General features: G+C 71.3%; 60 protein-coding genes. 42 read left to right on the top strand and 18 right to left on the bottom strand.

The window, feature by feature from the left end; all coding sequences use genetic code 11:
- The first annotated feature begins 8 nt into the window (after nt 1-8).
- A complete protein-coding gene (gene obgE / locus ACFYPG_RS31890; protein ID WP_355009315.1) occupies nt 9-1,487 on the top strand; it encodes a GTPase ObgE in 1,479 nt (492 codons plus the stop codon).
- Between the two features lie 70 nt (nt 1,488-1,557).
- A complete protein-coding gene (locus ACFYPG_RS31885; RefSeq protein ID WP_355009314.1) occupies nt 1,558-2,007 on the top strand; it encodes a GNAT family N-acetyltransferase in 450 nt (149 codons plus the stop codon).
- A 78-nt stretch (nt 2,008-2,085) separates the two neighbouring features.
- On the opposite strand, the gene ACFYPG_RS31880 is transcribed toward ACFYPG_RS31885, so the two are convergent.
- Nucleotides 2,086-2,577: a DUF4383 domain-containing protein gene (locus ACFYPG_RS31880; RefSeq protein ID WP_355009313.1), complete on the bottom strand. Its 492-nt coding sequence runs from the start codon at nt 2,575-2,577 to the stop codon at nt 2,086-2,088.
- A gap of 228 nt (nt 2,578-2,805) precedes the next feature.
- On the opposite strand from ACFYPG_RS31880, the gene ACFYPG_RS31875 reads away from it, so the two are divergent.
- Genes ACFYPG_RS31875 through ACFYPG_RS31865 form a run of 3 tightly spaced genes read left to right on the top strand, consistent with a single transcriptional unit; the run spans nt 2,806 to nt 4,740 of the window.
- A complete protein-coding gene (locus ACFYPG_RS31875; RefSeq protein ID WP_387354908.1) occupies nt 2,806-3,627 on the top strand; it encodes a hypothetical protein in 822 nt (273 codons plus the stop codon).
- Between the two features lie 31 nt (nt 3,628-3,658).
- Nucleotides 3,659-4,126, top strand: coding sequence for a phage holin family protein (locus tag ACFYPG_RS31870; RefSeq protein WP_355009311.1), 468 nt, complete (start codon nt 3,659-3,661; stop codon nt 4,124-4,126).
- Complete coding sequence (locus ACFYPG_RS31865) at nt 4,123-4,740, top strand: DUF3618 domain-containing protein (RefSeq protein WP_355009310.1); 618 nt, start codon at nt 4,123-4,125, stop codon at nt 4,738-4,740. Before ACFYPG_RS31870 ends, ACFYPG_RS31865 begins: the two co-directional genes overlap by 4 nt.
- A gap of 105 nt (nt 4,741-4,845) precedes the next feature.
- On the opposite strand, the gene ACFYPG_RS31860 is transcribed toward ACFYPG_RS31865, so the two are convergent.
- Together ACFYPG_RS31860 and ACFYPG_RS31855 are read right to left on the bottom strand one after the other, a co-directional pair.
- Nucleotides 4,846-5,868: a glycosyltransferase gene (locus tag ACFYPG_RS31860; protein WP_387354906.1), complete on the bottom strand. Its 1,023-nt coding sequence runs from the start codon at nt 5,866-5,868 to the stop codon at nt 4,846-4,848.
- Nucleotides 5,869-5,872: 4 nt separating this feature from the next.
- Complete coding sequence (locus tag ACFYPG_RS31855) at nt 5,873-7,150, bottom strand: cytochrome P450 (protein WP_387354904.1); 1,278 nt, start codon at nt 7,148-7,150, stop codon at nt 5,873-5,875.
- Between the two features lie 141 nt (nt 7,151-7,291).
- On the opposite strand from ACFYPG_RS31855, the gene ACFYPG_RS31850 reads away from it, so the two are divergent.
- Nucleotides 7,292-7,693, top strand: coding sequence for a hypothetical protein (locus ACFYPG_RS31850; RefSeq protein ID WP_355009307.1), 402 nt, complete (start codon nt 7,292-7,294; stop codon nt 7,691-7,693).
- A 120-nt stretch (nt 7,694-7,813) separates the two neighbouring features.
- On the opposite strand, the gene ACFYPG_RS31845 is transcribed toward ACFYPG_RS31850, so the two are convergent.
- A complete protein-coding gene (locus ACFYPG_RS31845) occupies nt 7,814-8,032 on the bottom strand; it encodes a DUF397 domain-containing protein (RefSeq protein ID WP_355009306.1) in 219 nt (72 codons plus the stop codon).
- A 69-nt stretch (nt 8,033-8,101) separates the two neighbouring features.
- Between ACFYPG_RS31845 and pepN the strand changes: the two genes are divergently transcribed.
- Nucleotides 8,102-10,618, top strand: coding sequence for an aminopeptidase N (gene pepN, locus ACFYPG_RS31840; RefSeq protein WP_387354903.1), 2,517 nt, complete (start codon nt 8,102-8,104; stop codon nt 10,616-10,618).
- An 88-nt stretch (nt 10,619-10,706) separates the two neighbouring features.
- On the opposite strand, the gene ACFYPG_RS31835 is transcribed toward pepN, so the two are convergent.
- On the bottom strand, nt 10,707-11,912 hold the full coding sequence (locus tag ACFYPG_RS31835; RefSeq protein ID WP_387354901.1) for an FAD-dependent monooxygenase: 1,206 nt from the start codon (nt 11,910-11,912) through the stop codon (nt 10,707-10,709).
- Between the two features lie 191 nt (nt 11,913-12,103).
- The gene (locus ACFYPG_RS31830) at nt 12,104-12,820 is read right to left on the bottom strand and encodes a PadR family transcriptional regulator (protein ID WP_387354900.1); all 717 of its coding nucleotides are present in this window, start codon (nt 12,818-12,820) and stop codon (nt 12,104-12,106) included.
- Between the two features lie 185 nt (nt 12,821-13,005).
- Here ACFYPG_RS31830 and nadD point away from each other — a divergent pair, with 185 nt between their 5' ends.
- From nadD to ACFYPG_RS31805, 5 genes are all read left to right on the top strand, one after another.
- Complete coding sequence (gene nadD / locus ACFYPG_RS31825; RefSeq protein WP_355009302.1) at nt 13,006-13,602, top strand: nicotinate-nucleotide adenylyltransferase; 597 nt, start codon at nt 13,006-13,008, stop codon at nt 13,600-13,602.
- A gap of 110 nt (nt 13,603-13,712) precedes the next feature.
- Nucleotides 13,713-14,120, top strand: coding sequence for a ribosome silencing factor (gene rsfS / locus ACFYPG_RS31820; protein ID WP_238670899.1), 408 nt, complete (start codon nt 13,713-13,715; stop codon nt 14,118-14,120).
- Entirely contained in the window at nt 14,117-14,776 is a 660-nt protein-coding gene (locus ACFYPG_RS31815) for a histidine phosphatase family protein (RefSeq protein WP_355009300.1), read from the top strand. Before rsfS ends, ACFYPG_RS31815 begins: the two co-directional genes overlap by 4 nt.
- 48 nt (nt 14,777-14,824) lie before the next feature.
- Entirely contained in the window at nt 14,825-15,679 is an 855-nt protein-coding gene (locus ACFYPG_RS31810; protein WP_357204667.1) for a DegV family protein, read from the top strand.
- Between the two features lie 3 nt (nt 15,680-15,682).
- Nucleotides 15,683-16,456 carry an SDR family oxidoreductase gene (locus ACFYPG_RS31805; protein ID WP_355009298.1) on the top strand — a complete coding sequence of 258 codons (774 nt, stop codon included), beginning with the start codon at nt 15,683-15,685 and terminating at the stop codon, nt 16,454-16,456.
- 20 nt (nt 16,457-16,476) lie between these two features.
- Here ACFYPG_RS31805 and ACFYPG_RS31800 read toward each other — a convergent pair whose 3' ends face one another.
- Nucleotides 16,477-16,668, bottom strand: a complete 192-nt coding sequence (locus ACFYPG_RS31800) for a GntR family transcriptional regulator (RefSeq protein ID WP_244236754.1) — start codon at nt 16,666-16,668, stop codon at nt 16,477-16,479.
- 282 nt (nt 16,669-16,950) lie between these two features.
- Between ACFYPG_RS31800 and ACFYPG_RS31795 the strand changes: the two genes are divergently transcribed.
- The 6 genes from ACFYPG_RS31795 to ACFYPG_RS31770 all read left to right on the top strand — a co-directional run bounded on the left by ACFYPG_RS31795 (nt 16,951) and on the right by ACFYPG_RS31770 (nt 22,757).
- A complete protein-coding gene (locus ACFYPG_RS31795) occupies nt 16,951-17,154 on the top strand; it encodes a hypothetical protein (RefSeq protein WP_355009297.1) in 204 nt (67 codons plus the stop codon).
- Between the two features lie 229 nt (nt 17,155-17,383).
- Entirely contained in the window at nt 17,384-17,758 is a 375-nt protein-coding gene (locus tag ACFYPG_RS31790) for a VOC family protein (protein WP_112604312.1), read from the top strand.
- 159 nt (nt 17,759-17,917) lie between these two features.
- Nucleotides 17,918-18,754 (top strand): helix-hairpin-helix domain-containing protein, encoded by an 837-nt coding sequence (locus ACFYPG_RS31785; RefSeq protein ID WP_387354897.1) that lies wholly within the window; start codon nt 17,918-17,920, stop codon nt 18,752-18,754.
- Nucleotides 18,751-21,210 carry a ComEC/Rec2 family competence protein gene (locus tag ACFYPG_RS31780; protein WP_387354896.1) on the top strand — a complete coding sequence of 820 codons (2,460 nt, stop codon included), beginning with the start codon at nt 18,751-18,753 and terminating at the stop codon, nt 21,208-21,210. The genes ACFYPG_RS31785 and ACFYPG_RS31780 overlap by 4 nt, the downstream gene beginning before the upstream one ends.
- Nucleotides 21,211-21,357: 147 nt before the next feature.
- Nucleotides 21,358-22,338, top strand: coding sequence for a DNA polymerase III subunit delta (holA, locus tag ACFYPG_RS31775; RefSeq protein WP_355009295.1), 981 nt, complete (start codon nt 21,358-21,360; stop codon nt 22,336-22,338).
- Nucleotides 22,335-22,757 (top strand): hypothetical protein, encoded by a 423-nt coding sequence (locus tag ACFYPG_RS31770; protein WP_238670907.1) that lies wholly within the window; start codon nt 22,335-22,337, stop codon nt 22,755-22,757. The genes holA and ACFYPG_RS31770 overlap by 4 nt, the downstream gene beginning before the upstream one ends.
- 125 nt (nt 22,758-22,882) lie before the next feature.
- Here the strand turns inward: ACFYPG_RS31770 and rpsT are convergent, their stop codons facing one another.
- Together rpsT and ACFYPG_RS31760 are read right to left on the bottom strand one after the other, a co-directional pair.
- Nucleotides 22,883-23,149: a 30S ribosomal protein S20 gene (rpsT, locus tag ACFYPG_RS31765; RefSeq protein WP_030491765.1), complete on the bottom strand. Its 267-nt coding sequence runs from the start codon at nt 23,147-23,149 to the stop codon at nt 22,883-22,885.
- A gap of 183 nt (nt 23,150-23,332) precedes the next feature.
- Nucleotides 23,333-24,313, bottom strand: a complete 981-nt coding sequence (locus ACFYPG_RS31760; protein WP_387354895.1) for a phosphotransferase family protein — start codon at nt 24,311-24,313, stop codon at nt 23,333-23,335.
- 61 nt (nt 24,314-24,374) lie between these two features.
- Here ACFYPG_RS31760 and ACFYPG_RS31755 point away from each other — a divergent pair, with 61 nt between their 5' ends.
- The 7 genes from ACFYPG_RS31755 to ACFYPG_RS31725 all read left to right on the top strand — a co-directional run bounded on the left by ACFYPG_RS31755 (nt 24,375) and on the right by ACFYPG_RS31725 (nt 31,783).
- Nucleotides 24,375-24,911, top strand: coding sequence for a DUF4240 domain-containing protein (locus ACFYPG_RS31755; protein ID WP_355009293.1), 537 nt, complete (start codon nt 24,375-24,377; stop codon nt 24,909-24,911).
- Between the two features lie 116 nt (nt 24,912-25,027).
- Nucleotides 25,028-26,905, top strand: a complete 1,878-nt coding sequence (gene lepA / locus ACFYPG_RS31750; RefSeq protein ID WP_238670910.1) for a translation elongation factor 4 — start codon at nt 25,028-25,030, stop codon at nt 26,903-26,905.
- A 364-nt stretch (nt 26,906-27,269) separates the two neighbouring features.
- Complete coding sequence (locus ACFYPG_RS31745) at nt 27,270-27,554, top strand: GlsB/YeaQ/YmgE family stress response membrane protein (protein WP_355009292.1); 285 nt, start codon at nt 27,270-27,272, stop codon at nt 27,552-27,554.
- A gap of 596 nt (nt 27,555-28,150) precedes the next feature.
- Complete coding sequence (locus ACFYPG_RS31740) at nt 28,151-28,435, top strand: GlsB/YeaQ/YmgE family stress response membrane protein (protein WP_355009291.1); 285 nt, start codon at nt 28,151-28,153, stop codon at nt 28,433-28,435.
- 251 nt (nt 28,436-28,686) lie between these two features.
- Complete coding sequence (locus ACFYPG_RS31735) at nt 28,687-29,973, top strand: sugar ABC transporter substrate-binding protein (protein ID WP_387354893.1); 1,287 nt, start codon at nt 28,687-28,689, stop codon at nt 29,971-29,973.
- Nucleotides 29,970-30,956: a sugar ABC transporter permease gene (locus tag ACFYPG_RS31730; RefSeq protein WP_355009289.1), complete on the top strand. Its 987-nt coding sequence runs from the start codon at nt 29,970-29,972 to the stop codon at nt 30,954-30,956. The genes ACFYPG_RS31735 and ACFYPG_RS31730 overlap by 4 nt, the downstream gene beginning before the upstream one ends.
- Nucleotides 30,953-31,783 carry a carbohydrate ABC transporter permease gene (locus ACFYPG_RS31725; protein WP_238678492.1) on the top strand — a complete coding sequence of 277 codons (831 nt, stop codon included), beginning with the start codon at nt 30,953-30,955 and terminating at the stop codon, nt 31,781-31,783. Before ACFYPG_RS31730 ends, ACFYPG_RS31725 begins: the two co-directional genes overlap by 4 nt.
- A 17-nt stretch (nt 31,784-31,800) precedes the next feature.
- Here ACFYPG_RS31725 and ACFYPG_RS31720 read toward each other — a convergent pair whose 3' ends face one another.
- Together ACFYPG_RS31720 and ACFYPG_RS31715 are read right to left on the bottom strand one after the other, a co-directional pair.
- Entirely contained in the window at nt 31,801-32,115 is a 315-nt protein-coding gene (locus ACFYPG_RS31720; protein WP_355009288.1) for a transcriptional regulator, read from the bottom strand.
- On the bottom strand, nt 32,112-32,591 hold the full coding sequence (locus tag ACFYPG_RS31715) for a hypothetical protein (RefSeq protein WP_387354890.1): 480 nt from the start codon (nt 32,589-32,591) through the stop codon (nt 32,112-32,114). The genes ACFYPG_RS31720 and ACFYPG_RS31715 overlap by 4 nt, the downstream gene beginning before the upstream one ends.
- A gap of 132 nt (nt 32,592-32,723) precedes the next feature.
- On the opposite strand from ACFYPG_RS31715, the gene ACFYPG_RS31710 reads away from it, so the two are divergent.
- Entirely contained in the window at nt 32,724-33,365 is a 642-nt protein-coding gene (locus ACFYPG_RS31710) for an MOSC domain-containing protein (RefSeq protein ID WP_387354888.1), read from the top strand.
- 103 nt (nt 33,366-33,468) lie between these two features.
- Here ACFYPG_RS31710 and ACFYPG_RS31705 read toward each other — a convergent pair whose 3' ends face one another.
- A complete protein-coding gene (locus ACFYPG_RS31705) occupies nt 33,469-34,371 on the bottom strand; it encodes a phytanoyl-CoA dioxygenase family protein (RefSeq protein ID WP_124820442.1) in 903 nt (300 codons plus the stop codon).
- A 221-nt stretch (nt 34,372-34,592) separates the two neighbouring features.
- The gene (locus ACFYPG_RS31700; protein WP_355009285.1) at nt 34,593-35,453 is read right to left on the bottom strand and encodes a hypothetical protein; all 861 of its coding nucleotides are present in this window, start codon (nt 35,451-35,453) and stop codon (nt 34,593-34,595) included.
- A 312-nt stretch (nt 35,454-35,765) separates the two neighbouring features.
- Between ACFYPG_RS31700 and ACFYPG_RS31695 the strand changes: the two genes are divergently transcribed.
- A complete protein-coding gene (locus ACFYPG_RS31695) occupies nt 35,766-36,530 on the top strand; it encodes an SDR family NAD(P)-dependent oxidoreductase (protein ID WP_355009284.1) in 765 nt (254 codons plus the stop codon).
- 43 nt (nt 36,531-36,573) lie between these two features.
- Here ACFYPG_RS31695 and ACFYPG_RS31690 read toward each other — a convergent pair whose 3' ends face one another.
- A complete protein-coding gene (locus tag ACFYPG_RS31690) occupies nt 36,574-37,362 on the bottom strand; it encodes an enoyl-CoA hydratase-related protein (RefSeq protein ID WP_355009283.1) in 789 nt (262 codons plus the stop codon).
- 19 nt (nt 37,363-37,381) lie between these two features.
- On the opposite strand from ACFYPG_RS31690, the gene hemW reads away from it, so the two are divergent.
- A complete protein-coding gene (gene hemW, locus ACFYPG_RS31685) occupies nt 37,382-38,605 on the top strand; it encodes a radical SAM family heme chaperone HemW (RefSeq protein WP_387354930.1) in 1,224 nt (407 codons plus the stop codon).
- A 66-nt stretch (nt 38,606-38,671) separates the two neighbouring features.
- Here hemW and ACFYPG_RS31680 read toward each other — a convergent pair whose 3' ends face one another.
- The gene (locus ACFYPG_RS31680) at nt 38,672-39,334 is read right to left on the bottom strand and encodes a DUF4870 domain-containing protein (RefSeq protein WP_387354885.1); all 663 of its coding nucleotides are present in this window, start codon (nt 39,332-39,334) and stop codon (nt 38,672-38,674) included.
- 225 nt (nt 39,335-39,559) lie between these two features.
- Here ACFYPG_RS31680 and hrcA point away from each other — a divergent pair, with 225 nt between their 5' ends.
- The 3 genes from hrcA (at nt 39,560) to ACFYPG_RS31665 (ending at nt 42,539) form a co-directional block, all read left to right on the top strand.
- Nucleotides 39,560-40,582 carry a heat-inducible transcriptional repressor HrcA gene (gene hrcA / locus ACFYPG_RS31675; RefSeq protein WP_355009281.1) on the top strand — a complete coding sequence of 341 codons (1,023 nt, stop codon included), beginning with the start codon at nt 39,560-39,562 and terminating at the stop codon, nt 40,580-40,582.
- A 75-nt stretch (nt 40,583-40,657) separates the two neighbouring features.
- Nucleotides 40,658-41,803 carry a molecular chaperone DnaJ gene (dnaJ, locus tag ACFYPG_RS31670; RefSeq protein WP_181518639.1) on the top strand — a complete coding sequence of 382 codons (1,146 nt, stop codon included), beginning with the start codon at nt 40,658-40,660 and terminating at the stop codon, nt 41,801-41,803.
- A gap of 1 nt (nt 41,804) precedes the next feature.
- Complete coding sequence (locus ACFYPG_RS31665; protein WP_387354883.1) at nt 41,805-42,539, top strand: 16S rRNA (uracil(1498)-N(3))-methyltransferase; 735 nt, start codon at nt 41,805-41,807, stop codon at nt 42,537-42,539.
- Between the two features lie 4 nt (nt 42,540-42,543).
- Here the strand turns inward: ACFYPG_RS31665 and ppk2 are convergent, their stop codons facing one another.
- Together ppk2 and ACFYPG_RS31655 are read right to left on the bottom strand one after the other, a co-directional pair.
- On the bottom strand, nt 42,544-43,455 hold the full coding sequence (gene ppk2, locus ACFYPG_RS31660; RefSeq protein WP_355009279.1) for a polyphosphate kinase 2: 912 nt from the start codon (nt 43,453-43,455) through the stop codon (nt 42,544-42,546).
- Nucleotides 43,456-43,527: 72 nt separating this feature from the next.
- Nucleotides 43,528-44,289 (bottom strand): SDR family oxidoreductase, encoded by a 762-nt coding sequence (locus tag ACFYPG_RS31655; protein ID WP_355009278.1) that lies wholly within the window; start codon nt 44,287-44,289, stop codon nt 43,528-43,530.
- Nucleotides 44,290-44,386: 97 nt separating this feature from the next.
- Between ACFYPG_RS31655 and ACFYPG_RS31650 the strand changes: the two genes are divergently transcribed.
- From ACFYPG_RS31650 to ACFYPG_RS31615, 8 genes are all read left to right on the top strand, one after another.
- The gene (locus tag ACFYPG_RS31650; RefSeq protein ID WP_387354881.1) at nt 44,387-44,746 is read left to right on the top strand and encodes a histidine triad nucleotide-binding protein; all 360 of its coding nucleotides are present in this window, start codon (nt 44,387-44,389) and stop codon (nt 44,744-44,746) included.
- 26 nt (nt 44,747-44,772) lie between these two features.
- Nucleotides 44,773-46,140, top strand: a complete 1,368-nt coding sequence (locus ACFYPG_RS31645) for a serine hydrolase domain-containing protein (RefSeq protein ID WP_387354880.1) — start codon at nt 44,773-44,775, stop codon at nt 46,138-46,140.
- Between the two features lie 130 nt (nt 46,141-46,270).
- A complete protein-coding gene (locus tag ACFYPG_RS31640) occupies nt 46,271-47,329 on the top strand; it encodes a PhoH family protein (RefSeq protein WP_145792520.1) in 1,059 nt (352 codons plus the stop codon).
- Nucleotides 47,330-47,344: 15 nt separating this feature from the next.
- A complete protein-coding gene (gene ybeY / locus ACFYPG_RS31635) occupies nt 47,345-47,818 on the top strand; it encodes an rRNA maturation RNase YbeY (RefSeq protein ID WP_355009276.1) in 474 nt (157 codons plus the stop codon).
- Nucleotides 47,794-49,218, top strand: coding sequence for a hemolysin family protein (locus ACFYPG_RS31630; protein ID WP_355009334.1), 1,425 nt, complete (start codon nt 47,794-47,796; stop codon nt 49,216-49,218). Before ybeY ends, ACFYPG_RS31630 begins: the two co-directional genes overlap by 25 nt.
- Nucleotides 49,211-49,597: a cytidine deaminase gene (locus ACFYPG_RS31625; protein WP_355009275.1), complete on the top strand. Its 387-nt coding sequence runs from the start codon at nt 49,211-49,213 to the stop codon at nt 49,595-49,597. Before ACFYPG_RS31630 ends, ACFYPG_RS31625 begins: the two co-directional genes overlap by 8 nt.
- 5 nt (nt 49,598-49,602) lie before the next feature.
- Nucleotides 49,603-50,499: a GTPase Era gene (era, locus tag ACFYPG_RS31620; protein WP_387354928.1), complete on the top strand. Its 897-nt coding sequence runs from the start codon at nt 49,603-49,605 to the stop codon at nt 50,497-50,499.
- Between the two features lie 153 nt (nt 50,500-50,652).
- Nucleotides 50,653-51,777, top strand: coding sequence for an acyltransferase (locus ACFYPG_RS31615; protein WP_387354879.1), 1,125 nt, complete (start codon nt 50,653-50,655; stop codon nt 51,775-51,777).
- On the opposite strand, the gene ACFYPG_RS31610 is transcribed toward ACFYPG_RS31615, so the two are convergent.
- On the bottom strand, nt 51,764-52,573 hold the full coding sequence (locus tag ACFYPG_RS31610; protein ID WP_355009272.1) for a DUF4097 family beta strand repeat-containing protein: 810 nt from the start codon (nt 52,571-52,573) through the stop codon (nt 51,764-51,766). The genes ACFYPG_RS31615 and ACFYPG_RS31610 overlap by 14 nt on opposite strands.
- A gap of 102 nt (nt 52,574-52,675) precedes the next feature.
- On the opposite strand from ACFYPG_RS31610, the gene recO reads away from it, so the two are divergent.
- The 3 genes from recO (at nt 52,676) to ACFYPG_RS31595 (ending at nt 54,616) form a co-directional block, all read left to right on the top strand.
- Nucleotides 52,676-53,542, top strand: a complete 867-nt coding sequence (gene recO / locus ACFYPG_RS31605) for a DNA repair protein RecO (RefSeq protein ID WP_355009271.1) — start codon at nt 52,676-52,678, stop codon at nt 53,540-53,542.
- Nucleotides 53,543-53,546: 4 nt separating this feature from the next.
- Entirely contained in the window at nt 53,547-54,359 is an 813-nt protein-coding gene (locus tag ACFYPG_RS31600; RefSeq protein ID WP_355009270.1) for an isoprenyl transferase, read from the top strand.
- Between the two features lie 71 nt (nt 54,360-54,430).
- Entirely contained in the window at nt 54,431-54,616 is a 186-nt protein-coding gene (locus tag ACFYPG_RS31595) for a hypothetical protein (protein ID WP_030336441.1), read from the top strand.
- Nucleotides 54,617-55,007 lie beyond the last annotated feature (391 nt).

The following is a 55,007-nucleotide window of genomic DNA, read 5'->3' as shown; positions in this document are numbered from 1 at the left end:
TTGACGCCGTGGCAACGTTCGTTGACCGGGTCGTTCTGCATCTGCAGGCCGGCGATGGCGGGCACGGTTGTGTCTCGATCCACCGCGAGAAGTTCAAGCCCTTCGGCGGACCGGACGGCGGCAACGGTGGGCACGGGGGCAGCGTGTCCCTGGTGGTCGACCCGCAGGTGACCACGCTGCTCGACTTCCACTTCCACCCGCACGTCAAGGCCGACAACGGCAAGGGCGGCGCTGGCTCGAACCGGGACGGGGCCAACGGCCGCAACCTGGTGCTCAAGGTGCCCAACGGCACAGTGGTGCAGACCTCCGACGGCACGGTGCTGGCCGACATGGTCGGCGCCGGCACCACCTTCGAGGTCGCCCGTGGTGGGCGCGGCGGGCGGGGCAACGCCTCGCTGGCCAACGCCAAGCGCAAGGCGCCCGGCTTCGCCGAGCTGGGGGAGCCCGGCGACCAACTGGACATCGTGCTGGAGCTGAAGAGCGTCGCCGATGTGGGCCTGGTGGGCTTCCCGTCCGCCGGCAAGTCGTCGCTGATCTCGGTGATCTCCGCCGCGAAGCCGAAGATCGCCGACTACCCGTTCACCACCCTGGTGCCCAACCTCGGCGTGGTCCGGATGGACAACCACACCTTCACCGTCGCGGACGTACCGGGCCTGATCCCCGGCGCGGCCACCGGTAAGGGCCTGGGCCTGGAGTTCCTGCGGCACATCGAGCGCTGCGCGGTGCTGGTGCACGTCATCGACTCGGCGACCCTTGAGCCCGGCCGCGACCCGGTGGCCGACATCGACGCCATCGAGGCGGAGCTGAGCCAGTACGGCGGCTTGGCTGACCGCCCACGTCTGGTCGCCGTCAACAAGGTCGACGTGCCGGACGGTCGCGACCTCGCCGAGATCGTGCGCCCCGACCTGGAGGAGCGCGGTTACCAGGTGTTCGAGGTCTCCGCGGCCACCCGGGAAGGGCTCAAGGAGTTGACCTACGCGATGGCCGAGCTGGTCGACGCGGAGCGTAAGGCCGCTCCGCCGGCCGAGCCGACCCGGATCGTCATCCGCCCGATCGCCGTGGACGACGACGGGTTCACCATCACGGCCGAAGCTGACGGCTCGTTCACTGTGCGCGGTGTGCGGCCGGAGCGCTGGGTCAAGCAGACCAACTTCGACAACGACGAGGCGGTCGGCTACCTGGCTGACCGGCTGGCCCGGCTCGGGGTGGAGGACAAGCTGGCCAAGGCCGGCGCGCAGCCCGGTGATCTGGTCCGGATCGACGCGCGCGAGTTCGACTGGCAGCCGACGCTCTTCGCCGGCGTGGAGTTCGTGCCCGGTAACCGGGGCACCGACGTCCGCCTGGAGGAGAAGTCGAACCGGGCCTCCGCCGCGGATCGGCTCGCCGCCCGGAAGGCTCGCCGCGTGCGGCCGGAGGACGAGGTGGGCGCGGACCTCTCCGACGACGACATCGACGACGACATCGACGACGAGGACGACGCCGAGTAGTTCGTTGCGCTCCGTGGTGGGGTTGATTTCCGGAAACCTCTCCGAAATCCACGCGTCCTAGCGTGGGGTGATGCTGATCGAGTCCCGGCCTGCCACCGATCCGGAGATCGCCGCCATGGTCATCGCGCAGCAGCGTGAGCTGCGCGAGGCCGATGGCGGGTTGGACGGGCAGGTCTTCGTCCCCCATGACGACGTCAGCTACCTGGCGGTGGTGCTGAACGGTCGGGCGGTCGCCTGCGGCGGGCTCCAGGCGCTCGATGCCGAGACCGGCGAGGTCAAGCGGATGTACGTCCGGCCCGCGTACCGGGGGCGGGGGATCGGTCGTCAGTTGCTGGCCGCGCTGGAGGAGTGCGCGTTCCGGCAGGGGCAGTCGGTGGTCTGCCTGGAGACTGGCACCTACCTGCCGGCCGCGATCGCTCTCTACTCCGCGTGTGGCTACCAGCAGATCCCGGTGTACGGCGAGTACGTGGGCAACCCGTACAGCGTCTGTTTCGCCAAGCGGTTGCCGGTCGCGGCCTGACGGCCGCGTCGCCGGTGCTGGCGTACTCGACGGTCACCGGCTTCGGCCCGGCCGAACCCCGCTGCACCGAAACCCAGGTCAGTGCCGGTCGGCGGGGTTGTCCAGGCGTCCGCCGGTGCCGGCCTGGTTCGACAGCAGCAGCCCGAGCGCGAGCATCCCGAAGCCGAGCGCCAGGTGCAGCCAGTTGTCGGCGTCGTTGACAGGCAGGATGTTCGCCCCGCCCTCCGGGTTGACCGCCTCGATCGCCAGGCCGTACAGCCAGAGAGCGAGGTAGACCGCGCCACCGGCGGCCAGGAAGACGCGGGCACCGGCGACGCTGCGGGCCAGCACCAGGCCGACCAGCCCGAAGAGCAGATGCACCGCGTTGTGCAGGATCGACACCTGGAACAGCCCGAGTAGCTGGGCGTCCGAGTGGTGCCCGGCGAACCGCAGCTCGCCGTAGTCGGTGGTGATGCCGGGGATGAAGCCGAGGACGCCGATCAGCAGGAAGACCCCGGCCACCACCAGCGCGGCCAGCTGGACCCGGGGTCGGGGACCGGCCGCTCGGCCGCCTCGTGCGTCTCGTGCCATCGCTGCCCCCTCCGTGGATGTGCCGATCTCGCGAACCTCACTGTCCGCAGCGGCGACGTGACGCAGCCCGACGATCCTCCATTTTGAAGACCAACCAGGGGGCCGCGCAGATAAATGCACGAAGAGGTATGGAAGCCGAAACGCAGGGTAGGTCAATGGTCAGCGGCCGCAGCAACGGGCCGCATCCCCCCAGCACAACCGCTACGACTTTCTGAGCGGAAGGACATCATGACTTACGATCTTTCACCTACGTCTTCCACGTACGGGCAGCAGTCGACCAACGGCGGCGGCGTCCGTGACCAGGCGCGCCAGGTTGGTTCTGAGGCTGCACAGGCTGGCGGCGCGGTCGCTCAGACCGCCAAGGAGCAGGGCACCGAGGTTGGCCGCGAGGCGGCCCGGCAGGCCCGCAACCTGTACGGCGAGGCCCGCAGTCAGCTGGCCAGCCAGACCGGTGAGCAGCAGCGCCGGGCTGCCGGCGGGTTGCGTTCGCTGGCCGACGAGATGCGCTCGATGGCCGAGCAGGGTGGCCAGGCCGGCCCGGTGAGCGAGCTCGCCCGCCAGGCCGCCGACCGGGTGCACGGTGTCGCCGGCTGGCTCGAGGAGCGCGAGCCCGGCGACCTGATTACCGAGGTACGCGACTACGCGCGGCGTAACCCGGGCACCTTCCTGGTCGGCGCGGCGGTGCTCGGTGTGCTGGCCGGCCGGCTGACCCGTGGCATCTCGGCTGCCGGCGGCGACTCCGGCAACGGTTCCTCGAACTTCCGGGGCGCCGGGGCGTACGACCCGGAGCAGACCGCCGTGATCCCGACGCCGCCGCCCGCGCCCCGCGCGGTGCCGGACGCCGTCCCGGCGGGCGGCTACCTCGACCCGACCCCCGGTACGCACACCCCGCCGACGTCCGGTGGCTACGCCGACCAGACGTCCGGCGGATACGCCGACCCCACTCGGGGCGACACCCCGGAACACTCCGGCACCGGCCAGCCGCTGCCGCCGGTGACCCAGACCGACCCGCTGCCGGGCGTGCCGTCCAGCGGCAACCCGCGCCCGTGAGCCACCGAGTCATCCGAAGGGAGGCGACGGCATGAGCATGCCGACGCAGGGGTCCGGACTGGACTCCGGTTACCACCCCGACGCGGGTGCCCCGCACACCGCGGCGGAGGTGAAGGGCAGCTCGCTGGGCGACCTGATGCGTCAGGTCACCACCGACCTGTCGACGCTGATGCGTCAGGAGGTCGAGCTGGCCAAGGCTGAGATCCGCCAGGAGGGCAAAAAGGCCGGCAAGGCCGCAGGCCTGTTCGGCGGTGCCGGCTTCGGCGGCTACATGGTGGCCCTGTTCGTGTCCATCGCCATCTGGCAGTTCCTGGACAACGTCATGGACTCCGGCCTGGCCGCACTGATCGTGGCAGTGATCTGGGCAGCGGTCGCCGCGGTTCTCTACTCGAAGGCCAAGAAGAACGCCCAGCACGTACGCGGGCTCAAGCAGACGAACGACAGCGTGCAGCGGATTCCCGACGCGCTCAAGCCGCACCCGGAGGGAGTCACCCGATGAGCACCGATCCCGATCAGATCCGCCGGGAGATCGAAGCCACCCGTAACAGTCTCAGCTCCGACGTGGACGCGCTGGCGTACAAGGTCAGCCCGAGCCGCATCGTCGACGACCGCAAGCAGCGGGCCCGTTCCGCTCTGCAGAATGTGAGGGACAAGGTCATGGGAACCGCGTCTGACCTCGGTCACGGCACCGGCCAGGCCGCCCACTCGGTGGGTGACCGCGCCTCGTCGGCGGCCTCCAGCGTCAGCGACGCCGCGCACTCGGCGGCGACCACTGTCAGCGACGCCGCGCACAGCGCGCCGCGGGTGATCCGGCAGAAGTCCCAGGGCAACCCTCTCGCCGCCGGCCTGATCGCGTTCGGGGTCGGCTGGCTGGCCTCGTCGCTGATCCCGGCCTCCCGCCGCGAGCAGGAGGCCGCCGCCCAGGTGAAGGCCAAGGTCAGCGAGCACAGCGGGGCGGTGAAGGAGAAGCTGAGCGAGGTGGCCAGCGAGCTGCGCGAGCCGGCCCAGCAGGCCGCCGAGTCGGTGAAGTCCACCGCTCAGGACGCCGTGCACGCGGTGAAGGACGACACGAAGTCCGCCGCCCACCAGGTCAAGGACCACGCCACTCCCTGAAACACCCCCAACCAGCACGACAGCTCGCGGTCACCTTCGGGTGCCCGCGAGCTGTCGCGTTGAGGTCAGCGCCGATCTTGCGGTTTCGGCTGGGGTTCTGTGCGTCTACCGGCGGTAATGTCCCAACCGGAAGTGCAAGATCGCGGGGAGTCGTGGGTTGCGCGGGGCGGGGTTGGCGGCTCGACGGATTCGGGTGTCGCCGTAGCGGACGCCGCCCAGCAGGAGGCGTCGGGTGACCGCCAGCCAGCCACACACACCACGTTCCAGCAGCCAGAGTGGGGCCGCCAGCGCCGTGCCCGGCGGGAACACCCGGGTGCCGCCGGCGCGGCGGCGACCCGTCTCGGCCAGGGCGACGACACCGGCCACCGCGCCGAGCAACAGCCCGGGGCGGCGCGACGCGACCGCCGCCGCCACCGCTGGCAGCACCGCGAGCGCGGTCAGCAGGCGAGCCGGCTGAGCCAGATCGTCGTACGCCTGCCGCACTCGCTGACCACGGAAATGCGCGGCGTCCGGAGGCAGCCGGCGGACGTACAACCAGGCCGGAGTCGCCTCGGTGCCGCCGTACCCGCGCACCGTGCGGATCAGCTCCAGGTTCTCGAAGAGCACGTCCGGGTCGTACCCGCCCATGGCGAGGAAGGTGCTGCGCCGCACGGCGAGGGTGCCCGGGTAGTCCGCCCCGAGCGCCCGGTTGAGCAGGGTGCGGCCGGTGTCCCACCAGGCGTGCCAGGGCAGCGGGTGGAAGTAGTTCTGCGGTCGTACCAGGTCGGCCCGGTCCAGCAGTCGGTGTACCGCGGTCAGCGCGGACTCGTCGTACCGGACGTCGTCGTCGGCGATCACCACGTGCTGGTGCCCGGCCGCGCGGACGCCGGTGTGAACGCCGCGCACCTTGCCGTTGAGCCCACGCTCACCCGGATCCGGTGGAAGGTGCCGAACCAGCCCTCGCCACGCCTCGGCGTGCCTGGCGAAGACAGACGGAGGCGAGCCGTCGACCACGAGCACCTCCACCCGGTCACCCAGCCAGCGCAGGTAGTCGGTCAGCTCGGTCAGGCCGGTGTCGGTGTGCCAGCGCAGCGGCAGCACGTACGTCATCGGTAGGCGGGTCGGTGGGGCTTCGGTCCGCCGTGTCACGTCGTCACCTCGACCACGCTCGATCATCGTCCGTTCGGGAGGAATGGCGGACGTTGGTGAGGGTCAGCCCGAGGGGCGGCAGCGCGGGCATCCGGTGCAGATCCAGGGCCAGGTTCTGGACCGGCACGTCGTAGCGCATGGTGGTGGTCAGGTTGGTGACCGCCCGCTTCATCAGGTCGATGGTGATCCACTCGCCGGCGCAGCGGTGCCCGGCCCAGTGGTCGCCACCGCCCTGCGGGATCAGCTCGAACGGGTCCACCCGGCGGCCGGCGAACCGCTCCGGGCGGAACAGCTCCGGTTGTGGCCAGAGCGTCGGGTGGTGGTTGGTGCCGTAGAGGTCGAGCAGCACCCGTCGACCCTTCGGGAAGTGGTGGCCCTGCCAGTCGAAGGACCGCCGGACCCGGGCCGCCGCCATCGGAAAGAACGGGTAGTAACGGCGTACCTCCTGGACGAAACGCTCGGTGGACTCGTCGTCGTCGCGGACCCGTTCCCGCCAGGCCGGATGATCGTGCAGGGCGAGCGCGGCGAAGGTCATGTACTGGTCGACGGCGACCACCGGGCGCAGCACGTTGAGCAGCTCCACCGCAGCGATCCGCCGGGGCAGGAGGTTGCCGCGCCCGTCCCGGTGTTCGGCGATCACGGCCAGGGCGCTGCCGGCCGGCGCCGGGGCGAAACCGACCCGGGTCCGTTCGACGAGGTCGGCGAGCCAGCGTTCGGCGCGGTACCGGGCGATCCATCCCCGCCAGTGTCGGGGTCCCATCACCGCCGGGGCCTCGATCATGGCGTGCAGTTCGACGGCGCGGCGTTCGACCTGTGACGCGGGCAGCGGTACCCCGGCCCAGGCGCAGACCACCCGGGTCAGCAGCCGACCCAGCTCGTCGTAGAGCGACACCGGACCGGCACGTTCCCAGGCGGCGACCCGGGTCCGCCACTCGTCGTCGAAGAGCTGACCGAGCCGCTGGATCGCCGCCGGCGTCATGATCGACATGAACATGGCCTTGCGGTCGACGTGCTCCGGCCCGTCCAGCCCCTGCACCCCGCCCCTCCCGGTCAGGGTCCGCTGCACGCGCAGCGGCATCGCTGTGGCGCGCTGGAAGCGGTCGTTGTCGTAGAACAACTCCGCCGCCGGCCGGCCGCGCAGGCAGATGGTCGGGGCGAGCAGGATCCGGGTCGTGAAGACGTCGCTGCCGTACCGCTCGCAGCGCTCGCCGATGAACCGGTAGCCGGCGCGGAGCAGCGCGAGGGTGCTGTCCGGGCTGGGGTCGGCCGGCATGGTCGCCATCGGGTCTCCTCACGCGCGGGTGGGGCTGGTCGCGTTTGCCGCTGCGCTTACCCCGGCCGTCGCCGCTGAACCCCGCTCGGCTGGCCCCTCCCAGGGACGGCGGAACCTGGTTTGCTGGTGAAACGAGCACGGGGAGGGCGGATGCGCGACAACAGAGCGCCGCACTGGCGGCAGCGGCGAGTGGCCGGGGCACTGGGCGGAGGCCGCGACGGGCGGTCCCTGATCGGGCCGCCTCGGCGGCCCACCCGTCCGCATCGGTTCTTCACGGTGCACCTGGGCTTCACCGCGCCCGGCCTGGCCGAGGCCCGCGAGCTGGCGGTGGCGTACGCGGAGGCGCTGAGCCTGCTGCGCTCGGAGGTGGCACTCGGTGCGGCGGCCCTGTCGCCGGCGGACGCCTGGCAGCGGGCCGAGCGGCTGTTCTGCGGGGCGGTCGGCCCGGACGGGGAGCGCTGCGTCGACGTCGCCGACCATCCCGGTTTCCACCACGCCCCGGGCCCGGGGGGCCTCGGTTGGGGCGACGGCGACGGCCCCGGCGATGGTTGACCACCAGCCCTGGGTGGCCGATCCGGGAGTGCGCCGGCCAACCCGCCAGCGTGGCCGTGCCGGTGTCCCGACCACGGGCACCGGCACGGCGATCCACCACCGACTGTTCGGCGGGCGCGGTCAGTCCAGGTCGAACTCGCCGTCCTGCGCGCCGGCCACGAAGGCGTCCCACTCGGCCTGGGTGAAGACCAGCACCGGCCCGCTCGGCTCGGCCGAGTTGCGCATCCCGATCAGGTCGTCGACGAAGGCGACCTCGACGGCGCTGTCGGAGGTGTCCCCCTCGGCCCGCTGCCAGACCGCTCGAGAGAGGTCGAAGTCGCCCTTGGGGTGCTGCGCCATGGTTCTTTCCTCCAGTGCCGAGGGTCGTGTGGTGACCGGGTGCCGATCCCCATCGGGCAGGATAAGCGGATGCCGAGCCTGACCCGTGTAGAGGCGACCGCGCGTGGCGCGGCGATTACTGTCGAGTCCTATCAGGTGGACCTCGACCTGACCGCTGGCGGGGACCTGTTCCGCTCCCGCGTCGAGATCCGGTTCCGGGCCACCGCCGGCGCCGCGACCTTCGTCGAGGTCAGGCCCGTCAAACTGCACGGTGTACGCCTCAACGACCGTGACCTGGACCCCGGCCTGCACACCGACAACCGGTTGCCGCTCGACGGGCTGGCCGAGGAGAACACGCTCGTCGTCGAGGCCGACATGGCGTACTCGAAGACGGGGGAGGGGATGCACCGCTTCGTCGACCCGGCCGACGGCGAGACGTACCTCTACGCCATGTCGTTTCTCGACAACGCGCAGCGCATCTTCGCCGCCTTCGACCAGCCCGACCTCAAGGCCCCGATGACCCTCTCGGTCACCGCGCCGTCGCAGTGGATCGTCGCGGGCAACGCCGAGCTGGCCGCCAAGCCGGCCCCCGGGCGTTGGGAGTTCGCCCCGAGCGAGCCCCTGGCCACGTACTTCTTCTCGCTGATCGCCGGGCCGTACCACGTCCGGCGGGCCGAGCACCACGGCGTGCCGCTGGGCATCTACTGCCGCCGGTCGCTCGCCGAGCACCTGGACGCCGACGCCGACGAGATCTTCGACGTCACCCGGCAGTGCCTGGACCGGTTCCACCAGCTCTTCACCGAGCGCTACCCGTTCGGCAAGTACGACCAGGCGTTCGTGCCCGAGTTCAACGCCGGGGCGATGGAGAATCCCGGCATCGTCACCTTCCGCGACGACTATGTGTTCCGTTCGGCGGTCACCGACACCGAGCGCGAGCAGCGGGCCACCACCATCGCCCACGAGATGGCGCACATGTGGTTCGGTGACCTGGTCACCATGCGCTGGTGGGACGACCTGTGGTTGAACGAGTCCTTCGCCGAATACCTCGGCACCCGGGTCACGGCCGAGGCGACCCGCTTCGACCAGGCCTGGACGACCTTCGCGATGCGGCGCAAGGCCTGGGGCTACGCCGCCGACCAGCGGCCCTCCACCCACCCGATCGCTCCGCCGGAGGTCGTCGATGCCGAGGCGGGCCTGCTCAACTTCGACGGCATCTCGTACGCCAAGGGCGCCAGCGTGCTGCGGCAGCTGGTCGCGTGGCTCGGCGACGAGGCTTTCCTCGCCGGCCTGAACGCGCACTTCGCCGCACACCGCTTCGGCAACGCCACCCTCGCCGACCTGCTGGCCAGCCTCTCCGCCAGCAGCGGCAGGGACCTTTCCGACTGGGCCGAGCTGTGGTTGCGCCGCCCGCAGGTCAACACGCTGCGTGCCGAGGTCGCCGTGGACGCGGACGGTCGCTACAGCGAGGTGGCGGTGGTGCAGACCGCGCCCGAGTCGTACCCGGTGCTGCGCCCACACCGGATCGGCGTGGGCCGCTACTCGATGGACGGCAGCGCGCGGCGCGACGAGGTGGACCTCGACTCGAACGCCGACGGGGGCCGTACCGTTCTCGGTGCGTTGACCGGCGAGCCGGCGGCCCGGTTGTTGCTGCTCAACGACGGTGACCTCACCTTCGCGAAAGTTCGCCTCGACCCGGCGTCGGCGGATGCCGTCCCGCAGGTGCTGCCCGCTCTGACCGATCCGCTGGCCCGGGCGGTGCTCTGGCGCGAGGCACTGGACGCGACGACCGACGGCGAGCGGCCGGTCACCGGCCTGGTCGACCTGATGGCCGCCGCGCTGCCCGCCGAGACCGAGGTGATCATCGCGGAGGACGTCCTGACGTTGAGCCGGTCCCTGGTCGACCGCTACCTCGACCCGCTGACCCGCTCCGCGGCGCTGGCCAGGGTCGCGGGGACGTGCCAGCGGCTGCTCGACGGCGCACCGGCCGGGCAGTCGTTGCAGCTCGCCGCCGCACGGGGTTGGATCGCCGCGACCACCGACGCGGATCTGCTCGTCGGTTGGCTCGCCGGCCGGGACGTGCCAGCCGGTCTGAAGGTCGACGCGGAGCTGCGCTGGGCGGTGCTGCGTCGCCTGGTGGTGCTGGGCGCCGCCGGCGAGGCGGAGATCGCCATCGAGGCCGCCGCCGACAACAGCTCCACGGGCGCGGAACGGGCCGCCCACTGCCGGGCGGCACTGCCCGACCCGGTGGTGAAGCAGGCGACCTGGGAGATCATCGTGCGGGACACCGCGCTGTCCGGTCGGCTGCTGGAGGCGATCGCCGAGGGGTTCTGGCAGCCCGAGCAGGCCGACCTGACCGCCGCGTACGTCGATCGGTACTTCGCGGAGATGCCGGCCGCCGCGCATCTGCGTACCCCCTGGACGGCCGACCGGGTGGCAGCCTTGGCGTTCCCCCGCTACGCCGTGGCGCAGCCCACCCGGGAGGCGGCCGCGGCGCTGCTGGCCCGCGACGACCTGACCCCCGGTCTGCGCCGGGTGGTGACCGACGCCGACGACGACCTGCGTCGCGCGCTGGTCGCCCGGACGGCGGTGGCAGCCGCCTCGGCCTGACCGCTGCCCGTGCCTCCTGACGCCGTGGGTGCCGGCCCGCGATGGCCGCTGCGGGGTGGCCGGCCGGCCACCCCGCAGTCACCGCCGCTCAGCGCAGGGCGGGCTCCGCCGTGACCGGCGCGTCCCAGTCGATGACGTAACGCTGCTCGTCGGCGACGGTCTTCTCCGGGTCCAGCACCGTGCGCACCATCAGCGGCATCAGCAACGGCATCAGCGTCCGCGCTACCGCGCCGGGGGCCTTCGCGTGGTTGATCCGGGCCGCGCGGGCCGCGACCTTCTCCACCCGGGCACGACGAAGCCGCACGTACGCGGCGAACGCCGCCTGGACGTCCGGCAGGTCCCGCAGGCAGCGGGCGAGTTGCACGGCGCTCTCGATGGCCAGCGACGCGCCCTGCCCCGAACTGTTCGACGGTGCGTGCGCGGCGTCGCCGACCAGCACCATCCGGCCCCGGTACCAGTGCGGCACGGGCGGCATGATCTGCAACGACCCGACCGCCTGGAGATCGTCCGCGTTGCTGGTCGCCATCAACTCCCGGCCCGGGTCGTCGTCGCCGTAGGCGGCGCGCAGCGTGTCCAGCCACTGCTCCGCCGGCAGCGCCCGGGCCTCGACGAGGCTCATCGGCCGCTGCTGCGGCAGGTTGGCCCCCCACCGGGTGCCGCCGCCCGGCTCCGGCCAGTACAGGTAGTAGCCGCGCCGGCCGAACGCGAACGTCATCGTGCCCGGCTCGGCGTCCACGTCGTGCCGGGCTACCGCCTCGAAGCCGAGCAGCCCGGTGAACCGGGGGCCGGGCGCGGCGGGGTCGATGAGACCCCGGACCGTGGAGCGGATCCCGTCCGCGCCGACGAGGATGTCCGCGGTAGCGGTGCTGCCGTCCTCGAAACGTGCGATCACGCCGTCGCCGGTCTGCTCGGCGTCGACCAGCCGCTTGCCGTACGCGAACGGCACGCCCTCGGCGAACGCCTGGTCGTGCAGCACCTGGTACAGCTCGGCCCGGTGCACCACGCGCAGCGGCGGCACCCCGGTCAGCGTGGGCATGGCGATGCGACGCCGACCGACGGCCAGAGCGCTGCGTTCGATCGGTGTGGCGATCGCCGTCACCGCCTCGTGCGCGCCGACCGTACGCAGAGCCGCCACGCCGTTGGGCGCGAGGGCGAGGGTTCCGCCGATGCCGCTGGCCGTGGTCGGGTACGCCTCGTAGACGGTTGCGGTGATGCCGGCGCGGCGCAGCGCGAGCGCTGTCACCGGCCCGGCGATGCCACCGCCGATGACGATCGCGGTTCGTACAGTGGTCATGCTCTCTCCCTGGTGTGGTCGTGGGTGCGCGGGCGCGCGGACCTGGTGTGGTCGTCGGTGCGCGGGCGCGCGGACCTGGGAGGGAGCCCGGTTATCCTCGTGGTTGCCGCTTCGGGCCGGGTGCCTTCCCAGGCGTCGGTTCGGGGTCAGGGCCCCGGTGAGGTGTTGGCGCACCTCGCCGGGGCCGCTCTTCAGCCGGTGGTGTCGGTGCCTGCCTCCGGGGTGAGGGTGTCGGGGTTGGATTTCGGGGCGGCCGTTCTCTCGGCCAACTCGGTCAGTTCGGCCGGCATCTCGCCCGTCTCATGGAAGGCCCGCCAGGTGTCCAACCCGGGGTAGGTCCCCGAGGTCAGCTCCACGAGCAGTGCCCGCAGCCAGTCGGCCTCCGCGTTCCGGATGGCGAGGTCGTACTCCGACTCCACCAGGAACAGCCGAGGGATCTCCCGCAGGTGCGTGTCGAGCGTCTCGCGGTCCTGGCGAAGCGCGGCCTCCAGCAGGTCGAGTCGTTGCCGCAGCAGGCCGGTGGCCTCGTCCGGGTGCAGCGCGGCGAGCACTGACAACCCGGCCCGGAAACGGGGATGCTCCGCCATCGGGGTGGAGACCAGCTCGCGGGCCCAGTCGACAAGCTCCGTCCGACCGGCGTCGGTGATCCGGTAGACGGTTCGTTCCGGGCGTCGGCCCTCGCGCACGTTCTCCACCGCCTCGATGAGGTGGTGTTTGTCCAGGTTGCCGATCACCGTGTAGAAGGACCCCCACTTGAAGTCCATGTCCTGGTCCTTGCCCCAGGCCCGCAGTGCGGTGGCGATCTCGTACGGGTGCATCGGCCGCTGGACCAGGGCGGACAGCACGGCCAGCGCCAGCAGGTTGCCGACCTTGCGCCGCTTCGGCACTGTGACCCCCTCGCTCGTCAACGGTTACTCGTCGACGAATATACGCTGACGGGCGAAAAGCTGCGAGTTTTTGCAAGCTGAGCCGAGTCGATCACCGTGTGGCGTCGGGGTGGTCCCGGCGCGCTGGACCGTGGGCCGGGGTGAGGTGACGTACGGCGGGGACGGGCCGGGACGGTCGGCCACGACGCTCGGCCTACGATCATCGGGTGGAGGAAGATATCCGGCGGATCGGGATCATGGGCGGCACCTTCGACCCGATCCACCACGGGCACCTCGTCGCAGCCAGCGAGGTGGCGGACCGGTTCGGCCTGGACGAGGTGGTCTTCGTGCCCACCGGGCAGCCGTGGCAGAAGGCCGACGAGCCGGTCAGCCCGGCCGAGGACCGCTACCTGATGACGGTGATCGCCACCGCCTCCAACCCCCGCTTCCAGGTCAGCCGGGTCGACATCGACCGTAGTGGGCCGACCTACACGGTCGACACGCTGCGTGATCTTCAGGCCGAGTACGGCCCGAAGGTGCAGTTGTTCTTCATCACCGGCGCGGATGCCCTGCAACGCATCCTGTCCTGGAAGGACCTGGATGAGATCTTCGAGTTGGCCCACTTCGTCGGCGTGACCCGGCCCGGGTTCCCGCTGAGCGACAAGCACCTACCGGCGGACACCGTCAGCCTGATCCAGGTGCCCGCGATGTCCATCTCGTCGACCGACTGCCGCGCCCGGGTCGCCCGAGGTGAGCCGGTCTGGTACCTGGTGCCGGACGGTGTGGTGCAGTACATCGCCAAGCGGAGCCTCTATCAGCGCTGAGCGCGCCCGTTATGACCAGGTTCATGGCGCTAACCGACCAGAACTGGACGATCGGGGTGCCGCCGGGTATGAGACGCTTGGAGCATCGCACGCTTGATCGAAGGAGAACGGTGACAGTTTCCGAACGCGCTCACGAGCTGGCTATCGCTGCCGCCCAGGCCGCCGCCGACAAGAAGGCGCAGGACATCACGATCATCGACGTCGGCGACCAGCTCGCCATCACCGACGCGTTCGTGCTCGCTGCTGCCCCCAACGAGCGTCAGGTGCTGGCCATCGTCGACGCCATCGAGGAGAGCCTGCTGGAGCTTCCGGAGAAGGCGAAGCCGGTGCGGCGCGAGGGCGAGCGTGGTGGCCGCTGGGTGCTGCTCGACTACGTCGACGTCGTGGTGCACGTCCAGCACACCGAGGAGCGCGAGTTCTACGGGCTCGACCGCCTCTGGAAGGACTGCCCCACCATCCCGTTCGTCGATCGCGACCTGGTCGAGGCCGACGCCAGCGGGTCCGCCGCCGCCGAATGACCCGACTGATCGTCTGGCGGCACGGCAACACCGACTGGAACGCCGCCAACCGCGTCCAGGGGCAGCTCGACGTACCCCTCAACGAGCGTGGTCGCGACCAGGCTCGCGCCGCCGCGCCGCTGCTCGCGGCGCTGCGGCCCGACGCCATCGTGGCCAGCGACCTGAGCCGCGCCGCGGAGACCGCCGCCGCGCTCGCCGCGCTGACGGGCCTGCCGGTCCGCACCGACGCCCGGCTGCGCGAGCGGCACTTCGGCCAGTGGCAGGGTCTGCACCTCACCGAGGTCGCCGAGCGATTTCCCGACGAGTACGCGCGCTGGCGGGCCGGCGACCCGGACCCGGGCGCGGATCTGGAGCCCCTGCACGACCTCGGCGAGCGGGTCGGTGCCGCGCTGCGGGAGGCGGCCGAGGCCGCGGCCGGCGGCACGGTGGTGATCGCCACCCACGGTGGCGGCTCCCGACAGGGCATGGGCCATCTGCTCGGCTGGGACACCGGTGTGCTGCGCTCCGTCGGCTCGTTGGCCAACTGCCACTGGAGTGAGCTACGGCACGACGACCGTGCGCCGGCCATCGGGCGTCCGCAGGACGTCAGTGGCTGGCAGTTGCGGGCGCACAACGTCGGCCTGATCACTGCCCCGGTCGCCGTCGACGCGGTCTGAGCACTCGCGCCTCGGCGTTCGCGGCCTCGATCGGCTAGCGTGCCGGGCATGCCCGTCGCGGTTGTCATCGACTCCACCGCCTACCTTCCGTCCGAGCTGGTGCAGGCGCACCGGCTGACCGTCGTGCCGTTGACCGTCGTGCTCAACGGCGCGGAGGGGCTGGAGGGGGTGGAGACCCAGCCGGCCGACGCCACACGGGCGTTGAGCGCCCGCCGGGTCACCGCGACCACCTCCCGCCCGGCACCCGAGCAGTTCGCCCGCACGTACCGCCGACTGCTCGACGCCGGCGCCGACGGGATCGTCTCCGTGCACATCTCCGCCGCGCTGTCCGGCACGGTGGAGGCCGCCCGGCTCGCCGCCGCCGACCTGGACGGCCGGGTCGAGGTGGTGGACAGCCGCTCGGCGGGCATGGGGCTGGGCTTTCCGGCCATCGCTGCCGCCACCGCCGCCGAGGCCGGCCACGACCTTGCCGCCGTACGCGACGCGGCGCTCGCCGCCATCGCCCGCACCACGGTCTGGTTCTACGTCGACACGCTGGAGTTCCTCCGTCGGGGCGGTCGGATCAACGCCGCCGAGGCGTTGGTCGGCACCGCGCTGTCCGTCAAGCCGATCATGCACATGCCGGACGGGGCGATCGTGCTGCGCGAGAAGGTTCGCACCGCCAGCCGGGGAGTGGCCCGTCTCGTCGACCTGGCCGTCGAGGCGGCCGACGGCGACGACGTGGATCTCGGGGTCCACCACCTGGCCGCGCCGCAACGGGCCGAGGCGTTGCGCGCCGCACTGACCGAGCGGTTCGGCGACCGGCTGCACGACACGTACGTCTCCGAGGCCGGTGCCGTCGTCGCCGCGCACGCCGGACCGGGCCTGGCCTGTGTGGTCGTCCACCGCCGGCCGGAGGGCTGAGCGGTGTCCACCTCACAGGTGGTGACCGGAGGCGGTCGCGGAGTCGGCCGGGCCGTGGTGGAACGGCTGCTGGCGACGGGCGCCACCATCGTCGTACTGGAACGCGACGCCGACGCGGTCGACTGGTTGGCCGACCATCCGGCCGCCGATCGGCTCGTCGCGGTGGTCGGCGACGCCGCCGACGAGCAGGTGGCCGAGCACGCCGCCGAACTGGCGGACGGCGCCGCGCCGCTGACCGGCTGGGTGAACAACGCAGCGGTGTTCCGCGACGCCACGCTGCACTCCGCGTCGGCCGACACGGTACTGGACCTGATCGGGTTGAACCTGCGGCCAGCCGTGGTGGGCGCCGCGGTCGCCGTCCGCCGCTTCCTGGCCCGCGAGACCGGCGGCGCGATCGTCAACGTCTCGTCGCACCAGGCCCGTCGACCGGTGTCCGGTGCCCTGCCGTACGCGACGGCGAAGGCCGCGGTGGAAGGGCTGACCCGGGCGCTGGCAGTCGAGTACGGGCGGCACGGCATCCGGGCCAACGCGGTAGCGCTCGGCTCGATCGCCACCGAGCGGCACGCCGCATTCCTCGCCACCCAGGAGCCCACCCAGGCCCAGTGGATCGACGCCGAGCTGACCCGACTGCACCCGGTGGGCCGCATCGGGCGGGCCGACGAGGTGGCCGAGGCGGTCGCGTACCTGCTGTCACCCGCGGCGAGCTTCATCAACGGAGTGACGTTGCCGGTGGACGGCGGACGGGCCGTGCTCGGCCTCGACCCAGAGGCCCGCTGACCGTCTGGATCGCTCAGCCTCTAGCTGTCGGCGACGAAGACGCCCTGGCCTTGCTGGCCGTAGATCAGGTTCCGCTCGTGCAGCTCTTTGACGGCTCGATAGGCCGTTGAGCGTGCCACGTTGTACAGCTCGCCGATCTCGGACACCGATGGCAGTTGTTGGCCAGGCGAGTATTCGCCCGAGCGGATCTTCTGCTCGATGTCATCCGCCACGCGGCGGTAGTGCGGTGGTCTCGTCGGCATGAGCGGCTCTCCCGGACTTCAGCGGAGATCATGTTTCCAGCCCGGGCGTGATCGGGACAAGGCGGCAACGCGGCAAAGTGGAGATAGTGAGAACTTGACTACAGTGAGACAGTAGATACAGTGAGACAGTGGCCGGGTGCTCCTGGACTTCAGCACTCCTGAGGTATCCGGTCTGCCCGCCCTGAGGGAGAGCATCGCGCAACGCCTCGGCCCTCAGGGCGGGCTACTTCGGACCGGGCGGAGGCGCCGAACATGCCAATCGATGAACCGGTGTCTACGGCGACCGAACTGTTCGTGGCCAAGCGGGTGCTGGATGCTCACTGGACCCGGGCGCTCGACCGGCCGTGGCGGGCGGGCGGGTGCCTGGAGTGCCGAGGACACAGCGACTGCCGACAACTCGACTGGGCGTTGGCGCTCATGGCGGAAGTCGCCTCGGTCATGCTCCAAAAACGGTGAATGAACCTGCCCGCGCCGCTGTGTTAGCCTCCGTACGCGCCCCAGATGGGCCTACCCCCCGGAGGTTCTGGCTACTTCAGCCACCACGCCGAGATCGACGCGACGTACGCGTCTCTCGTGCGGGATCCGGGGCGTCGGTGCCCTCGGGGCTTCGTCATCTGCGTGGTTGGGTGAACGCTGTTGGGCCTCCGGTCGGGTCTTCGGATCGACCGGGAAGAAGACGGTACGGATGACAGTCACGTTCAACCACACCATCATCGCCAGCAAGGACAAGAGCGCCTCGGCGGCGTTCTACCGGGAGCTGTTCGAGCTGCCGGAGGCACCGTCGTGGGGGCCGTTCGCCAACGTCCAGCTGGACGAGGGTGTGCTGCTCCAGTTCGCCGAGCCGCCGGTGGACATCCAGATGCAGCACTACGCGTTCCTCGTCGACGACGAGTTGTTCGTGCGGTGCCTGGCGTTCGTCGAGGGGCGTGGCATCACGTACTGGGCCGACCCGCAGCTGAAGCGGGAGGGGGAGACCAACACCGAGCACGGTGGCCGGGGCTTCTACTTCTTCGACCCGGCGGGCCACGCCATCGAGATCATCACCCGCCCGTACCTGTAGCAGGCCCGTCGGCCGGTCGGGCGCTGTCGCCCCACCGGCCGTCAGCCTTACGCATAACAGACCGATGCATGATCAGGGCGTTGTCCACAGTGGCGGTGGTTGTCCACAGGACGAGCCGGTCACCCTCCACCGTCCCGGCCGCCGCCATAGCGTCGCGCTGTGTCGCACGACGAGGAGACAGAGGTACGCCAGCGCCTGCGCCGGCTGACGGAGCCGGCCGTCGCACCGCCGCCCCGGCCGGAGATGCCGCACGCGGGCGTACCCCCGTCGTCCCTGATCGGTGCGCTGCCGGCGGACGTGTTGTCCTTCCCGCCTTCCCTGCCGGTTGTGGCGCCGGCTGCGGACGGCCCGGCGGTCCGGCCGGAGTCGCGGCTACCCGGCCCGGGCGCGTTCGACCCCGGGCGGCGGGGTGTGCGGGCGTTGGCGGTCGTCGCCGTGGTGGTGGTGTTGGGCGCGGCCGGTTGGGCCTGGCGCTCGCGGCCGCAGTCGGAACCGGTCGCCCCGCTGGTCGCCGAGGCCGCGCCGGCCGCACCCTCGGGTGACCCGAGCGTGTCCAGCTCCGGCGAACTGGTGGTGGCGGTCGCGGGCAAGGTCCGAAAACCCGGTCTGGTACGCCTGCCGGCCGGGTCCCGGCTCGCCGACGCGGTGCAGGCGGCCGGCGGCGCGCTCCCGGGGGTCGACGTGGCGCTGCTCAACCCCGCCCGCAAGGTCACCGACGGTGAGCTGATCGTGGTCGGGGTGACGCCACCGCCGGTGCCGGGCGGTGCGGCCGGGCCTGCGGCGGGTGGAGGGGCTCCCGCCGCCGGGCCGGTGAACCTCAACACCGCGACACTGGCGCAGCTCGACGCGCTGCCCGGGGTGGGGCCGGTGCTCGCCCAACGGATCCTCACCCACCGGGATCAGCACGGCGGGTTCAAGTCCGTTGGCGACCTACGCCAGGTCGACGGGATCGGCGATGCCCGTTACGAGCAGCTCAAGGACCTGGTGACGGTGTGAGCGAGTCCGCCGTCGCCGCTGACCCACCGCAGGTCGGCGGACCCCAGCCCCCGCCGCCGGCTGGGCCGGCTCAGGCCGCGCCGTCGGCCGGCGGGACCCGGTCGGAGCCGCCGGATCTGCGACTGGCGGGGCTCGCCGTGGCGGCCTGGCTCACCGCGCTCGCCGGTCTGCACCTCGGCAGCCGGGCGGTTCTGCTGGTGGCCGGCGCGGCGGTCGGTCTGACGGCGATCGGTGCTGTGCACCTCCTCGGCCGTCTCGGCCGTCCCCGAGCCATGGCGCTGCGCTACGGGTGGGTGGCCGTGGCGGTCGGCCTCGGTGTGGTCTGCGGGGGTGCGGCCACCGCCGCCCAGCTCGCCGCGCGCGACGCGCCGGCGATCCGTGCCCTCGCCGAGCAACGCGCGCCGGTCACCGCCGACCTGGTGGTCCGGGACGACCCGCGCCCGATCCGGAGCGCCGGGCGGCCGGGGATGCTGCTGGTGTCGACCGAGCTGGTCCGGCTCACCGGCCCGGATGGTCGACGGTTCCACGCGTCGGTGCGGCTACTCGTCCTGGCGACCGACCCGGCGTGGCGGGGCCTGCTGCCCGGGCAGCGCCTCACCGTCGACGGTCGGCTCGGCGTTCCGCGCGGCGGCGATCTCACCGCAGCGGTGCTCAGCACCAATGGCCCACCGGAACGGCACGGCAAGTCGTCCTGGGCGCAGCGCGCCGCCGGGACGCTGCGTACCGGCCTGCAACGGGCCTGCGCGCCGCTGCCCGACGACCCCGGTGGGCTGCTGCCGGGTCTGGTGGTGGGCGACACCAGCCGACTCCCACCCGCCGTCGAGGCGGACTTCCAGGCCACCGGGATGACCCACCTCAATGCGGTTTCCGGCTCCAACGTCGCGATCGTGGTGGGTGCGGTGTTGTTGCTGGCCCGGTGGTCGCGCGCCGGCCCGTGGCTCGCCGTAGCGCTGTGCGGGGTGGCGCTGGTGGGGTTCGTCATTCTGGTCCGTCCATCGCCGAGCGTCGTACGGGCCGCCACGATGGGAGCGATCGGGCTCGCCGCGCTCGCCGCCGGTCGACCTCGGGCGGCGCTGCCCGCGCTGGCCGCCGCCGTGACCGTGCTGGTGCTCGTCGACCCCGAGTTGGCCGGGGATCCCGGGTTCGCCCTCTCCGTGCTGGCCACCGGTGGCCTGCTGTTGCTCGCGCCGCGTTGGCGGGACGGACTGCGTCGGCGAGGCGTTCCGCCTGGGCTGGCCGAGGCGTTGGCCGTCCCGGCGGCTGCCCAACTTGCCTGCGGCCCGGTCGTCGCCGGGATCTCCGGCACCGTGAGCCTGGTGGCGGTGCCGGCGAACCTGCTGGCGGTGCCGGCCATCGCGCCAGCGACAGTGCTGGGCGTGCTGGCGGCCATGGTGTCGTCGATCTGGCCGGCCGGCGCCGAGTTCGTCGCGTGGCTGGCGAGTTGGCCGGCCTGGTGGCTGGTGGTCATCGCCCGGCATGGAGCCCGACTGCCAGGCGGCACCCTGCCGTGGCCGGGCGGGGTGCCCGGTGCCCTGCTGCTGACCGGGCTGACCGTCGCGCTGCTGATCGCGGTGCGCCGGCCACTCGTACGCCGGCTGGTGGCCGTGGTCGGGGTCGCCGCCGTGCTGGGTGCCCTGCCGGTTCGACTGGTAGCCGCCGGCTGGCCGCCCGCCGGTTGGGTGGTGGTGGCCTGCGCAGTGGGGCAGGGCGACGCCCTGGTGCTCCCGGTCGGCCCCGGTCGGGCCGTGGTGGTGGACGCCGGGCCGGAACCGGGTCCGGTGGACGGTTGCCTACGTCGGCTCGGCGTACGGGAGGTGCCCCTGCTGGTGATCAGTCACTTCCACGCGGACCACGTGGGCGGGGTGGCCGGGGTGTTCCGGGGACGGCGGGTGGGCGCCGTGCTGACGCCGTCGTCCACCGACCCGGAGAGCGGTCGGGACCTGGTTCGGGCGGCGGCCGCCGGCGGGCGGGCCGCGCTGCTGACCACCGTGGCCGGCGCTCGTCACCCGGTGGGCGGGGTCGACCTGCTGGTGCTCGGCCCGCCGTACCCGCTGGCCGGGACCAGGTCCGACCCGAACAACAACTCGCTGGTGCTGCGCGCCACAGTGGCCGGGGTGCGGATCCTGTTGGCCGGCGACGCGGAGACCGAGGAGCAGCACGCGATGGTGGCGCGGGCAGCCCCCGGCCAGTTACGCGCGGACGTGTTGAAGGTCGCGCACCACGGTTCGGCGTACCAGGACCAGGGTTTCCTCGATGCGGTGCGGCCGGCGGTGGCACTCGTGCCGGTGGGCACGGGCAACACCTACGGGCACCCGAGTCCGCAGCTGCTCGCCCAACTGGGCAGGGGCGGCGTGCGGGTGCTGCGTACCGACACGGACGGCGACGTGGCGGCGGTCCGGACGGACGGCGGTCTGGCGGTAGCCCGGCGAGGTGTACCCGCCGGCCGGCAGCCCTGACCCCGGTGGGACGACGGGCCGCTGATCAATCGGGCGACTTGCGAATTAAAAGGGAATTGAGTTGGATGTCTGGATTTGCGCTGTGTGCGGGCTGCGCCGATCAAGCAGCGAATGAGCAGGCACGATCCCGCCGCAGGCCGTGCGAATATGGGCGGCGTGACCCCCGCCAGCCTCGCCCCCATTCTGCTCGTCCTCGGTGACGAGGAGCTCCTCGCCACGCGCGCGGTCACCGAAGCTGTCGCGAAGGTTCGCAGTGTCGACCCCGAGGTGGACGTCCGCGAGTACCAGGCCAGCGCGCTCACCGTCGGCGAGATCGCCGAGATGCTCAGCCCTTCGCTGTTCGGCGGGCGGCGGCTGCTGATCCTGCGCTCGGGCCAGGACGCCCGCAAGGACCTGGTCGCCGCGCTGTTGGCGTACGCGAAGAATCCCGACCCGGAGGTCCAGCTGCTGGTGCTGCACCTGGGCGGCGCCAAGGGCAAGGCGTTCGCAGACGGTCTGCGGGCGGCTGGCGCGACGGTGGTCCCGGCCGCCAAGCTCAAGGGGCACCGTGACCGGTTGGCCTTCGTCCGCGACGAGATCCGCCGGGCCGGCGGAAAGTGCACCGACGACGCCGCCGAGGCGCTCATCGCCGCGGTCGGCAACGACCTGCGTGAGCTGGCCGCCGCCTGCTCCCAGCTTGTCGCCGACACCGATGGGCGGATCAGCGCCGAGACGGTCTCCCGTTACTACCGGGGCCGGGTCGAGGTGACCGGCTTCACGGTGGCGGACGCCACAATGGTCGGCGACGTGCCGGCGGCGCTCGAAGCACTGCGCTGGGCCCTGCACGTCGGGGTCGACCCGGTGCCCATCGCGGATGCCCTGGCGGACGGGGTGCGCACTGTGGCCCGGGTGGCTTCGGCCGGCCGGGGTAGCCCGTACCAGCTCGCCAGCAGCCTCGGAATGCCCTCGTGGAAGATCGAGCGGGCGCAGCGGCAGGGGCGGGGCTGGACACCGGAGGGCCTGGTCCGGGCCATGCAGGTCGCCGCCGAGTGCAACGCGGCCGTCAAGGGCGGCTCCGACGACCGGGCGTACGCCCTGGAGCGTGCGGTCTTCTCGGTCGCGGCGGCCCGGCAGGGCAGCGCCAGGTGACGGGGGCGAACCGCCCAGCCTGGGCCACCATTCCCGTGGACGAGGCGCGTTACCGGCCGCTCTACGCCCGACTCCTCGGCCTGCGGTTCGTCAACCCCGGCGGCGTGCTGTGCTTCCTCTTCTTCGAGGGTGCCATCGCCCTGGCGGTGCTGCTCGCCCTCGCCGAGTTGGTCAGCTGGTGGGCGGTTCTGGTGCTGCCGGTCGTGGTGGCCGCCATGGTGAAGCTCAACGACATGGTGGCCGCGATCGTGGTCCGCTCCGCCGCGCTCGTGCCCGAGCAGGAACGGGATCGCTTTCGCCGGCAGATGGAACCGGTGGTCGGCCGAGCCCGGGTGGAGTGGGTCTCGCACAGCGTTCCCGGCGTGGTGATCACCGCCGATCCGGTGCCACCGCCCCGTCGGGCCAACCCGTCAGACTGAGCGCCGCCGCCCGTCGGGCCCTCGCCCGCAACGGCCGGCTCGGTTGAACACGGCCGGCCTCTGGACACACGGAAACCCCGGGCCTCGGGCCCGGGGTTTTCCGAATCAGTCTGACTGTGAAATCGTCAGGCGGAGAGCGACACCACGCGCTTTGCGATCGCGGACTTGCGGTTCGCGGCCTGGTTGGAGTGGATCACGCCCTTGCTGACGGCCTTGTCCAGCTTGCGCGAGGCGTCCAGCATGAGCGCGGTCGCCTTCTCGACGTCACCGGCCTCGGCAGCCTCGTGGAACTTCCGGACGGCGGTCTTCAGCGACGACTTGACCGACTTGTTGCGCAGCCGGGCCTTCTCGTTCTGCCGGTTGCGCTTGATCTGGGACTTGATGTTCGCCACGCGACAGCCTCGTCTTGATAGCTCGGGTTGGTCAGCTTATTGCGCGTGATGACGAACGTGCGTCATCGCTGCGCGAAGAGCCAGGTTACCAGGTCGCCCGGGACGAGCCAAAACGGCTCGGCCTTTCGCGCGACGGACCCGGCCCGTCGGGGACCAGGTTACGCCCTCGCACGTCGCGGCGGTTTACCGCCAGCCCTGGCGGTGGGCCAGCCAGTCGAGCGACTGCTCGCCGCTCCACCGCTGGTGGGCGGGCAGGTGCGGCGAGGCCGTCGGCGGTGCCGCCGCGGCGCCGGTGAGGTAGTAGCCGGCCAACGCGGCCAGGGTCGCGTCCAACGCGTCCGGCGGCGCGTCGGCGGTGGCCGGGTGCGCGACGAAGAGCCGGTCCGCGTCCAGCCCGCTGGCGTACGCGGTGAGCAGCAGGCCGGCCAGGTCGAACCAGGCCGGCCCGGAGCAGACCCAGGTCCAGTCGCAGAACCAGGCCAGGCCCTCCGAGTCGATCAGCACGTTGTCGACCCGCAGGTCACCGTGGATCAGGCCGGTCGCCCCGGCGGCGTACCGGGGGAGGAGGGACTCCAACTCCACCAGCTCGGGCAGCCGGCCCACGAGCGGCGCGGGCAGTGGTGGGGTCGGCTCCCGACCGGCGGCGACCTCCTCCCACCACAGGATGTCCGACCGGGCCAGGTCGGCCAGGTGCGGCAGGCCGAGCGCGGTCAGCTCGGCCGGCGGGTCGGCCAGGGCGGCGGCGATACGCGCGTACCCGGCGAGGGTGGCGTCCAACTCGACGGGCACCCAGGGCAGCTGCGGGGTGTGCCCGTCGACGGCGTCGGTGCAGAGCACGAACCAACCAGCCGCGGAGAGGGTCCACCGGGGGCGGGGCGCCGGCAGGTCCGCCGGCAGCCGGTCGAGGATCGCGGCCTCTCGGGCGTACCAGTCGACAAGGTGCGGTTGCTCGGCGGCGGGCGCGGCCTTCACGAAGGCCCGACCACCGTCGGCGGTGTCGAGCACGGCGGCGAACCCGCGGGTGAAGCCCGCGCCCGCGACCCGGGCGGTGACCACCGGCGCGCCGAGCCGTTCGGCGACCGCGGCCCGCAGCGCCGCCGGTAACGCCGGCCACGACGGGCGCAGGGCACTCGCGTGGTACGGCGGCAGCGGGGGAGAGGACATCACACCATGCTGCACCGGGGTACGTGCGCGACGCACGGCGACACTGCCAGACTGCCAAGCCATGAGGACCGAGGACTTCTGGCAGCTGATCGACCAGGCGCGGGCCGGCGGCGGGGGTGAGCCTGGCCCGGTCGCCGCGCGAGCCGTGGCGTTGCTCGCCGAGCGCGACCCGGAGGACATCATCGGGTACGCGCGGCACCAGACGCGGGTGCTGGCCGCCTCGCACAAGGCGGATCTGTGGGGTGCGGCGTACCTGATCAACGGTGGCGCCTCGGCTGAGGGCTTCGAACACTTCCGGGGCTGGCTGATGACCCAGGGTCGGGCCGTCTTCGCCGGCGCGGTCACCGAACCGGACTCGCTGGCCGAACTGCCCCAGGTGCGGGCGGCCTCGCTCAGCGGCGAGGAGTTCTCCGCCGAGCAGATGCTCTCGGTGCCGTGGGACGCGTACCGCAAGGCCACCGCTACCGAGTTGCCGGCGGACCGCGAGCCGGTGCGGACGCCGGATCTCAACGACTTCTGGGACTTCGACGACGAGGACGAGGCGCGTCGCCGGCTGCCCCGGCTGGCCGCGCTCTTCGTCGAGCCGCCGATGGAGTGAGGGGTCCTCGGGCCGTTCCATCGCCCGCGCAGTGGGCGCACCCCGGCGGCGTGGGAACATAGAGGGGGTCGGCGGCGCGCCGGCCTGTTCACGTCAGCCGACCAGAACGGACCGCTGTGCCACCGAAGCTCGATCCCGGCGCGAACGCCCCTGGTGCCACCGACCCCGGTCGCATCCGGAACTTCGGCATCATCGCCCACATCGACCACGGGAAGTCGACCCTGGCCGACCGGATGTTGCAGCTCACCGGTGTGGTCGACCCGCGGCAGATGCGCGCGCAGTACCTGGACCGGATGGACATCGAGCGCGAGCGCGGCATCACCATCAAGAGTCAGGCCGTCCGCATGCCGTGGACCATCCGCGAGGGTGAGCGGGCCGGTGAGCAAGCGGTGCTCAACATGATCGACACCCCGGGGCACGTGGACTTCACGTACGAGGTGTCCCGGTCGTTGGCCGCCTGTGAGGGTGCCGTGCTGCTGGTCGACGCCGCGCAGGGCATCGAGGCGCAGACCCTGGCCAACCTCTACCTGGCTCTCGAGAACGACCTGCGCATCATCCCGGTGCTCAACAAGATCGACCTGCCGGCCGCACAGCCGGAGAAGTACGCCGAGGAGTTGGCCCACCTGATCGGCGGCGACCCGGCCGACTGCATCCGGGTCTCCGGCAAGACCGGCGAGGGAGTTCCGTACCTGCTCGACGAGATCGTCCGGCAGTTCATCCCACCGGTCGGTGACGCGGTGGCGCCCGCCCGGGCGATGATCTTCGATTCGGTGTACGACGTCTACCGCGGCGTCGTCACGTACGTCCGGGTCATCGACGGCCGGATCAGCGCCCGCGACCGGATCAAGATGATGTCCACCGGCGCTGTGCACGAGCTGCTGGAGATCGGTGTCATCTCACCCGAGATGGTCAAGGCCGAGGCGCTCGGCGTCGGCGAGGTCGGCTATCTGATCACCGGTGTGAAGGACGTCCGGCAGTCCCGGGTCGGTGACACCGTCACCATCAACAGCCGGCCGGCGGCCGAGGCGTTGGGTGGCTACAAGGACCCGAAGCCGATGGTCTACTCCGGCCTCTACCCGATCGACGGGTCCGACTACCCCAACCTGCGCGAGGCGTTGGACAAGCTCAAGCTCAACGACGCCGCCCTCGACTACGAGCCGGAGACCTCCGGCGCGCTCGGCTTCGGCTTCCGCTGCGGCTTCCTCGGCCTGCTCCACCTGGAGATCATCCGGGAGCGGCTGGAGCGCGAGTACAACCTCGACCTGATCTCCACCGCGCCCAACGTCGTCTACCGGGCGATCACGGACGACGGCGAGGAGATCGTCGTCACCAACCCGAGCGAGTACCCCACCGGCAAGATCGCCGAGGTGTACGAGCCGGTGGTCCGGGCCACCGTGTTGACGCCCAACGACTACGTGGGCGCGGTCATGGAGCTCTGCCAGGGCCGGCGGGGCAACCTGCTCGGCATGGACTACCTCTCCGCCGACCGGGTGGAGCTGCGCTACACGCTGCCGCTCGCGGAGATCATCTACGACTTCTTCGACCAGTTGAAGAGCCGTACCAAGGGCTACGCCTCGCTCGACTACGAGCCCACCACCGAGCAGGCGTCCGACCTGGTGAAGGTGGACATCCTGCTGCACGGCGAGCCGGTGGACGCGTTCAGCGCCATCGTGCACAAGGACAAGGCGTACAACTACGGCGTCACCATCGCCGCCAAGCTGCGCACCCTGATCCCGCGCCAGCAGTTCGAGGTGCCGATCCAGGCGGCCATCGGCAGCCGGGTCATCGCCCGGGAGACCATCCGGGCGATCCGTAAGGACGTGCTCGCCAAGTGCTACGGCGGCGACATCAGCCGTAAGCGCAAGCTGCTGGAGAAGCAGAAGGAAGGCAAGAAGCGGATGAAGATGGTCGGCCGGGTCGAGGTGCCGCAGGAGGCCTTCATCGCCGCCCTCTCCTCCGACTCCGGCGACGGCAAGGCCGCCGGCAAGAAGTAGTTCGCGTCGCCGTACGCGCCCGGGTGCCATCCGCACCCGGGCGCGTCGCGTTTCGGGGTGTGCTCGTCCACTCTGTCCCGGGTGGACCGCGTGTCTGCCGGCCGCCCAACGCTGTGGTGCGGTGCGTGCGACCACCCGTGCGGAGATTTTTTTCGGTCGCTGCCGCGGGGCCGGTGGGCCGAGGAGATGGGCTCCTACCTGTGTGGACGTAGTCCCGGGTCAACCGACGCACCTCCGAAGCATTGACAACTGGCGTTGTCTTTCGAAGTGAGTCGGTTTGGGCTTTCGGTGGGTCGGGCACTTAACCGTCACGACAGGAAGCACACACCTCGTGTGTCAGACATTCTTTCGAAGGAGGGCGACCGTGGAGTTCACCGTGTGGGGCATCATCACTGCGATCGTTGTTGGTCTCATCGTCGGCGCGCTCGGCCGCCTGGTCGTCCCGGGTAAGCAGAACATGCCGATCTGGCTGCACATGCTGATCGGTATCGGCGCAGCCCTGCTGGGCACCGTCCTGGCTCGGGCCATCGGCATCGCGACCGAGACGAGCGGCATCGACTGGGCCGAGCTGCTGGTGCAGGTCGTGCTGGCCGCGATCGCCGTCGCGCTGGTGGCCGGTGTGGGTGGCCGCCGCCGCGTGACCCGGTAACACCAGCAACGCGTATTACCGCAACACCTTCGAGGGGCGCTCGGCCATCAGGCCGGGCGCCCCTCGGTGCTTGATCGAATTTGATCGACGGGCGTCTGATCCGGCGATCTCTGTGTCCGACTCGGCCGCAGTGTCGTCCAGCCCTCCGCGCGCCGCGTCCTGCGTCCTGCGTCCGGGCACCCCGTCCAGCGCCAAGATCGTGCTCCACCCTGGTTGTAGTGGCCTCCACCTGGCCGCGATACCACTACAACCAGGATGGAGCACGATCTTGGGTGCGATACGGGACGGGCGCGTTGGAGCGTGAGCGCGAGACGCGGTTCGAGCAGTACCGCGGAGTCACGGAGTCACTCCCACCGCGCCGATCTTGCATTTTCTGCTGCGACATTCCGGGCATCTCACTCCTATCGACCACCGAAAGTGCAAGATCGGCGGGCGCGGGGCGCGGGCGCTGCGGTTTGTGGTCCGTGCCTGTGTTCATCAATTCGTGATCGTCTGGGCCGTGTAGTCGGTTTGGATTTTCGGTGGGTAGGGCAATTAACGGTCACGACAGGAAGCACACGAACCGTGTGTCAGACATTCTTTGAAGGAGGGTGGCCGTGGAGCTCACCGTGTGGGGCATCATCACTGCGATCGTTGTTGGTCTCATCGTCGGCGCGCTCGGCCGCCTGGTCGTCCCGGGTAAGCAGAACATGCCGATCTGGCTGCACCTGCTGATCGGCATCGGCGCCGCGCTGCTGGGCACCGTCCTGGCCCGGGCCATCGGCATCGCGACCGAGACGAACGGTGTCGACTGGGGCGAGCTGCTGGTGCAGGTCGTGGTTGCCGCGATCGCCGTCGCGCTGGTGGCCGGTGTGGGTGGCCGCCGCCGCGTGACCCGGTAACGACCTGGCATCATCTGGCGACACAGCACCACCGGTAGGACAGTACGACTGCAAAGAGCGCCCGGCCGAGAGCCGGGCGCTCTTTCGTGCTGATAGGCCCAACTTTGGACGGATGTTGGAGTGCCGGTCGTCGGGCCGCTGCGGTACGGTCGCCACGCTTCGGCCAGTCCCGCCCACTGTCGTAAAGGAATTCTCCGTACTAGGGTGCGGCGGAGAAGGTTAGTTCCAGGCGGCGCGAGGGGAGAAGTGGCGTGAACAGGTGGAAGCGGCTGGCCCCGGTCACCGCCATGGTGGCCTCGGCCGCGATGGTGCTGACCGGCTGTGGAGGGTCCGGCGACGACGCGGCCGGCGACAGCAAGCTCACGGTCTGGATGATGGGTGAGGGCGGGGACGCGCAGAACTCCTTCCTCGACGGGGTCGAGGCCGAGTTCCGCCAGAAGCACCCCGACACCGATGTGGTCGTGCAGTACATCCCCTGGCTGGAGGCGCCCAAGAAGTTCCAGGCGGCGCTCGCCGGCGGTGAGGGGCCGGACATCACCGAGCTTGGCAACACCGAGACTCAGGGTTGGGCCGCCCAGGAGGCGCTCGCCGACGTTAGTGGTCGGATGGGCGGCTGGGCCGACGGCAAGGATCTGCTGCCCGACCTGGTGCGCAACGCTCAGCTCGACGGCAAGCAGTACGGCGTGCCCTGGTACGCGGGTGTGCGCGCGATCTACTACCGCACCGACTGGTTCGCCGAGGCCGGCGTGCAGCCCCCGAAGACCTGGGACGACCTGGTCACCGTTGCCAAGGCTGTGCAGGCGAAGAAGAAGGGCACCTACGGCATCGCCCTGCCCGGCAACTCCGAGCTGCCCTTCTACTCCTTCCTCTGGGGTGCCGGCGGCGAGATCGCCAGCAACCAGGGCGGCACCTGGAAGTCCGGTTACACCACGCCCGAGGCGCAGCGGGCCGTCAAGTTCTGGACCGATCTGGTGACTGTGCACAAGGTCGCCCCGCCGGCGGCGGCGGGTTGGAACGAGATCGACGCGCGTACCCAGTTCGCCACCGGCAAGGCCGCGATGGCATTCGCCGGTAGCTGGCAGCAGGGCGCCATCAAGAAGGACAATCCCGAGATCGAGAAGGTCTGGGGTACGTTCCCGATCCCCGGCCCGGACGGCAAGGCGGCGCCCGGTTTCGCGGGCGGCTCGGACGTGGCGATCTGGAAGGACAGCGAGCGGCAGGACCTGGCCTGGGACTACCTGACCGTGCTGCTGAACAAGAAGAACGCGCAGAGCTTCGCGAGCAGCCTCGGCTTCTTCCCCGTCTACCAGGACCTGGTCTCCGGTGACGCGTACGCGAACGACAAGGTGATGGCGTCGTTCGCCGCCACCATGCAGAACACCAAGCTCACGCCGCTCACCCCGAAGTGGGTGGAGGTCAGCCGGACGAAGACGGTGACCCAGGCGATGAACAGCTCGGTCATGAAGGGTCAGAAGACGGTCGAGAAGGCTACCGCCGACGCGGCCGCCGAGATGGAAGGCATCTTGAACAGCAAGTGAGCCTACAGACCAAAAACCCGGAGACGTCCGCCGCGCGGGAGACCCCTGCGCGGCGGCGTCGCCGGGTGGACCGCCTGCCCTACCTGCTGCTCCTGCCCGCCCTGCTGATCATCGGAGTGCTGCTGCTCTGGCCGCTCGGCCAGGTGGTGGGGATGTCCTTCTACCGGTTGAACAGCGTCCGGCAACTGCGCGGCGATCGGGAGTGGCCGTGGGTGGGTTTCGGCAACTACGCCGACATCCTCTCCGACCCGTTCTTCCTGACCGTGCTGCGCAACACGGTCCTCTTCGCCGCGGCGAACGTGCTGCTCACCATGGTGCTCGGCACCCTGGTGGGGCTGCTGCTCAACCGGCTCGGTCGAAAGATGGCGACGTTCGTGGCCAGCTGCGTGATGCTCGCCTGGGCCACCCCGGCGCTGACCGGCACCATCGTCTGGAAATGGATCTTCGACGACACGAGCGGCCTGGTCACGTGGCTGTTCAACGCGTTGCCGGACGGGCTCTCGACCAGCCTGTTCGGGCGCAGCGACTGGACCGGTTACGGCTGGTTCAACTCGCCGCTGCTCTTCTTCGCCATCCTCACCCTGGTGGTGGTCTGGCACTCGTTCCCGTTCATCGCGGTGAGTGTGCTGGCCGGTCTCAAGAGCGTGCCGAGCGAGTTGCACGAGGCGGCCCGGGTGGACGGTGCCAGCCCGTGGCGGGTCTTCTGGAAGATCACGTTCCCGCTGCTGCGTCCGGTCTTCGGGATCCTGATCGTGCTCTCCACCATCTGGGACTTCAAGGTCTTCACCCAGCAGTTCGTGCTGGCCGGCGGCACCCAGGACCGGCCGACGTTCATGCTCGCCATCTACTCGTACGCCGAAGCCTTCTCCCCGCCGCCCAAGTACGGGCTCGGCGCTGCCATCGCGGTGATCCTCACGCTGATCCTGCTGGCGGTCACCGGCTTCTACGTACGGATGGTGCTCAGGCAGGAGGACGAGTCGTGAAGAAAATCGCCCTCAACGGCGCCGGGCTGCTGGTCGCGCTCTTCGCGGCGTTCCCGGTCTACTGGATGATCTCCACCTCGCTGAAGCCGAGCAACGAGATCTTCTCGGCCACCCCGCAACCGGTGCCGACCCATCCGACGTTGGCGCACTACCGGGAGATCCTGACCGGCAACCTGATCCCCGGCGTCAGCTTTCTGGACTTCTTCCTCAACAGCGCGCTGGTCGCGGTCTCCACTGTGGTGCTCAGCGGCCTGGTGGCGTTGCTCGCCGCGACCGCTGTGGCCCGGTTCCGCTTCAAGCTGCGGACCAGCTTCCTGATCATGCTGCTGGTGGTGCAGATGATCCCGCTGGAGGCGTTGGTCATCCCGCTGTTCCTGATGATCCAGCGGCTCGGGCTCTACAACACCCTGCCCAGCCTGATCCTCACGTACCTCGGTTTCTCGCTGCCGTTCGCGGTCTGGATGCTGCGCGGCTTCGTCGCCGCGGTGCCGAAGGAACTGGAGGAGGCGGCGGCGATCGACGGGGCCAGCCGGGCTCAGATCTTCCGCCGGGTGCTCTTCCCGCTGGTCGCGCCCGGCCTGGTGGCGACCAGCATCTTCTCCTTCATCACCGCGTGGAACGAGCTGATCTTCGCGTTGACGTTCATCAACGACCAGGGCAGTTACACCCTGCCGGTGGCGATGACCTTCTTCTTCGGTCGGGACGACACCAACTGGGGGCCGGTGATGGCCGCGTCCACCCTGTTCACCCTGCCGGTCATCATCTTCTTCCTGCTGGTGCAGCGCCGGATGGTCTCCGGCCTGGTGGCCGGCGCCGTCAAGGGCTGAACCGCCGGGGGCGGTGGTCAGCCGCCGGGCAGGACGGTGAGCCCCGACCGGGCGACGATTTGCTGTAATGCCGCCACGTGCCCGTCGAACGCCGCCCGGCCGGCCCCGCTCAGGGTCACCGAGGTACGCGGGCGCTTGCCCACGAAACTCTTGCGGATCTCCACGTAGCCGGCCTGCTCCAGCGTGGTGAGCTGCTTGGACAGCGCCGAGTCGGAGAGCCCGAGATGCTCGCGCAGGTAGCGGAACTCCGCCCACTCGGTGGCCGCAAGCAGGCTCACCAGGGACAGCCGGGTCGGCGCGTGGATCAGCTCGTCGAACCGGGCGGTGCTCACCGGCCGCCGCCCAGCGGTCGGGTGGTCATCATCCGGCGAAGGTAGCGCATCAGCGGCTCCCCGGTGGCGGTCATCGCGCCGCCGGCGGTCGCCGTACCGACCGTCGCGGGCCAGCTCAGACCGGCCGCCTCGGCGGTGAACCCGGTGCCGACGCCGAGCGCGACCAGGGCGAGCGCGTAGACGGCGATGACGGCAACCCCCCGTACGCCGATGATGTGGGCGTGGACCTGGGCGCGGTGCCGCAAGACGAGCAGGCCCACGACGGCGGTCAGGCCGATCGCGTACGCCATCGACCCGACCGCGACCAGCCACGGTCGGCGACTCTCCACGGTGGCGGTGAAGGCCACCATGAGCCCGCCCACGGCGGGCCAGAACCAGGCCGGAACGAGGGCGGCCGTGACCGCTTGCTCGCGGCGGGCGTGGATCTCGGCGAGCGCGTTGGCGGCCGCCGCGGGTGTGATGCCAGGCTCGGTCATGGCTGCTCCTGAAGGGAAGGAAACAACTTTCCTGTCAGGCAAGTAAAGCAGTCACTTGCCACCTGGGCAAGTACTTTCCGCTGCGACCGTGAGGGCCCCTCCAGGCGGCGACGTGCGGTTAGGCTGGCCGTCATGACGGGCAGGGTGGCAGCGGTGAACCTCGGCGTGGTGACCGAGGCGGAGTGGGCCGGCGATGCGAGCGGTCGCAGCGGCATCGACAAGCGGCCGGTGGACGGCCCCGTGCCGATCCGCTTCGACGGGGTGGTCGGCGACTTCATCGGAGAGCGAGCCCATCACGGCGGCCCCGACCAGGCGGTCTACGCCTACGCGGAGGAGGACGCCGCATGGTGGGCGGCGGAGCTGGGCCGCGACGTCCGGCCGGGTGGCTTCGGGGAGAACCTGTCGACCTACGCGGTCGACGTGACCGGCGCGGTGATCGGTGAGCAGTGGCTGGTCGGTTCGGCCCTGCTCCAGGTCACCAAACCGCGTACGCCGTGCACCACCTTCGCCGGGTTCTGGGGCGTACCGGATCTGATCAAGCGGTTCACCGCCCGGGCGCTACCCGGCGCCTACCTGCGGGTGCTGCGCGAGGGGGAGGTCGGCCCGGGCGACCCGGTCGAGGTGGTGGAACGGCCGGCGCACGGTGTGACCATCGGCGAGGTGTTCCGGGCGACCAGCCTGGAGCCGGAGTTGCTGCCTCGGTTGCTCAAGGCGGAGGAGCTGCCGGAGTCGATCCGGGAGAAGGCCCGCCGCCGCCTCGCCGCCCGTGGCTGACTGGTCGGCGTAAGCCCACGCGGCCGGCGACCGCCGGCGTCGACATGCGGAACGGCCCCCCGTCATCGCTGAGCGTGACGGGGGGCCGTTCCACGAGCAGGGATCAGCGGAGCCAGGGGATGTTGCGGTCGAGCAGACCGCGCTCCTTGAGCTCCTTGCGCAGCGGGATCTCGTCGTCGACGTACCCGTCCCAGTTGATGCCCCAGTAGTTGGCGGTGTGGGTGCCCTCGCCGATCAGCTGGCGCTGCACCGGGGTGCGGTTGCGGTACCACTCGCCGTTCAGGTCGGGGTGCAGCTCGTCCAGCGGACGGATCCACCGGTAGGTGTAGCCGACGAAGAGCATCTTGCGGGTGATGGTCGACAGGTTCGTCGACCGCGAGTGCCACTGCCGGCGGTCGAAGATGAAGGCGTCGCCCGGGTTGGCGGTGATCTCCACCGTGCCCTCCGGGTCGGGGTTCTGCACGGTCAGGTCCGCCGGCCGGGGCAGCGAGTTCTTCAGGTGGCTACCCGGGATGACCTTGGTGGCGCCGCGGCCGGTCTCGGAGAGGTCCGACAGCACGTACGCGACCTTCAGCGAGAACATCGGGCGAGGCAGGTTCGGGTCCATCGTCTCCGGGTCGGAGTTCTGCCGGTACCCGTCCTGGTGCCAACCCCAGTACGGCTTCTCCGGCTCGGCGGCCGGCGGGGTGACGTCCAGGTGGTTGTGGTGGGTGTAGATGTTCCAGCCGGCCAGCCCCCACATGTACGGGAAGGCGATCGGGTGGGTCAGCAGCTCACCGAAGAGCTCGTCGCGCTCCAGGAAGCCCAGCAGGTGCAGGGTGCCGTCCTTCTTGGTGGTGCCCTTGGCCTGCTCCTCCGCGTAGACGCGGTCGACAGCCGCCTCCAGCGCCGCCCGGTGGTCCTCCGTCAGGACGTTGCGCAGCAGGAGGAAGCCCTGCTCGTGGAACTCCTTGCGGTCAGTGTCGCTGATCGGTTCGTAACCGGTCCGGTCGCCGTAATCGAACACCGCGTCGTACCCCTCCCCATGAGGTGAAACCTTTTCTGGCACAGGCCGCCGATCGTAACGCGGCGGTCCAGGCCTCGGGGAGGGCGTGGTGCGGGATTGGGCCACGGCGGGACCCCACGCAGTGAGAGAAACGCACAGAGTGAGATCTGCGTGATCAATAGTGCGATTCAGTGGGCATTGCCCGATTGTGCGGTGACTGCCGGTTAAGAGATCCGGGTCGGTCAACCCTCGTTGAACACCTCGGCGACCACCTGGCCGGCGGGGTTCTGGCGGCCGTCCACCCGGCCCCACGAGCCGCCGCGGGCGGTCCACTCCAGGTCGCCGAAGCCGACCCGCTTCACGCCGTGGTCCTGGGCGTGCGAGACCAGCCAGTGCGCGTACCGCCAGCCGTCGCGCTGGTCGCCCGGAGTCACCGCCAACCCGGTCTGGTCGGTCGGGTCGGTGCCCTTGAGCCCCCAGTCCAGCACCAGGTTGCGGGTCAGTTGCGCGGCCGCGGCCGCACCGTGCATCGCCGGGGTGCGCCCCACGGTGCAGGCGACCGCGCCGCTGGCGTCGCCGAGCAGGGCCCGGCTGAGCACCTCGGAGTCGTCGGCCCACTTCTGGTACGCCTCGGGGAACGCCGAGCGCTGCACCCGCTGGGCGGCGTCGGTGACGCGCATCTTCTCCCAGCCGCGCACCTTCTTGAGAGCCGCGTAGAACCTGTTCGCCGCGTACCGCGGGTCGCGGATCTGCGCCGGGGTGCCCCAGCCCTGGCTCGGCCGCTGCTGGAACAGGCCGACCGAGTCGCGGTCGCCGTCGGCGAGGTTGCGCAGCCCGGACTCCTGGTACGCGGTGGCGAGCGCGACCACGACGGCCCGCTCGGGCATTCCGCGCTTCGCGCCGATCGCCGCGATGGTCGCCGCGTTGGCCATCTGGTCGGCGTCCAGCGCGACACGTCCGTCGGCCTGCACCGTGCACTTGCGTGCCACCAGCGGCAACCCGAGGTTGTCGCCGACCTGTCGTACGACGAGCCAGATCGCGATCACGGCGACGAGGATGAGCACCACTCCACCCGCCACGGTTGCCCGAGTTCGCACCCACACCCCCAGATCGACAGTCCGACAAGCGTACGTCCCCGCAGGCCCCTTCCGGGTCGTCCGAGCGGTTCGGGCCCGGCCTGGACGACTCCGACCGGTTCGGGGCGGGCTCCGCTGCCGCGTACCGGTTGGCGACGTTCCCGCTCCGGTCGCGATCTCACCTGCCACGCCCCTCCGACACGCAGGGCTGTCGTGCGCGTCACCGGGTACGCGATATCGGGAAGCGATTGAGCGGTCAAGGACTTAACTCGGTTGACATGTCAATCTGACCTACCGCCCCAAGCCGGGCGCGTTGGTCATTGAACGAGGAGGAGTTCCATGGGAACGCTTGATGGCAAGGTCGTGCTGATCACCGGCACCGGCGGGGGCCTGGGCCGCGTCGCGGCGCTGACCTTCGCCCGTGAGGGCGCGAAGGTCGTCGGGGCCGACCTCCAGGTCGCGGGTAACGACGAGACCGTCGAACTCGTCCGGCGCGCGGGCGGCGAGATGACCGGCATCGCGCCGGTCGACCTCACCGACCCCGAGCAGGTACGCAAGCTCGTCGACGACGCCGCGGCCGCCTACGGCGGGCTCGACGTGGTCTACAACAACGCCGCCGCGCTCCGCTTCGGCCCGATGCCCGACTTCTCCGTGGAGGACTGGCGCTACACCATCACCGGAGAACTCGACATTCCGTACTTCGTGTCGAAGTTCGCCTGGCCGCACCTGGTCCGACGCGGCGGCGGTGTCATCATCAGCGCCGCCTCCATGGCCGGAATGATCGGCGGCCACGTCCCGCCGATGGTCGGTCACACCGCCGCGAACGCCGGCATCATCGGCATGACGCGACAGCTCGCCCTCGAAGGTGCGCCCCACGGCATCCGCGCGGTGGCGGTCAGCCCCGGGCCCACCCTCACCCCGGCCAGCGAACGCGACCTCGGTGACAACCAGGAGGCGCGGGACGCCATCACGGCCAAGACGCTCCTCAAGCGCTTCGCGCGCCCCGAGGAGGTCGTCGAGCTGGTGGTCTTCCTCGCGTCCGACCGGGCGTCGTACATCACCGGGGCGAACTACCCGGTCGACGGCGGCGCGACCGCCTGGTGACCCGACCTTGGGGCGCCGCCGAACGACGGTGGCGCCCCGACCGTCAGTCGTCGAGAGCGGGAACCCAGCGCGCCGGTCGCTTCTCCCGGAAGGCCATGACCCCCTCGCGCCCCTCGTCGGAGAGGAAGTAGCCCGTCGAGACGGCGGAGAGTCGGGCCAGGTCGGCGCGCAACTCGGCGGTGCCCGGTCGACGCAGCAGCTCCTTCGCGCCGGCCAGCGCACCGGGGGCGCCGCGCACCAGCGAGTCGCAGTAGCCCCGTACCGCGTCGTCCAACCCGTCCGCCGGGACCGAGGCCGTCACCAGGCCGACCTCGGCGGCGCGGCGGCCGTCGAAGGTGTCCCCGGTCAGATACAGCTCGGCGGCGGCGCGGGGGTGCAGCCGGGGCAGCACGGTCGCCGAGATCACCGCAGGGATCACCCCGATGCGTACCTCGGTGAACGCGAAGGTCGCCTCGTCGGCGCAGACCGCCAGGTCGGCGGCGGCGATCAGGCCCAGCCCGCCGGCCCGCGCCGGCCCGCCGACCCGGGCCAGCACCGGCTTCGGGCACTCCCAGAGCGCCGCGAGCACGTCACCCAGCATCCCGGCCGGCACCGTCCCGCTGGCGTACGCCGCGGCGGTCTCCTTCAGGTCCGCGCCGGAGCAGAACACCGGGCCGGTGTGGTCGAGCACGATCACCCGCACCGCCTCGTCGGCGACCGCGTCCGCCAGCCCGGCCAGCAACTGCGTCATCAGGGCGGTGGAGAGGGCGTTGCGGTTGTGGGGGCTGTCGAGGGTGAGGGTGGTCACCCCACGGGCCGTGGCGACCCGCACGAGGACGTCGGGAGAGGTCATGCCGGGCACACTAGTGGCCATGCCCGGCGTCCTTCCAGATGGTGAGACCGTCCCCGTCGACGGATCGTTGCCCGCCACCGCCACCGCGGCGGTCGGCGCGCGCGGCTTCGGCGTGTACGTGCACGTGCCGTTCTGCGCCAGTCGCTGCGGATACTGCGACTTCAACACCTACACCGCGGCCGAACTGGGCGGCGGCGCGAGCCGCGAGGGGTACGCGGACACGGTGCTGGCCGAGCTGAGGCTCGCCGCCCGGGTGCTCGGCGACACTCCGCCGCCCCGGGTCGACACCGTCTTCGTCGGCGGCGGCACGCCGACCCTGCTCCCCGCCGACGACCTGGCCCGCATCCTCGACGGCATCGACAGCACCTGGGGGCTGGCCGCTGACGCCGAGGTGACCACCGAGGCCAACCCCGAGTCGGTCACCCCGGAATCGTTGAAGCTGCTGCGGTCCGCCGGCTACACCCGGATCTCGCTGGGCATGCAGTCCGCCTCCCCGGGGGTGCTGGCGATCCTGGACCGCAAACACAGCGCCGGCCGGGCCACCGCTGCCGCCCTGGAGGCGCGTGACGCCGGGTTCGAGCACGTCAACCTGGACCTGATCTACGGCACCCCGGGGGAGCGTTCCGAGGACTTCGCCGCCTCGTTGGAGCAGGTCGTCGCCGCCGGGGTGGACCACGTCAGCGCGTACGCCCTGATCGTCGAGGACGGCACCCGGCTCGCCGCCCGGATGCGGCGCGGCGAGCTGGCGTACCCCAGTGACGACGTGGCCGCGGACCGCTACCTGGCCGCGGAGGCCGCGCTCGACGCGGCCGGGCTCTCCTGGTACGAGGTCTCCAACTGGGCCCGCACCGAGGAGGCCCGCTGCCGGCACAACCTGCTCTACTGGACCGGCGCGGACTGGTGGGGGCTGGGGCCGGGGGCGCACAGTCACGTCGGCGGGGTCCGCTGGTGGAACGTGAAGCACCCCACGGCGTACGCCAAGCGGTTGGCCGCCGGGGAGTCTCCCGGCCTGGCCCGGGAGGTGCTCACCGTCGACGAGGCGCACATGGAGGACGTGATGCTCCGGCTGCGGTTGGCCAGCGGTCTCCCGCTGGCGGTGCTCGACGCGGCCGGCCGGGCCGGCGCCGAGCGGGCCCTGGCCGGCGGTCTGCTGGCAGCCGACGAGTACGCCGCCGGCCGGGCGGTGCTCACACTGCGCGGGCGGCTGCTCGCCGACGCGGTCGTCCGCGATCTGCTGCCCTGAGCGGCCCACCGCTCCCGGACCGGGACGGCGGTGAATCGGGCCGGCCGGGGGAGCGGCCGGCCCGGTTCACTTGATGAAGTTGGCGGTCATCGGGTAGCGGTACGGGGTGCCCTCGTTGGCCTTCATGCCGGCGATGATCCCGAACAGGATCTGGATCACCACGACGGCGATGCTGGGCAGGAAGAGCAGGCACCAGCTCACGAAGAGCAGCACGAAGGCGATGATCGACCAGAGGATCTGGAAGTTCAGGGCGGCGAGGGCGTGCGCCCGGACGGTCGGCGACTGCTGGCCCCGGGCCAGGTAGGCGATCAGCGGGGCGACGAAGCCCAGCGGACCGAAACTGACCAGCGCGCCGAGCGCGCCGCCGAAGTGCGCGACCAGCGCCCAGGTCTTGTCCTCGTTGTTGGCGTAGCCGCCGCCGGGGCCGCCGTAGGCCCCACCGGCCGGGTAGCCGCCGGGCGGGGGATAGCCCCCGGGCGGGGGATAGCCCCCGGGCGGGGGGTATCCGCCTGCCGGGGGGTAACCGCCTGCCGGAGGGTAGCCGCCTGACGGCGGTTGGTCACCGGTGGGCGGCGGATAGCCACCGGGCGGGGGATAGCCGGCCGGGCCGGGCGCCCCGGACAGTGGTGCGGTGGGCGGCTCGGCCGACGGGTACGGCCCGGGGGAGGTGGGCTCCGGCGGGTAGTTGCCGGGGTCGCCCGACCCGGGAGGGCGAGGAGGTTCAGTCATGGATGTCACGGTAGGTGCCGGTGGCAACGCCGCACCAGAGCGACTTCGCCTCCCAGTGCGGGCCGATCGGCCCAACAGGGTGTCGTGGGCCGCACCGAAGGGTGGCCGTTGATCATCGCGTCGGCGGGCCCGCCGACGTAGACTGGCACTCGCTACAGTCGAGTGCCAGGACGGCCCGGCCGGCCCAGAGCGCCGGCGGCCGACGTGCGACAGGAGGTGCGGAGGATGGGTCTCGACGACCGGAAACTCGCCGTGCTCCGCGCCATCGTCGAAGACTACGTCTCCACCCAGGAGCCGGTCGGCAGCAAGGCGCTGGTCGAGCGGCACCAGCTGGGGGTCTCTCCGGCCACGGTCCGCAACGACATGGCCGTGCTGGAGGAGGAGGGCTACATCCGGCAGCCGCACACCAGTGCCGGCCGGGTGCCCACCGACCGCGGCTACCGCCTCTTCGTCGACCGGTTGTCCCGGGTCAAACCGCTCAGCCCGGCCGAGCGCCGGGCCATCGAGCGCTTCCTGGTCGGCGCTGTCGACCTCGACGACGTGGTGCACCGCACGGTGCGGTTGCTCGCCCAGCTGACCCGACAGGTCGCCGTCGTGCAGTACCCGAGCCTGGCCCGCTCCTCGGTGCGTCACCTGGAGCTGGTGCCGATCTCCACCACCCGGTTGATGCTCGTCATGATCGCCGACACCGGGCGGGTGGAGCAGCGACTCGTGGAGCTGCCCGGCCCGGTGCCCGCCGACGACGTCACCGACCTGCGCCGACTGATCAACGAGAAGCTCGCCAACGCCCGACTGTCCGAGACGCCCCCGCTGGTGCAGGCGCTGGTCGAGGAAGCGCCGCCCGGCCTGCGTCCGACCATGACCACGCTCGCCACCGTCCTGCTGGAGACGCTCGTCGAGCGGCACGAGGAGCGGATCGCCCTCGCCGGCACCGCGAACCTCACCCGGGGCGGCCTGCTCGACTTCCAGGGCTCCCTGCGGCCGATCCTCGAAGCTCTGGAGGAGGAGGTCGTGCTGCTCAAGCTCATCGGTGAGACCGAGCCGAGCACGACCCGGGTGCTGATCGGCGACGAGAACGAGTTCGACAACCTGCGAGCCGCCTCGGTGGTCAGCACCGGGTACGGCCCGGGCACCACCATCCTGGGCGGCCTGGGGGTGCTGGGGCCCACCCGGATGGACTACCCCGGCAACATCGCCACGGTCCGCGCCGTGGCACGCTACGTGGGCGAGTTGCTGGCCCAGAACTGATTGGTCAGGGCCGATGCGGCCGGCTGCGGCCGCCGACCGGCGCAACGCGAGACGAACATGAGGACACGGAACGCAGTGGCCAGGGACTACTACGGCATTCTCGGTGTGAGCCGGGAAGCCTCCGATGACGAGATCAAGCGCGCCTACCGCAAGCTGGCGCGCCAGTTCCACCCGGACGTCAATCCGGACCCGGAGGCTCAGGAGAAGTTCAAGGACATCAACGCCGCGTACGAGGTCCTCTCGGACGACCGTAAGCGGCAGATCGTCGACCTGGGTGGTGACCCGCTCGCCCCTGGTGGCGGCGGCGCCGGCGGCCCGGGTGGCCCCGGAGGCGCCGGCCCGTTCGTCGGTTTCCAGGACATCATGGACGCGTTCTTCGGCGGTGCCGGAGGTGGCGCCCGTGGCCCCCGGCCGCGTACCCGCCCTGGGGCCGACGCGATCCTGCGGCTCGAACTCGACCTGCACGAGACGGCCTTCGGCGTGGAGGCCCCGATCACCGTCGACACCGCGGTGCTCTGCACCACCTGCTCCGGCGCCGGCACGGCCGCCGGCACGCACCTGGCGACCTGCGAGGCGTGTGGTGGTCGGGGCGAGGTGCAGTCGGTGCAGCGCACCTTCCTCGGCCAGGTGGTCTCCGCCCGGCCGTGCACCGTGTGCCAGGGCTACGGCACCACCATCCCGCACCCCTGCCCCACCTGCGCCGGCGACGGCCGGGTGCGGACCCGCCGTTCGTTGACCGTCAAGATCCCGGCCGGTGTCGAGGACGGCATGCGGATCCGGCTGGCCCAGCAGGGCGAGGTGGGCCCCGGCGGCGGCACCGCCGGCGACCTCTACGTGGAGATCCACGAGCGCCCGCACGACGTGTACTCCCGCAAGGGCGACGACCTGCACTGCCGGGTCACGGTGCCGATGACGGCGGCCGCGTTGGGCACCCGGCTGACCATCAAGACGCTGGACAGCGAGGAGACCGTCGACGTCAAGGCCGGCACCCAGCCGGCCAGCACGCTGCGACTGCGCGCCCGGGGCGTGCCGCACCTGCGCGGCACCGGCCGGGGCGACCTCTACGTCCACCTGGACGTGCGGACGCCGACCAAGCTCGACCCGGACCAGGAGAAGATGCTGCGCGACTTCGCCAAGACCCGTGGTGAGGAGGTCGCCGAGTTATCCAAGCAGGGCGGCTTCTTCTCCCGGATGCGCGACGCGTTCAACGGGCACGCCTGAGGTGTCCGCACCGCTGTTCCTGGTGGAGGCGCTGCCCACCGGCGACGCGCTGACAGTGGACGGCCCGGAGGGGCACCACGCCGCAACAGTGCAGCGGTTGCGCGTCGGCGAGGAGTTACTGCTGGCCGACGGCCGGGGTGGCACGGCCGCCGCCGTGGTCACGGCCGTCGGCCGGGGCAGCCTGGAGGTCACCGTCACCTCCCGGGGGTACGCGGACGCGCCAGTACCCCGGTTGGTGACGGTGCAGGGCATCGCCAAGGGCGACCGGGGTGAGCTGGCCGTGCAGGCGATGACCGAGGTCGGGGTGGACGAGATCGTGCCCTGGGCTGCCTCGCGCTCGGTGACCCAGTGGCGCGGCGACCGGGGCGTACGTGCCCGGGAGAAGTGGGTGGCCACCGCACGGGAGGCGGCCAAGCAGGCCCGCCGACCGTGGCTGCCGGTGGTGGCCGGTGCGCCGGACGAGTCCACCGCCACCGTTGCCCGCCGGATCGCCGGTGCCGCCGGCGGGTTCGTGCTGCACGAGGAGGCCGACGACCGGCTCACCACCGCCGAGCTGCCCTCCACCGGCGAGATCGTGCTGGTGATCGGCCCGGAGGGTGGCATCGCCCCGGCCGAGTTGACCGCCTTCGCCGAGGCCGGCGGGCGACCCGTACGCCTCGGGCCGGCCGTGCTGCGCACCTCCACCGCCGGGGTGGCGGCCCTCAGCGTGCTCGCCGCCCGCCTCGGCCGCTGGTGACCGTTCAGGGCCTCGGGAACACCGGTACGACCTCCTCCTCCGGCCCCAGGTCCAGCCCAGCGTTTCCGATGATCTGCGGGTCCGGTGTGCCGACCACGTCGGGGTCCTTGCCGGTGTAGTCGAAGCGGTGCAGCACGTGCCGAATCGCCTCGAGTCGAGCCCGCTTCTTGTCGTTGCTCTTCACCACCGTCCACGGCGCGTCGGCCGTGTCGGTCCAGAAGAACATCGCCTCCTTGGCCTCGGTGTACTCGTCCCACCGGTCCAGCGAGGCGATGTCCATCGGAGACAGCTTCCACTGCCGGACCGGGTCGACCTGGCGGATCGCGAACCGGGTGCGCTGCTCGTTCTGTGAGACGGAGAACCAGAACTTGACCAGCCGGATACCCGAGCGCACCAGCATCCGTTCCAGCTCCGGGGCCTGCCGCAGAAACTCCAGGTACTCCTTACGGCTGCAGAAGCCCATCACCCGCTCCACGCCGGCCCTGTTGTACCAGGAACGGTCGAACAGCACGATCTCGCCGGCCGCCGGCAGGTGTGCCAGCCAGCGCTGGAAGTACCACTGGGCGGCTTCCCGCTCGTCCGGCTTGGCGAGCGCCACCACCGACGCGCCACGCGGGTTGAGGTGCTCCATGAAGCGTTTGATGGTGCCGCCCTTGCCGGCGGCGTCCCGGCCCTCGAAGAGGATCACCAAACGCTCGCCGGACTCCTTGATCCAGTCTTGGAGCTTCAGCAGCTCGATCTGGAGCAGCCGCTTGTCACGGTCGTACTCGTCGCGGTCCAGTCGCTCGTCGTACGGGTAGTCCTCGCGCCAGGTCTCGACGGGGGTGCCGTCGGGGCGGAGCAGGACAGGGTCGTCGTCGTGGCCATCGGCCACCCGGTAGTCGGCGGTGAGGTCCAGCAGCGCGGAGTCGGCCATGTCGGTGAGACTTACCCGCCCACGAACCGCCAACCACATCCCTGGCCAGGTGATTTGCCGCTCGCGTCGACCTCAACTGCGCAGGTACGAGGCGCCGTTGAGGTCGACGATCGTGCCGGAGGCCCACTCGGCCTGCGGCGAGGCGAGCCAGTGCACGGCGGCGGCGATCTCCTCCGGTCTGCCCACCCGGTCGAACGGGCTCTGCGCCCGGATGGCCACGCCCTCCTCACCGCGCAGGTACTCGGTGACCATGTCGGTCGCCACGAAGCCCGGCGCGACGGTGGCGACCGCGATGCCGTACGGCGCGAGCGCCACAGCGAGGGACTGGCCCAGCGCGTTGAGCCCCGCCTTGCTGGCCCCGTACGCCGGCTGGTGCGGCTCGCCACGGAACGCGCCACGGGACGAGACGTTGACGATCCGCCCGCCGCGTTCGCGCATGTGCTGGGCGGCGCACCAGATGGCGTTGCCGGCGCCGGTCAGGTTGGTCTCCACCACCTGCCGCCAGCGCTGCTGCCACTGCTCGTACGAGGCACCGAAGATCGGGTGCGGGTCGTCGCGGTCGCCGTACGTCCCGGCGTTGTTGACCAGCACGTCCAGCCCGCCGAGCAATTCGGCGGCCCGGTCGACCATGGCCCGGACCGCGTCCGGATCGGTGAGGTCGGCGCGGACCACCACGTGCCCGGTGCCCGGCAGCTGCGCGCGCAGCTCCTCGGCCGCCTCGGCGGAGTCCCGGTGGTGGATGGCCACCCGGTCACCGCCGGCCGCGAACGCCTCCGCCACCGCGCGGCCGATCCCGCGCGAGGCCCCGGTCACGAGTACCGCCCGATCCGTCATGCCGGCCATCCTGCCTCAGCGTGCCTTCCCCGCGAACAGGCCGGTGGCGGTCGCCGCGCCGGAGTGTCCCCGGCCCGTTGGTCCCTACACTGCTCCGATGGGATCCGACTGCCTGTTCTGCCGCATCGTCGCTGGGGAGATCCCGGCCACAGTGGTCCGGGAGACCGACACCACGCTCGCCTTCCGCGACATCGACCCGAAGGCGCCGGTGCACGTCCTGGTCATTCCGAAGGAGCACTACGCCGACGTCGCCACGCTCGCCCAGGGTGACCCGGCGCTGGCCGCCGACGTGCTGGCGACGTCCGCCGCCGTGGCCGAGGACGAGGGGCTGCTCGGCGACGGTTTCCGGCTGATGTTCAACACCGGCGCGTACGGCGGGCAGGAGGTGTTCCACGTGCACGCGCACCTGCTCGGTGGTGTGCCGCTCGGCCCGATGCTCGCCCGGGACCTGGCGTGACCCCAGGGGCGGCACCCGGCTCTGGGGTGGATGAGCACCTGGCCCGGTTGGTCCGGCGGGTGCAGGCCGAAGCGCGGGTGCCGGCGATCTCCGCGGCCCTGCACCGGGCCGACCGACCGCTCTGGAGCTGCACCGTCGGCGAGACCGGCACCGACAGCCCTCTGGGCGCGGGCACCCAGTTCCGGATCGGCTCGATCACCAAGACGTTCACCGCGGTGCTGGTCCTGCAGTGCCGCGACGACGGGCTGCTGGACCTGGACGACCCGGTGGGCCGGCACCTCGACCTCCCGGCGCACGGCGAGCTGACCGTACGCCGGTTGCTGTCGCACACCGGCGGCCTGCAACGCGAGCCGTTCGGCGATGTGTGGGACAGCCTGCGCGCACCGGACGACGACCAACTGGTCGCCGAGCTGGACCGGGCCGAGCGGGTGCTGCCGACCGGCCGGCGGTTCCACTACTCCAACCTGGGCGTGGCCGTACTCGGCCAACTCGTCGCCCGGCTCCGGGGCGGCAGCTGGGCGCAGGCGCTCACCGAGCGGATCCTGACTCCGCTGGGGCTGACCGACACCACGGTGACCCCACGCCCGACGGCGGCCACCGGGTTCCTGGTCGACGCGTACTCCGACGAGGCGCACCCGGAACCGCCGACCGACTTCGGCGCGGTCGGCCCGGCCGCCCAGCTCTGGAGCACCGCTACCGACATGGCCCGCTGGGCGGCGTTCCTGGCCGACCCGGCGGCGCTGGACCCGTCCGGCGCGGTCCTCGCCCCGGCCACCCTGGACGAGATGCGGTGGCCGCTGACCACCACCGACGAGACGCTCTGGGGCGCGGGCTTCGGGCTCGGGCTGATCCTGATCCCGCAGGGGGAGCGGGTGATGCACGTGGGGCACGACGGGGCGATGCCCGGGTTCCTCGCCGGGGCGTACGGCCGTCGCGGCGGTGACGGCACGCCCGGGGCGATGGGCGCCGCCGTGCTCGGCTCGTCCGGCACGGCGACCGATCTGTTCGATCTGTCGCACCGACTGCTCGCCGCGGCGGTCGAGCGCGACCCGGCCGAGATCGAGCCCTGGCGACCCGGCGCACCCGCGCCGGCGGCCCTGCGGGGTGTGCTCGGCCGCTGGTGGGGCGAGGGCTCCGAGTACGTCTTCTCGTGGCACGACGGCACCCTGCGGGCGCGCGGGGTCGGTGACCCGACCGGACGTCCGCCGGCGATCTTCACCCCGCTGCCGGACCAGCCGGACGTGTTCCGGGTGGTCTCCGGTCGGGAGGTCGGGGAGCTGCTACGGCTGACCCGGGACGAGGCCGGCGCGGTGGTCCGGATGCACTGGGCGACGTACCGGTTCACCCGCCACCAGGAGACCTTCGACCGGTACGACTTCCGGGCCGGGAGTTGATCGCGGCCAGCGGAAATGGGCGCGATGCGCCCCGCGTTGAACCGATACGATGGGTGTAACGTCCGCACGCCAGGCCAGCAGGCCGGCGCCGAGATCGAGAGCAGGTGCGCAGGGCCCTTCGGCCCAACCTATGACCGGCACCCCACCTCCCGGCCCGCCCCGGGTGCAGACCAGGATCACCGTGCCCGACCCGAAGATCATGGTCAATCTGCTCGGCGCAGGCGACGAGATCCTCAGGCTCGTCGAACGCTCGGTCACCAGCGACGTGCACGTTCGCGGCAACGAGATCACCATCACCGGTGACCCCGCGGACAACGCCCTCGCCGAGCGGGTCTTCAGCGAGCTCCTCGAACTCATCGAGAAAGGCGAGACCCTGACCAGTGACGCCGTCCGGCGTACCGTCGGCATGCTCGAGCAGGGCAGCGCCGAGCGGCCCGCCGAGGTCCTGACACTCAACATCCTCTCCCGGCGCGGGCGCACCATCCGCCCCAAGACGCTCGGGCAGAAGAAGTACGTCGACGCGATCGACACCCACACCATCGTCTTCGGCATCGGCCCGGCCGGCACCGGAAAGACCTACCTGGCGATGGCGAAGGCCGTCCAGGCGTTGCAGGCCAAGCAGGTCAACCGGATCATCCTCACCCGGCCGGCGGTCGAGGCGGGCGAGCGACTGGGCTTCCTGCCCGGCACGCTCAACGAGAAGATCGATCCGTACCTGCGCCCGCTCTACGACGCGCTGCACGACATGCTCGACCCGGAGACCATCCCGAAGCTGATGGCCGCCGGCACGATCGAGGTCGCCCCCCTCGCCTACATGCGGGGTCGGACGCTCAACGACGCGTTCATCATCCTGGACGAGGCGCAGAACACGACGCCCGAGCAGATGAAGATGTTCCTCACCCGACTCGGCTTCAACTCCAAGATCGTCGTGACCGGTGACATCACCCAGGTGGACCTTCCCGGCGGGACGAGCAGCGGGCTGCGGGTGGTCCGGGAGATCCTGGAAAACGTCGATGACGTGCACTTCTCCCAGTTGTCCAGCTCCGACGTGGTCCGCCACCAGCTGGTCGGGGAGATCGTCGACGCGTACGCCCGCTGGGACGCCGAGCGGGAGAACCAGCAGGCGCAGGGCGTTCACGCCGTGCCTGGGCGACCCGCCCAGGGCGGCCGGGCCGCCCGCCGCCGCTAAAGCAGAGGAAAGCAGTTGTCCATCGAGATCGCCAACGAGTCCGGTGTCGACGTCGACACCGACGCCGTGCTCGCCGTCGCCCGGCACGCCCTCGACGAGATGGGGGTCAACCCCCTCGCCGAGCTGTCAGTGCTGCTGGTCGACATCGACTACATGACCGAGCTGAACCACCGCTGGATGGGTGGCGACGGCCCGACCGACGTCCTCGCCTTCCCCATGGACGAGGGCAGCGTCGACCACGGCCCGGGTGAGTCCGCACCGGCCGGCGGCGAGCCCGCCCTGCTCGGCGACATCGTGCTCTGCCCCGAGGTGGCGGCCAAGCAGGCGGCGACCGCCGGGCACGCGCCCGCCGACGAGCTGCACCTGCTCACCGTGCACGGGGTGCTGCACCTGCTCGGTTACGACCACGCCGAGCCGGAGGAGGAGCGGGAGATGTTCGCACTCCAGGCTCGGCTGCTGTCGAGCTGGCGGTCGACCCGCACCCAGTGATGTCCACTCCTCCGTTACTCGCGGCCGGCGCCACCGCCGGCCTTCCCGACTTTCAGCTGATCGTCTTCGCGGCCGGTCTCGTGGTGCTGGCCGGCCTGATCGCGATGACCGAGGCGGCCCTCGCCGCGGTCTCACCGGCCCGAGCCGCCGAGCTGGCCCGCGACGGCGTGCGCGGCGCCCGTACGCTCCAGGTCGTGGCCGGCGACGTCGTCCGGCACCTCAACCTGCTCCTGCTGTTGCGGCTGCTCGCCGAGCTGACCGCCACCACACTGGTGGCGCTCGTGGCGGTGGACAGCTTCGGCGCCGGCTGGCGGGCCGCACTGGTGACCGCCGGCGCGATGACAGTGGTCAGCTTCGTGGTGGTGGGCGTCGCCCCGCGCACCATCGGCCGGCAGCACGCCTACGCCGTGGGTCGTGCGGTGGCACCGCTGGTCCGCTGGCTGGGCCGGGCGCTCAACCCGCTCGCGTCGCTGCTGATCCTGATCGGCAACGCGGTCACCCCGGGGCGCGGCTTCCGGGAAGGCCCGTTCGCCACCCAGGTGGAGCTGCGGGAGCTGGTCGACCTGGCCGAGCAGCGCGGCGTGGTCGAGCACGGCGAACGCCAGATGATCCACTCCGTCTTCGCGCTCGGCGACACCATCGCCCGTGAGGTGATGGTGCCGCGTACCGAGATGGTGTGGATCGAGGAGGGCAAGACGCTCGCGCAGGCGCTGGCGCTCTTCCTGCGCTCCGGTTTCTCCCGCATCCCGGTGATCGGCGAGAGCGTCGACGACGTGCTGGGGGTGCTCTACCTCAAGGACCTGATCCGGCGCTCCCGTGGCGGGGACCCGCGGGCCGAGCAGTTGCCGGTGGCCGAGCTGATGCGCCCGGCGACCTTCGTACCGGAGTCCAAGCCGGTCGACGACCTGCTGTCCGAGATGCAGGCGGCCCGCAACCACCTGGTCATCGTGGTCGACGAGTACGGCGGCACCGGCGGTCTGGTCACCATCGAGGACATCCTCGAGGAGATCGTCGGTGAGATCACCGACGAGTACGATGTCGAGCGCCCGCCCGTCGAACGTCTGGCGGACTCCTCGGTGCGGGTGACCGCTCGCCTGCCGGTGGAGAATCTCGGCGAGATGTTCGACACCGACCTGCCCACCGACGAGGTGGAGACGGTCGGCGGTCTGCTCGCCCAGTCGCTGGGGCGGGTGCCGATCCCGGGCGCCGAGGCCGAGGTCGCCGGTCTCCGCCTGGTCGCCGAGGGCACCACCGGGCGGCGCAACCGGATCGACACCGTCCTGGTCACTCGGGTGGAGCCGGGCGATGAGCAGGACACCACGGGGCGCGGCGAGCACGCCGGCCCCGGGGACGACACGGACAACTATCGAGACGATGAGAGGCAATCCGCCGATGCCTGAAACACCCACCGCGCCTGCCGCCCGGCCCACCCCCACCGCGTCGGGCGCGCTGAGCGCCGAGGACGGCAAGCTCGTCGTCCTGGCCCGGGGAGCCCGGGCGCGGGTCGGTGCCGTCGAGGGCGCCGCGGTCCGCGACCAGGACGGCCGGACGTACGCGGCGGCCAGTGTCGCGCTGCCGTCGCTGACGCTCACCGCGTTGCAGTTGGCGGTGGCGTCGGCCGTGGCTGCCGGCGCGAGTCGGTTGGAGGCGGCGGTGGTGGTGACCGAAGCGTCGACGCTGGATGGTGCCGGGCACGCGGCGGTACGGGATCTCGCGGCGGACGCACCGGTCCACGTGGCCGCTCCGGACGGCACGGTCCTCGGCACGGTGACCCAGTGAGCCCGGTGCAGGATCCGCAGGCGCGTCCGTACCGGGCGGGGTTCGGCTGCTTCGTCGGTCGCCCCAACGCCGGCAAGTCGACGCTGACCAACGCCATCGTCGGCACCAAGATCGCCATCACCTCGAACAAGCCGCAGACCACCCGGCACGTCATCCGGGCAGTGCTGCACCGACCGGAGTCGCAGCTGGTCCTCGTCGACACACCGGGCCTGCACCGCCCCCGTACGCTGCTCGGCGAACGTCTCAACGACCTGGTCCGCTCCACCTGGACCGAGGTCGACGTGATCGGCCTCTGCATCCCGGCGAACGAGCCGGTCGGGCGCGGTGACAAGTTCATTACCGGTGAGCTGGCCGAGTTGAAGGCGACAGTGCTGGCGGTGGTCACCAAGACCGACCTGGTGGACAAGCGCCAACTGGCGGAGCAGTTGCTCGCGGTCAGCAAGATGGGGGAGTTCGCCGAGATCGTGCCGGTGAGCGCCGTGTCCGGGCACCAGGTGGACACCCTCGTCGACGTGATGACCAAGTACCTGCCGCCGTCGCCGCAGCTCTACCCGGACGACATGCTCACCGACGATCCCGAGCAGGTGCTTGTCGCCGAGCTGATCCGCGAGGCCGCCCTGGAGGGGGTCCGCGACGAGCTGCCGCACTCCATCGCCGTGGTGGTGGAGGAGATGATCCCCGAGGGTCAGGTCATGAAGATCTACGCCGACCTGTACGTGGAGCGGCCCAGCCAGAAGGCCATCGTGCTCGGGCACAAGGCGAGTCGGCTCAAGGAGGTCGGCACCACCGCCCGCAAGCAGATCGAGGAACTGCTCGGCGGTCGGGTCTACCTCGACCTGCACGTGCGGGTCGCGAAGGACTGGCAGCGCGACCCGAAGCAACTGCGCAAGCTGGGCTTCTGACCCACCTCGTCGGCGGTGCCCGACCGGCGGCACCATCGCCGTCGGTCGGGCAGCCGGGGATGTTCACGCCTGGCCGGCACAGCCGTCGTTTGGTACGGGCGACACGCAGGGTAGGAAAGTCGTGCCCCGCGTCCCCGACCGAGATGCAGGCTGATGCGCAACAGGTACCTCGACCTCCTCCGTGCCCTGGCCATCATTCGAGTGGTCGTTTACCACGTCACCGGATGGGCGACCCTCACCCTCGTCTTCCCCGCCATGTCGGTGATGTTCGCGCTGGCAGGCTCACTGATGGCCGCGTCGCTGACCCGGGTCGGCCCGGCGGCGGTCGGGCGTAGGCTGCGTCGGCTGCTGCCGTCGCTGTGGGTGCTCGCGGTGGTCTTCGTGCCGGCCATGCTGTTCAGCGGGTTGTCGGTGAGCCCTCGGGTGCTGCTGTGGCTGTTCCCGATCGCCGACCCGCCGGCCAACCACTGGGGCGCGCTGGCGCTGAGCACCATCTGGTACCTGCGCGACTATCTCTGGTTCGTGCTCGCCTCGCCTGTCGCGTTCTGGCTGTTCCGGCGTGCCCCGCTGATGACAGTGCTCGCCCCGTACCTCCTGCTGGTGACCATCGAGGTGGGGATCTACCCGGCACCGCCGGTGCTGCGCGAGTTCGGGCTCTACTTCGGCGCGTGGCTGCTCGGCTTCGCCCACCACGCCGGGATGCTGCGCCGGCTCTCCGGCCGACTGCTGTACCCGGTGGCCCTCGCCCTCGCCGGGGGCGGCGGCGCCTGGATCGTCGAGCATCCCGGTCCGCGTGGGTACGACCTGAACGACAACCCCCTGGGCAACGCCCTCTGGTCGGCCGCGTTCATCCTGATCGTGCTGGGCCGGGCGCCGGCCGGGGTGGCCTGGCTGAGCCGGAGCCGACCGGCCGACCGGGCGGTGACAGTGCTCAACCGGCGGGCGCTCACCGTCTACCTCTGGCACATGCCGTTCGTGGTGGCGCTCACCCCACTGGTCGACGTGGTGGGCTGGTCCCACCAGGACCCGGTGGGCCTGGCCATCCGGGTGCTGCTGGTCTTCGCCCTGGTCGGGCTGGTCACCCTGGCCGTCGGGTGGGTCGAGGACGTCGCCGCCCGCCGCCGCCCGGAGCTGATCCCCGGTGGCCCGACGCCGTCCGCCGACGCGGCGGCCCGGCCGGGTGCCGAAGCCGGTGCCGGGGCGACCGTCGGACGACCGGTGGTGCCGGCGCAGCGGACGGCCGGGGAGCCGGCCGGCGTCGAGATCAACGCTCGCTGATCGTGAGGTTGCCGCTGTTGGCCGAACCGTCGAGCACCAGGGACGCCGCCGGGTTGTCGGCGACGGTCACGGTCTCGTCGCCGGAATCGGCGTTGGACCGGACCCGGTAGCTGCCCTGCGGCACCACCAGCGTGACGTCACCGCTGGAGGCGTGGACGCGGGCCGAGGCGGGCTTGTCCAGCTCCACGTTGACATTGCCCGAGCTGGCCTCGGCGTCGACAGTGCCGCCCAGCCGGCGTGCGGTGATGTCTCCCGACGAGGCGCGCAGCCGTACCGCCGCGGCGGCCTCGTTCACCTCGATGTTGCCCGACTGGGCCTCCACGCCGACCGCGCCCGACGCACCGGAGATCCGCACGTCGCCCGAGCGCACCTGTAGCTCCACGGTGCCGACCCGGCTCAGCTCGACGTTGCCGGAGCTGGTCTCGCCCTTTACCGCCACACCCTCCGGCACCGTCACCTCGTAGGAGATGCTGCATCGCGAGCCACAGTCGGTGTCCAGCACCAACTCGCTGCCCTTGATCTCGTAGCGGGTGTTGTCCGGTTCACCGCCCTGGTAGCGAACCACTCGCTTGATCCGCACCTCGGACGCCGCGCCGGTGCCGCGGATCACCACGTCGCCTGAACCCCCGGAGACCCGGACCGTGGTGATCCGGGCCGCCTCGGTGTTGTCGTAGTCGAGCCGACGGAACGACAGGTTGTCGCACCCGGCGAGCACGATGAGGGTGGTGGCGAGCCCCAGCGCGACGGGAGCGGCGACGCGACGACGGCGGGCGGTGGGGGTCAGGTGCAGGGCCATGACCAGCACGCTACGGCCGGGCACGAGGCCGCCGCATCGGGGTTCAACCGCGCTTGCACCCCGAACCAACCCTGATTTCACACCCCGAGGGAGAATGGCCCGATGGCCGGGTATCGCCGACAGCTCTACCGCGACGACGCGGTGGTGCTGCGTGTGCAGAAGCTCGGCGAGTCCGACCGGATCATCACCCTGCTCACCCGCCGGCACGGCCGGCTACGCGCGGTGGCTCGAGGCATCCGCCGCACCACCAGCAAGTTCGGTGCCCGGCTGGAGCCGTTCGGCCACGTCGACCTCCAACTCGCCGGCGACCCGAAGGGCAACCACGGCAGTTCACTGCACACCGTGAGCCAGGTCGAGGGCATCGACCTGTACGGCAAACGGTTCCTGGGCGACTATCCGCGCTACACGGCGGCCAGCGCGATCGCCGAGACCGCCGAGCGGCTGACCCCGGTGGAACGGGAGCCGTCGCTGCGGCTGTTCCAGCTCACCATCGGCGCGCTGAAGGCGCTGTCCCGGGGCGAGCATGCCACCACCCTGGTGCTCGACGCGTACCTGCTGCGCGGGATGTCCCTGGCCGGCTGGGCGCCGGCGCTGGTCGCCTGCGCGGTCTGCGGCACGCCCGGGCGGCACCGGGCGTTCTCCGTTCCGGCCGGCGGCGCGGTCTGTCCGGACTGCCGGCCCCCCGGGGCGGCTCATCCCGCCCCGGCCACCATCGACCTGATGTCCGCGCTGACCTCCGGCGACTGGGTGATCGCCGATGCCACCGACACCGCCGTACGTCGAGAGTGCAGTGGGCTGGTCGCGGCTCACCTGCAGTGGCACCTGGAGCGCGCGCTACGCTCGCTGCCGCTGGTCGACCGGGGTCCCTCGGCGGCCGGCACGGCCCCTCCGCCGGAAGGCACCGGGGCCGTGGTGCTCCGGCCACGCGGCGACGTCGAGGCCGGGGCGGACGGCGCGAACAGGGAGTGACCGAGTGATTCGATCGAAGAAGGCCGGCCGGCGCGAGCCGACCCCGCCGGTGCCACACCCGTCCGGGGCCCGACCGCCGGCGCTGCCCACCGACGCGGTGCCGAAGCACGTGGCGGTGGTGATGGATGGCAACGGCCGCTGGGCCAAGGACCGCGGGCTGCCCCGCACCAAGGGGCACGAGGCGGGGGAGCACAGCCTCTTCGACACCATCGAGGGCGCCATCGAGATGGGCATCCCGTACCTGTCGGCGTACGCGTTCTCCACCGAGAACTGGCGGCGCTCGCCCGACGAGGTCCGGTTCCTGATGGGGTTCAACCGGGACGTGATCCGTCGCCGCCGTGACCAACTGGTCGACCTGGGCGTACGGGTGGTGTGGTCGGGCCGGCCCGGTCGACTGTGGAAGAGCGTCATCACCGAGCTGCAGACCGCCGAGGAGATGTCCCGCGACAACTCGACGCTGACCCTGCAGTTCTGCGTCAACTACGGCGGGCAGGCCGAGATCGGTGACGCCGCCGCCGCGATCGCACGGGACGTGGCTGCCGGCCGGTTGGACCCGGCGAAGGTCACCGAGAAGACCGTGGCGAAGTACCTCTACCACCCGGAGATCCCGGAGGTTGACCTGTTCCTGCGCCCTTCCGGTGAGGAACGGATCTCCAACTTCCTGCTCTGGCAGACCGCGTACGCCGAGTTGGTCTTCCTGGACACGCTCTGGCCCGACTTCGACCGTCGCCACCTCTGGTACGCGTGCGAGCTCTACGCCCAGCGGGACCGACGCTTCGGCGGCGCGCTACCCAACCCGGTCGCCCCGGTTATCTGAGCCGACGCGCTTACCCGCACGTCACTCTGGGTATCAGAGACGTCAGAATCCACTGACGGAGGTGAACCCACATGATCCAGAAGCGCATTGCCCAGTGGGCGGTGATGGCTATCGCGGTGCCGCTGGCCGCGGCCGGCGCCCGCCGACTCAGCCACACCCTGGAGGCCCGGCGTGGTCCCTCCGGGGCGACCCGGCTGCTGACCAAGGGTGCGGACCTGATCCGTCCGCAGAAGGCCAAGCGCCGCCGCTTCTTCTGACCGATCCCTTTTCTGTCCTCGGCGTCGTCCGCACTCCCGTGCGGGCGGCGCCGTCGCGTCCCCACCAACTCACCCCGCCTGTGGTCCCCGCCCCGCGTGTGGTCCCCGCCCGCGTGTTCCCCGACCCACCCCTGCGCCTGCCCCGCCCCAGCCCCAGCCCCTCCGCGCCCGCGCCCCGACCTCGCCCCAACCACGCCGCATCCAGCCTTGACCCGGTCGATCATGCAGTTGTGGTGGCCAGATTCGATGTTCTTGCGGCTTATATCCACCACCACAACTCCATGATCGATGCGGCCGGGTCTGTGGATCTAAAGGTGTTTCCGGCCTGACCTGCCAGGCGTTGTGCCTGGTGAGGAGGGTGCCGTGATGACCGCGACACAGAACGATGTGA

Source organism: Micromonospora sp. NPDC005553, assembly GCF_042871765.1.
Lineage (GTDB): Bacteria > Actinomycetota > Actinomycetes > Mycobacteriales > Micromonosporaceae > Micromonospora.
Note: the sequence above shows the minus strand (reverse complement) of the source record. Positions and strands in the feature narration are given on the sequence as shown.

Bases quoted from the DNA above. Each gene is read 5' to 3' on its own strand.
- ACFYPG_RS31885 (WP_355009314.1), top strand. From the start codon at position 1,558: ATGCTGATCGAGTCCCGGCCTGCCACCGATCCGGAGATCGCCGCCATG.
- ACFYPG_RS31880 (WP_355009313.1), bottom strand. From the start codon at position 2,577: ATGGCACGAGACGCACGAGGCGGCCGAGCGGCCGGTCCCCGACCCCGG.
- ACFYPG_RS31875 (WP_387354908.1), top strand. From the start codon at position 2,806: ATGACTTACGATCTTTCACCTACGTCTTCCACGTACGGGCAGCAGTCG.
- ACFYPG_RS31870 (WP_355009311.1), top strand. From the start codon at position 3,659: ATGAGCATGCCGACGCAGGGGTCCGGACTGGACTCCGGTTACCACCCC.
- ACFYPG_RS31865 (WP_355009310.1), top strand. From the start codon at position 4,123: ATGAGCACCGATCCCGATCAGATCCGCCGGGAGATCGAAGCCACCCGT.
- ACFYPG_RS31855 (WP_387354904.1), bottom strand. From the start codon at position 7,150: ATGGCGACCATGCCGGCCGACCCCAGCCCGGACAGCACCCTCGCGCTG.
- ACFYPG_RS31850 (WP_355009307.1), top strand. From the start codon at position 7,292: ATGCGCGACAACAGAGCGCCGCACTGGCGGCAGCGGCGAGTGGCCGGG.
- ACFYPG_RS31845 (WP_355009306.1), bottom strand. From the start codon at position 8,032: ATGGCGCAGCACCCCAAGGGCGACTTCGACCTCTCTCGAGCGGTCTGG.
- pepN (WP_387354903.1), top strand. From the start codon at position 8,102: ATGCCGAGCCTGACCCGTGTAGAGGCGACCGCGCGTGGCGCGGCGATT.
- ACFYPG_RS31835 (WP_387354901.1), bottom strand. From the start codon at position 11,912: ATGACCACTGTACGAACCGCGATCGTCATCGGCGGTGGCATCGCCGGG.
- ACFYPG_RS31815 (WP_355009300.1), top strand. From the start codon at position 14,117: ATGACCCGACTGATCGTCTGGCGGCACGGCAACACCGACTGGAACGCC.
- ACFYPG_RS31810 (WP_357204667.1), top strand. From the start codon at position 14,825: ATGCCCGTCGCGGTTGTCATCGACTCCACCGCCTACCTTCCGTCCGAG.
- ACFYPG_RS31795 (WP_355009297.1), top strand. From the start codon at position 16,951: ATGCCAATCGATGAACCGGTGTCTACGGCGACCGAACTGTTCGTGGCC.
- ACFYPG_RS31790 (WP_112604312.1), top strand. From the start codon at position 17,384: ATGACAGTCACGTTCAACCACACCATCATCGCCAGCAAGGACAAGAGC.
- holA (WP_355009295.1), top strand. From the start codon at position 21,358: ATGGGCGGCGTGACCCCCGCCAGCCTCGCCCCCATTCTGCTCGTCCTC.
- ACFYPG_RS31760 (WP_387354895.1), bottom strand. From the start codon at position 24,313: ATGTCCTCTCCCCCGCTGCCGCCGTACCACGCGAGTGCCCTGCGCCCG.
- ACFYPG_RS31755 (WP_355009293.1), top strand. From the start codon at position 24,375: ATGAGGACCGAGGACTTCTGGCAGCTGATCGACCAGGCGCGGGCCGGC.
- ACFYPG_RS31715 (WP_387354890.1), bottom strand. From the start codon at position 32,591: ATGACCGAGCCTGGCATCACACCCGCGGCGGCCGCCAACGCGCTCGCC.
- ACFYPG_RS31710 (WP_387354888.1), top strand. From the start codon at position 32,724: ATGACGGGCAGGGTGGCAGCGGTGAACCTCGGCGTGGTGACCGAGGCG.
- ACFYPG_RS31695 (WP_355009284.1), top strand. From the start codon at position 35,766: ATGGGAACGCTTGATGGCAAGGTCGTGCTGATCACCGGCACCGGCGGG.
- ACFYPG_RS31690 (WP_355009283.1), bottom strand. From the start codon at position 37,362: ATGACCTCTCCCGACGTCCTCGTGCGGGTCGCCACGGCCCGTGGGGTG.
- hemW (WP_387354930.1), top strand. From the start codon at position 37,382: ATGCCCGGCGTCCTTCCAGATGGTGAGACCGTCCCCGTCGACGGATCG.
- ACFYPG_RS31680 (WP_387354885.1), bottom strand. From the start codon at position 39,334: ATGACTGAACCTCCTCGCCCTCCCGGGTCGGGCGACCCCGGCAACTAC.
- hrcA (WP_355009281.1), top strand. From the start codon at position 39,560: ATGGGTCTCGACGACCGGAAACTCGCCGTGCTCCGCGCCATCGTCGAA.
- ppk2 (WP_355009279.1), bottom strand. From the start codon at position 43,455: ATGGCCGACTCCGCGCTGCTGGACCTCACCGCCGACTACCGGGTGGCC.
- ACFYPG_RS31655 (WP_355009278.1), bottom strand. From the start codon at position 44,289: ATGACGGATCGGGCGGTACTCGTGACCGGGGCCTCGCGCGGGATCGGC.
- ACFYPG_RS31650 (WP_387354881.1), top strand. From the start codon at position 44,387: ATGGGATCCGACTGCCTGTTCTGCCGCATCGTCGCTGGGGAGATCCCG.
- ACFYPG_RS31640 (WP_145792520.1), top strand. From the start codon at position 46,271: ATGACCGGCACCCCACCTCCCGGCCCGCCCCGGGTGCAGACCAGGATC.
- ACFYPG_RS31625 (WP_355009275.1), top strand. From the start codon at position 49,211: ATGCCTGAAACACCCACCGCGCCTGCCGCCCGGCCCACCCCCACCGCG.
- ACFYPG_RS31615 (WP_387354879.1), top strand. From the start codon at position 50,653: ATGCGCAACAGGTACCTCGACCTCCTCCGTGCCCTGGCCATCATTCGA.
- ACFYPG_RS31610 (WP_355009272.1), bottom strand. From the start codon at position 52,573: ATGGCCCTGCACCTGACCCCCACCGCCCGCCGTCGTCGCGTCGCCGCT.
- recO (WP_355009271.1), top strand. From the start codon at position 52,676: ATGGCCGGGTATCGCCGACAGCTCTACCGCGACGACGCGGTGGTGCTG.
- ACFYPG_RS31595 (WP_030336441.1), top strand. From the start codon at position 54,431: ATGATCCAGAAGCGCATTGCCCAGTGGGCGGTGATGGCTATCGCGGTG.